We start from the raw sequence: 47,657 nt of genomic DNA on the forward strand, positions 1-47,657 counted from the left end.
GGCGGTATTATAGGCGGTGTTATTTATAATACTTCCATATCTATCTTGACCTTTCTGATATTTATACTTGTCTGGTCACTGGTTGTCATCATTGTAAAGCTGATGATCAATATAAAGTTTATAAAATCTCTGGTTGTAGGAAACCCGGTTGTACTTATAAGAAACGGAGTTGTAAATGTTGCAAACTGTGCCAAAGTAGGACTTTCAGCCGAACAGCTTATGCTTCATATAAGAATGGAAGGGCTTACTTCTACAAAAGAGGTAAAGTCGGCAATTATGGAAACCAACGGCAAATTGACTATCATAGATATGCAATCCGCTACGCCGAAATTTCCTATTATTTCAAACGGTAAGTTAAATCAGGATATTCTGGAGCTTATAGGACATAATGAAACATGGCTTCTCACTTATATAAAGGAACAAGGTATAGAAAGCATACAGGATGTCTTTCTTGGTGAATATGTAAACGGTGAACTGTATATCACAGAATATCCGAAGGTTAAATAACTCCGCTTTGAAGTTTTATAATGTAAATAATTTTATAATATAAATAATATAGAAAGGAACAAATTATTTATGAATTTTTACACACTGGAATATTTAGTCAAAACCCAGTCAGCCGATTTGATTTTGCGTTCCGCCATCATTATCATACTTTTAGCGATTGTTATACTTACAAGCTTTAAGTTTATGAAAGACAGGATGAAAACAAGACTCAGAGATATCTCAATAGGTATTGTGGTTTTGACATTTATACTGCTTGGTATTCAGGTAGAACATTATACCCAAAACAATCGTGATTTTTCACAGTCTCATGTACTTTTGAAATTTATTGAAAGTGTTGCTACAGATAATAATATTTCACCGTATAATATTATGGTAAACTCCACAACTTTAAAGGATGGAATAATAGTAAGATACAATGATGAGGATTATACCGTACACCTGAATAATGACAATAACTCGTATACTTTAGAGCGTACACATGTAATAAATCATAATGTATATATCAATGGAGAAAAATAGATTATGAATATATATTTTTTAGTAGGAATTAAATTTATTTTAGGTATTTTGATAATGATTTTACAGATACATATTCTCGGTAAGCATGAATTTTCTGTAAATACTCCGTTAAATCAAATCCAAAACTATGTACTTGGCGGTATTATAGGCGGTGTTATTTACAATACATCCATATCCATCTTAACTTTTTTGATATTTATACTTGTATGGTCTCTTGTTGTTATTATCGTTAAGCTTATGATAAATATCGGTTTTATAAAATCGTTGGTTGTAGGTAATCCTATTACATTGGTAAAAAACGGCAAGGTCAATGTTGCCAACTGTGCCAAGGTGGGTATATCGGCAGAACAGCTTATGCTGACTATCAGAACCGAGGGTCTTGATTCAACTGAGGATATAAAATCCGCCATCATGGAGACCAACGGCAAACTGACTATCATAGATATGAAATCTTCCGCTCCGAAATTTCCACTTATATCAAACGGCAAAATAAATGAAGATATTTTAGAACTTATAGCGTTGCTCCCTCCGGCAAAAACTAAGCATAAAAAAGAACCCCTTAAGGTTCTTTTTTAGATTAAGAATAATTCTTTCAGGTATCTGATACCTGTCTCTGTTTTAAATATATTCTTCATCACATCTTCTATTGAAGACCTACTTAGATTCATCTCTTCCGCATTCACCAAGAAATCCGCTTCAAGCAGTATCTGCAAATCAATGCCGTCTACATCGGTATAGGTGTGATGATGTGCTATCATATAATCTATTCTGTCTACTACATCTGTATGCAGGTCTGTACCGGCAAAAAACTCTTTTATCATAGGAGATGACACCTCCTCCTGCTTTTTTCCGTCCGCACTGCCATACTTTGCTCTAAGTGACGGACAGGAGATATCATGTACTATAGCGGCCGTCTCCAAAGTCTTTTGAGTGTTTTCATCCAGATTCTCTCCAATTCCTATATTCCTTGCATAAGCCCATACCTTCAAAAAATGGTTTATATCTCTGAAGCTTCCATGACTTATTACAATCATCTTCTCCATTACTTCATTAACTGTCATATATTACCTCCCACATCAAATTTATATCATTATATCGCAAGTCAGTTTATTATAAAAATCTTTTTTTAATAAAAAGACTATCTGCAATCTTTATGATTACAGACAGCCTTTTTTGTTTTATTTATTTTGTCTTTCCGCCCTCTATTACAAGAGTATCGGCATATTCCGCACCGTATGTATCTGTAAGTGTTGCTTCATAGTCTTTGTGGAAAAAGTTTTCTTTACCAAGAGTTTCAATTTCACTGTTTACCCAATCAAGCAATGTTGTATTGCCCTTTGTTACAGCCGGTGCAATAGTATCCTTTACCCCAAGGTCATCAATACCTACCACATATCCGGGATTGCTCTTAGCAAATGCAAGTACCTCCGTATTATCATTTACCCATGCTTTACCGCTGCCGTTAAGAAGTGCATTCTTAGCGTTGGCATATGTATCATACTTTTGAAGCTTGATATTCGGATAATTCTTGATCATAAACGGCTCTGCCGTTGTTCCTGATATTACAATCATCTCATCACTTGCATTCCAATTGTCAAGACTGTCTACCTTATTGCTCTCAGATGAGATAACACCAAGACCGACATTCATATATGGAAGTGCAAAATCTACAGCCTCAGCTCTCTCAGGTGTAACGGTAAAGTTTGCAAGTATAAGGTCAACTTTTCCTGTTTCAAGATATTCCACTCTGTTTGCCGCCTCTGTACTTACATAGTTTATCTTAACACCAAGGTCCTCACCCAGTTTATTTCCAAAATAGATATCATATCCCTGATACTCACCGTTCTCATCCACATATCCAAACGGATGCTTGTCTGAGAACACACCGATATTTATAGTTCCCGACTTTTTTATTTCATCAAGTGTTCTAAAGTTGTTTTTTTTGCTCTTGCCACCGTCGTCAGCAGTCTTTGATGATGAACCGCATGCACTGAGTGCCAAAGCACCGGCAGCTAAAATACCTAATAAACCAATCAATTTAACTTTCTTCATAGTAAAATCCTCCAATAAATCATTCTTATATATATTATTATGGGTAATACCCGAATTTTTATATTTGTCTTATATGTTATACTCTTCCTTTTCATCCTTTACAGACTCAAATTCAAATATATTCAAAAACTGTCTTGCTCTTTCCGTCTTCGGAGCGGTAAAAAAACTCTTCGGCCTTCCTGTCTCAACTATATTGCCTTTATCAAGGAAATACACCCTGTCTGCAACCGCCTCGGCAAATTGCATCTCATGAGTAACAATAATCATAGTGGAACCCTGCTTTGCAAGATCAAGCATTACATCAAGCACCTCTCTGACCATCTCAGGATCAAGTGCCGCCGTAACCTCGTCAAATAACAATATCTCAGGATGCATTGCAAGTGCTCTTACGATTGCCACTCTTTGTTTTTGACCGCCTGAAAGCTCTCTTGGATACGCCTTTGCCTTGTGGGCAAGCCCCACTTTCTCTAAAAGCTCCATCGCTTCCCTCTTTGCATTCTCTCTATCCACTCCGGCTACCTTTGTAGGTGCAAGAATTATATTGTCAAGTATTGTCAGATGTGGAAAAAGCTCATAGCTTTGAAATACCATACCTATCTTTTGTCTAAGTCCTGTCAAATCTTTTTTATTGTAGTCAATAGCCTTCCCTTCAAGACAAATTTCTCCGGCCTGTATAGCCTCAAGACCGTTGATACATCTAAGCAATGTGGACTTACCACAGCCACTTGGTCCTATCAAAACTATTACCTCGCCCTTATTCAGTTCAAGACTCACACCTTCAAGTACCGGTGTCTTCCCGTCATAGTTTTTTACAACATTTTTTATTTCCAATAATGCCGGCATAATCTCTCCTTCCATCACTTTATCTTCGCTTTTCTAAATATCTTGCAAGCATACTTATAGGAGTACATGCAATGAAGTACATCAAAAATACTGCCAGATATACTCCAAAGGCTGCATTCGGACTGGACGTTCTGTTCGCCTCTATTATCTGTTGTGCCACCTTTATCACTTCTACCACTCCAATTATAAGTACAAGTGATGTAGTCTTTATCATTCTGGTAATAAGATTTATAGAAAGCGGAACAAGCCTCTTTATAGTCTGAGGTATTATAATGTATATAAATATCTGCCTCTTACTAAGTCCCAGTGCTTCACCGCTCTCATACTGATGCTTTGGAATACTTATAATTGCACCTCTGACCAGGTCTCCCATCTCTGCGGTTCCCCAAAGACTGAATACTATAACAGCCGCCAGGTCTCCTGATATATCTACTCCAAGTACTCTTGTACTTCCAAAAAACACTATAAACAAAAGTACCAGTTGCGGCATTATTCTTATAAACTCAAGATACACCCTAAGCACTGCCTTTAATATGGGATTCTTAAAGGTCATAAGTACGCCTACCAGTATACCAAGCGGAATACTGATGATCACTGAAATCAGGCTTATCCTAAGAGCTACTCCAAGTCCTCCCAGAAGTCTGACGGCATTTTTACCTTTAAATATGACATCAAGACCCAAATCCGGCATAACGCACCTTCCTTTCTACATAGGATCCAAGTATAGACACCGGCAATAATATAATCAAATAGAAAAATACCAAAAGTGCCAGACTCTCCACTGTCTTATAATAAATTCCAATCAAATCCTTTGCTGTGAACATTAAGTCCATCAAGCTTATAGCTGAGAATACTGATGTTTCCTTCAACAAGAATATTATATTTGCTACAAATGCCGGTGTACTTATTGAAACAGCCTGTGGTAGAAGTATATAAAAAAGTGCCTGATTATGACTAAGTCCAAGACTTAGCGCACTCTCTTCCTGTATCTTATCTATAGACTCTATTCCGCTTCTGAAAGCCTCACACATATAGCTGCCTCCAAGGAAGGCAAGTCCAAGTACTCCACAGACAAAAGCATCTATCTTTATCCCCAGCTTCGGCAAACCGTAATATATAAAAAACAACTGTATAAGCAAGGGAGTATTTCTGCTAAGTTCAACATATATGCTTACCAACTGCCTTAGCAACGGTATTTTCTTATGTAAAATCAATGTGCATACAAGCCCCACTGCTATCGCCAGTATAATTCCTAATATACCAATCTTAAGGGTCAATATAGCTGCATGTATATACAGTGGAAATACTTGTTTTATAAATCCAAAATCCATAATCATTCTCCAAGATACAAGCGTATCTGTCTTAGTTTTATGGATTACATAATAGCACTATAAACTCTTTTTGTCTATAGGTTTATAGTAATTTATTTTTTATGTTTTGGAACTTTGATAAGAAAGGTAAAGTATATTAAGAAGTAAAAACCTATACCCTGATACTTAGAGCATATCAACTTTGATATAAAGACTATACACACATTCACAATTGAAATATACTACATTGATTGGGGTAACTTTCCAAAATATTCCACAATGAATCATTATACATGCCTGTTTTAGTATATAGTATTGCATTTATCTTTTTTAGAGAATCAATCCATTACCTTTGCTGTATCCTGTAGTCTACCTGTTTTAGATGAAAAATAAGACCTTAATCCCTTTTCCTTACCGATTCTCCTTATTCTTTACTTTCAGATTGTTAACATTAATATTTGTAATTTCAGGTCTCCCTCATGGCTTTTCATATATCTTTAACTTATGCATCTGTACAAAAAATCTTTTAAATCATCAAATCTAAGAAACTTTTCATCTTTTGCTGTCGCTTCTATATCCTCTAAGCTTGCAAGTTTGTAGTCAGACACTTCTTTTTCTTGACATTTTATGTTTTGAATATCTTCTTTTGAAATTTCAAAGCAATAGATATCTGCAAAGTATTTATTGCCATCTACAGTCTTTCTTTTATGCGTTTCCAAAATTTTATAATCTCTGCCGAAGAGGTTTATATTGGTCTCTTCAAGAATTTCTCTACATACAGCATCTAAAGAATGTTCTCCCGCCTTTACGCCTCCACCCGGTATCTCCCACATACCTGCTGCCCACAGCTTCTGTACATCACGCTTAGTTATAAGTATCTTTTTATCTTCATTGACCAGAACGGCCGATACTATCAAAAAGTACTCTTCATTAGACAGTGATATAGCCGTTCTGTCCACAGTCTTTCCTGTGGGGATTTTATTAACATCATATATATCACAAATTTCTTTTTCTGCACTCATATTTCAGTTGCTCCATTGCTTTGACATATTTTTATTACAAGATAAATTTATTCCAAATCTTCCATGTCACTTAGAATCTTACCTAGCATTGTTCTAAGCTGTATCATCTCTTCATCACTTAATTTCAGGCAACCTCTCATTCCGACAGGAATACCCACAGCACTTTCTCTAAGTTCTTTTCCGCCCTCAGTCAATGTAACTATCAATGTTCTCTCATCTATCTTTGAACGTTCTCTGGTTACATATCCCTTAGCCTCAAGCTTTTTTAACACCGGTGTAAGAGTACCCGAGTCAAGAAAGAGCTTATCGCCAAGCTCCTTAACATTGAGTTCTTTTTCTTCCCACATAACCATCATTACAATATACTGTGTATATGTCAGATCCAATTTGTCCAAGTAGGTCTTATATCTTCTTACGATTTCCTTTGAGCATGCATATAGCGGAAAACAAAGTTGATTTTCAAGTTTTAGTGAGTCATACTTATCTGCCATTTTTATATTCCCTCTTTCCTTTTAAAAGACTTTAAGGAGCCTTTATTTTCATAAACGCTCCTTATATCTTCTTTATTAAATTAAACTAATTCTTTAACAGCCTCTTCTACTACTGCAACACCTTCAGTCGGCTCAAATCTTCTTACTACATTTCCGTTCTTATCAATAAGGAATTTTGTAAAGTTCCACTTAATATCGGGTTTGCTTGCGTACTCGGGATCCGCTTCACCAAGCATCTTTGTGAGCAGCTTTGACATATCATTGTCAGCCCCCCAACCTGCAAATCCTTTTTCGCTCTTAAGGTATTTAAATACCTCACTTGCATTCTCACCGTTTACATCTATCTTTGAGAACAATGGGAAAGTTACACCGAATCTTGAACTGCAAAACTTGGCAATCTCCTCATCACTTCCCGGTGCCTGATGCCCGAACTGATTACATGGGAAATCAAGTATCACAAAATCCTTGTCCTTATAATCGGCATACAGCTTCTGTAACTGCTCATACTGTGGTGTAAATCCGCACTCTGTTGCCGAATTTATTATCAAAACGACCTTATTCTTGTAGTCGCTAAGGCTTACTTCCTTACCCTCATTGTTCTTTACCTTAAAATCATATATATTCATTTTATTTCCTCTTTACTCTTTATTGATTTGCTCACCTTAATAATTCGTATTATTTCTATAATGCTTCACAGTACTTTGCTGCGGCAATACCTGATACCGCACCGTCTCCTGCCGCCGTTACAAGCTGACGCACTTCCTTGGTTCTGCCGTCTCCTGCAGCAAAAATACCTTCAGTCTTTGTCTTACAATCTTCGCCCGCTACAATGTAACCCGCCTTATCAAGTTCCACCACATCCGCAAAAGCATTGTTGTCAGGTACCTGACCTATAGCCACAAACAGACCGTCTACAGCAATCTCTCTTTTTTCATGTGTATTCTTATCTTCCACTACCACACCGCTTACTGCAAATGACTCTTCCTTAATCTCTACAATATTTGAGTTAAGAACAAACTCTACATTGTCCTTTTTCTTTAATGCCGCTACTACCGCTTCCTCGGCTCTAAACTCATCTCTACGATGTATTACATATACTTTGCTTGCCACATTTGCAAGGAATGTTGCGTTTTCTATAGCGGTATTACCGCCTCCGTTTACGGCGACCGTCTTGCCTCTGTAGAACATTCCGTCACAGATGGCACAATAAGAAACACCTGAACCCACCAGCTTCTTCTCATTAGGAAGTCCAAGCGGTCTGTTCTTTGCTCCTGTCGCAAGTATTACAGACTTGGCATCATAGTCTCCCTTATCTGTTTTTACCTTTTTTATATTTCCTTCAAGGCTGATTCCTGTTACCTTTTCATATTTTACTTCGGCACCCAAATCCTTTGCCTGATTAAAAAGATCTGTAGCAAACTCAAATCCCGAAGTCTTCTTGATAGCAGGGTAATTCTCTATCTCGGGAGTATTGATTATCTGTCCTCCGTAAGAAGCACCTTCAAGTACAAGTACCGACTTGCCCGCTCTCACTCCGTATATTGCAGCGGAGAGTCCTGCCGTACCGGCACCGACCACTACTATATCATACATAATATCACTTCTTTCTATATATCGAATCTCTTCAATCATCAACCCGACAATCTTTAATTATCCTAATAAAGCTTTTACTTCATCCTTTGATATAAGACCTACCGACTTGTTAACCAACTCACCGTTCTTAAATACAAGAAGTGTAGGTATTGACATAATGTGGAATCTGTTTACAAGCTCCTGGTTCTCATCGGCATTTACCTTTCCTACAGAAAAGCCTACCGCTTCTTCTGCCACCTCATCTACTATAGGTGAAAGCATCTTACAAGGTCCGCACCAAGGTGCCCAAACATCCACTAATACAGGCTCTTTTGCATTCAAAACTTCCGCTTCAAAATTCGCACTTGTTATTGTCTTTACTGCCATAACTTTTTCTCCTCCGAATCTTTCTTAAATAGCTTATAATTATATTTTACACAATTTTATTTTATTGTCAAGCACTTTTTATTTTTCTTTTCCTTCACCCTCAAAATACTCATCCTTAAGCTTGATTACAACATTTGTAAGTAAAAATACGGCTATAAGGTTCGGAATCGCCATCAGTCCGTTGAAAGTATCTGATATATCCCAAAGTAACCCGAGATCCATAGTAGCTCCCACTATTGCCATCAGTGAATATACAACCATAAAAGGCTTTATCACCTTCTCACTAAACAAAAATTCTATACATCTGGCACCGTAAAGCCCCCATCCTATGATAGTGGAGAAGGCAAACGAACACATAGCAACAGCTGTAAATAATGACACTCCATGTCCATAAGTCTTTATAAAACCGCTTATTGTAAGCTCCGCACCTGCCGGCAAACCGAACGGGATATTTACACCTGAACAAAGTATTACAAGTGCTGTAAGTGTACATATAACTATGGTATCCGCAAATACTTCAAATACACCGAAAAATCCCTGCTTTACAGGCTTGCCTGTATCTGCCGACGCATGTGCAATAGGTCCGGTACCGAGTCCCGCCTCATTTGAAAATATACCTCTTGATACTCCTTTTTTCATACTGATAAAAAAGCTCCCTATCACTCCGCCTGTAACCGCTCTCGGATTGAATGCCCCATATATTATACTGCCAAATACTTCCGGAACTCTGTTTATATTTAAAAATACTACTCCCAGTGCAAGCACTACATAAAAAAGTGCCATAAACGGAACCAGCTTTTCAGTAACTGTTCCTATTCTTTTTATACCTCCAAGCAGTACCAGTCCCACCAGTATTGTCACAATTATTCCGATAATTAAGTTTATTGTCTGACTTCCGCCTGATTTTACTATTCCATAGCCTTCAAGTGCCACATTAACAGCTGCCGTAATAGTATTTACCTGTGTTGCATTTCCGGTTCCAAACACTGTCAGTACACCGAAAGTGGCAAAAGTATATGCCAAAAATACCCACTTCTTCGGCAGTCCGTTGCTGATATAGTACATCGGTCCACCTACAAGTTCACCATTTTTATTTTTCTTTCTAAAGTATACTGCCAATGTAACCTCGGTAAACTTGGTACACATACCAAGTATTGCAGAAATCCACATCCAAAATACACTTCCCGGTCCGCCTATAGATATTGCACCTGCAACACCTGCTATATTTCCTGTTCCCACAGTAGCGGCAAGTGCAGTGGTTGCCGCCTGAAAAGGTGACAATGCACCGTCTGCAACATTTCTCTTTTTGAAAATTCTGCCGACAGTGGTCTTCATTATATAGGCAAAATTTATTATCTGCATGAATTTTAATCTAATACTTAAATATATGCCCACACCCATTAATGCAATCATTGCAGGTACACCCCAAATAAATCCGTTTATACCGGAATTTATCTTTGAAATTGTTTCAATCATTCTCTACCTCTACTTTATCAAATCCTTTATTACTTCACCTGCTATAATAAGTCCCACTACCGAAGGTACAAATGCAACGGAGCCCGGAATTGCTCTTCTGTCCGTACATTTTCTCTCGGCACCGGGAGGACATACACAATGTGATCTGCAACTTATACTCTCATCCTCTATCGGAACAAGCGGTTTTTCCTTAGAATACACTACCTTCAACTTCTTTATATTTCTTTTTTTAAGTTCTCTTCTCATCACCTTGGCAAGCGGGCAGACATCGGTCTTATATATATCACTCACCACAAAGGCTGTAGGATCCAGCTTATTGCCTGCACCCATACTGCTGATAACAGGTACTCCGCTCTCATTTGCCTGCATCACCAGATTTATTTTTGCAGTTACCGTATCCACCGCATCTATTACATAATCATACTGTGAAAAATCAAAATCTTTTGCATTCTGAGGTAAATAAAAGCACTGATATGTAGTCACCTTACATCTCGGGTTGATACTCAGTATCCTATCCCTTGCTACATCTACTTTATACTTTCCTATAGTCTTCACATCCGCTATTATCTGACGATTTATATTGGTCAAACATACCTTATCATCATCTATCAGGTCGACAGCTCCCACTCCCGATCTTGCCAGAGCTTCTACGCTGTAGCCTCCTACTCCACCTATTCCAAATACTGCCACTCTTGAATTTTTGAGTTTATTCATGGCATCAACTCCTAATAAGAGCTGTGTTCTTGCAAACTGATCCATATATTAATTTAGATAATAAAATCCATCCTCCCATATTTTTACACTATCAAGCAAGTTTATATTTTAAAATGATAATTGTCAATAAATATCCCTTTATTTGAAATATCTAAAAAATAAAAAGCCGGCATCACTGCCGGCTTGGTTTTCTGGGAGGAGAGCCGATAGGTACCGGCTCGAGTATTATGAAAAAAATCTTTTATTATAGACTCGCTATCTCTCGTCTATGTAAAGAATTATATAAAATAAAAGTGGCTAAAATTTGTTTTTTGTGTAAAAGGTTTTTGAATTAGCTATGAACAATATATGAACTTGTTTTCTTCAGGTTTTCCCCTAAAATATTAACCTGATATTGACATTAAATTAATGTTTTAAATATGCATTAAACATAATTTTCAACATATATCTGAGCTTTTCCATGTCTATATCATCAAACAAATAAATACCCATATATAAACAGTTCATTAAAAATATGAATTCTTGATTATTTGTCGCCTTATACTCATAAAGTCCTTCTTTATTGCAAAATTGGGCAAAGTCTTCTACCACTTCTTCATATATTTTCTTATACATCTCTTTGAATCTATCATTTGTCTGCATCTCTATAAGAAATACTGTGTACAGATCTTTATATGGGTTTTTATCCAGTATTTTATCCAATAAAATATCAATAATTTTCTCTTCCCTGTCTTGAATACTTCCGTTCATATGTTCCAAAACGACTTTTTTTCTGTAACTGCTTCCATCCTTTAACAGCTCTAAAAAAATTTCTTCTTTATTTGAAAAATGATGGTATACTCCTCCCTTGGATATCCCTACAGCCTGTATAATATCATCCATAGTGGCCTTTGAATATCCCCTGTCTACAAAAAGCTTCAATGCAATTTCTTTAATCTGTTTTCTTCTTTCTTCCTTGCTTAATCTTTGTCTATCCATGCTCTCCTTTCTACCGACTATATAGTCTGTAATGATATATTAGACCTTTTTGCTTCTTTTGTCAAGTATATACATACAAAAAAGCCCCCTCAAATCCTGGAAACGAATTTGAGGGGGTAATAATTTTATTCCCAAATATCTCTGTCCACATCACTGTTTAAGTTTTTCCTTTGCTTACAAATACCTGTAATAAAAAATATTATTCCAGAAATCATAAATCCAAGCCCGAACACAAGCAATATCCAAAACGGTGCATTCTTTTCATCTATATAGTTAAACATTTGAACGAATAAAAATACTCCGAAAACAAGTTGTGATACGCCCACACTTATAAAAAATGAATAACGCTTTTTCATCTGATTGTTTACCTCCTTAGTTTCAGTATAGAGTTCCAACTCTCCGTCAGCCTTATTTTTCCTAAGATATACCCTGCCGGCATATTCTTTAACAACACTTATCCCTGTCTGCTCCAAAAATTTGAAATACTCCTTTTTACTTGTACCGACGTACTTTGGAATATCTATTTTATATTGAAATTTTGCCGGAGAAACATCTTCAAACTCATATACTCCATTTGAGTATCCGATAAGCATCTTTCCCTGTTCACCCTGTTCATTCAGCCAATTTTCTTCCTCTGTTATGTCTAAAAAAACTTTTTTAACTGTAGACTTCATCTTACGCCTCCTTTAACTTTCTTGCATTTGAGAGTAATTCATCCAATCTTGAAATTTCTTTTTCAAAATATTTTCTACCCTCATCCGTTATAATGTACTCAATCTTTCTATCCATTGACTGTTCATCAGTCTGTTTTATCCAGCCTTTTTTTTGCAATGTATCGAGTGCTCCGTATAATGTTCCGGCTCCCAGATTTACACGCCCATTTGTCATCTCCATTATATCCTTCATAAGTGCATATCCATGTGCTTTCTTATGTAGCCTGAGTAAGATGTAATAAATGGACTCTGTCAAAGCCCCGCTGTTTGATAACCTACCCATATTCCCTCCTTCTAATTTTCAGGACTTTAAATATTACGTTTTTTGGTATTACGTTTTTCTTTGTATCTTTATCTGTAATATATCATAATCCGTAATAGTTGTCAATGTTTTTCTCTAAAATATATTAAAATTAATTGTTGAAGTTACTCCTTATTTAAGCCTCGAAACAAAAAAGATTGCGAAACGAATCTTCTCGCAATCTTTTTTTACTTACATTATAATATCCTGTTTTATAATATCCATCAATGCATCGCCGTCGCAAGCAAATGTAATATCCCTTGCCGATTGTTCTGTATAAATTGCCGTTGTCATAGTCTGCTCCCCATTGCCGACAAATATTTCACAGCTGTAACGATCAAGTATAATACGAAGTTTGATGCTACCATCTTCTATATTTGGCACAAACATTCTTCTTTGATGTAGAATCGCCCTTCTTGTACCTGAAAATTTGCGATCTATCTTTACAATACCTTCATATGGTCTGATGTTCAAGGAAGTATAAGCTCCTCCCCCTTTTGCAAAATAAATGGTAAATTTATAATATGGATTTTCTGCATCTTTTGCTCTGATTTGAAGCTGCAAATCCAAGACTCTGCCATTTATCTCTTCAAGTTGTACCTCTTTACTTTGAGAAATCTCAACCCCTTTATACTCCACTTTGTTTTTTAAACAGCTTTCATACTCTTTCGTAGGTTTTTGATACAGGCGATTATTCTCAATCCAAATCTCTCTTGGCAATGTCATCTGCCCTGCCCAAGCCTCATCATGAGCACGAATGGCACAGGCATCCCAGTTTTGCATCCAGGCAATAATTACTCTTCTATTATCTTGTGTTTCTATGGTTTGATGTGCATAGAAGTCAATACCATAGTCAACCGCCTGATTGTATTGCTCCTTAAATTTTCCTTTTTCCTTATCGAAATCTCCGATAAAGCATATATTCCCATTTCCGTTGTGATATTCAAATCCCACGGGTAACATATCCTGCGGACTGGTTAAAAGCACATGCTTACCGTCAAGTTCAAAGAAGTCCGGACATTCCCACATCTTACCGAAACGGTTTTTATTTTCATCCAAAGTGCTGAAATATTCCCATGAAAAAGCATTCTCACTTCTAAACAGAAGGATTTGTCCGCTTCCGTCAGCAATTCTGCTACCGACTACCGCCCAATATATACCCTCATTATCCCTCCAAAGCTTCGGATCACGAAAATCAATCTTACTTGCCCCATCAGGTAAATCCGCCTCCGTCAAAACCGGATTATTCTCATATTTGACATAATTTAATCCGTCTCCGATTGCAAGACATTGAGTCTGACAGTCAACCATTTCTCCTTCTTCATTTTCCACTCTTGTTACACCTGTATACATCAAAAGATGTCTTCCGTCATCCAGTTCAACAGCACTCCCCGAAAAACATCCGTAGTCATCATATGGCATATCAGGTGCAATCGCCGCCGGCAGATACTCCCAGTGAAGCAAATCCTTACTTACTGCATGTCCCCAGTGCATAGGTCCCCATTTTGAATTATATGGGTGATACTGATAAAACATATGATACATACCTCTGTAAAATGACAGCCCGTTAGGATCATTCATCCACCCTACATAAGGACTTAAGTGAAATGCAGGACGCATATCTCCTATTATTTTTTTAGAATGCTCCTTCTCATATGCTCTTGCTTTTTCTAATTTAAGGCTCATTTTTCCTCCTACTGCCCCAGTGCTTCAAAATATTTATCTAAATACGATTGGTAAATTTCTAAAAACCTTTGTAAACCATAAGCATCCAATTTTTTAATATATTCATTCCAATCCTCATCACTCATACCATTCATTATCCAATCGGATTTCTTTGTATTTATTTCCGTTTTTATATCTGCCAAAAGATTTGATATTTCCTCGGTATCTTTTTGTGACATAAATACATTGGGATAAACATATTTGGTATTCATATCAGGTGTATAAATATCCTTGATCCAATCAAGTCTATACTGTGCATCATCCGGAACGGTGACATAAACATTATAATACTCATTCAATATTGCAAGCGGACCGCCCACACTCTGTGCCTCTCTAACTTCTACCGGTGAAGCATCTCCTAAAGGTGCATGCTTTAGCATCGGCTCACCTTTTGAATTGGTTGACATCACAAAAATATTAAATTTATCCTTTTCCCCATAAGTACCCCAATTGTTTTGTGGAGACTGTATCGGTGCATACATCTGATCAAGCCAACTGCATACCAGTGCCGGATGCTTTGCAAGCGCTGTAACTACACATCTACCTCTGTCAAATCCGCTTGTAAATGATCCGTTCTGAGGTGTTATATTTCTTATATCTGCAGTAAGTGCCGGCAGAGGAACCCAATCTTTAAGATTATCTATATTTGCAATATCCCAGGTAAAGCAAACCCCATATCTTCCCGACTTTCCTTTTGATACATAGGTTGACCACTCCTGTGTAAAGCATTCCGGATCAATCAGCCCCTTTGCATATAGCTTGTGTAACCATTTTATGCCTTCTTTATAGCCTTCCTGTGTTGCAGCGCTTATAACTTTTTTATCCTTGGTCACTGCAATATGTCGGTCTTTATCCGCATCTCCATAGCCCTCACCAAATCCGTTAATTAAGATTGCCGGATCCTGGTCACCATTATTCACTATACAGGACATTGGAATAATACTGCCTTCTATGTTAAACTCCGCCTGTATCTCAGATGCATGGTCTTTGAATTGTTGCAATACATTTTCAAATGATTCAATATCCGTAGGAACTTCAAGTTTTAAAAAATCCAGCCACTTTTTATTTATATAGCTCATTCCTCCTACAGTCTGAATTGCCGTCTTTCCCTCTCCAAGCTGCTCTATCCATGGCAGTGAATATATATGACCGTCTGTAGCCGTTACCATAGTCTTATACTCCGGATATTTTTCAAATACCTTCTTTAGATTCGGCATATCCTTTTCTATATAATCTTCAAGAGGAATTATTACTCCCTGATCTGCATATTTTAATAAATTGCTGTCACTAAAGCCGCCTGAAAACACAAAATCCTGTAAAGTCTTATAATTTACCATTTGAAGTGCAATCTTATCTCCCCACTGATCACTTGGTATGGCAGTCCAGTCTACATGCACATTGGTTTTTTGTTCCAAACGTTCAAATATGACTCTTTTATTGGGATCAGGCTCAGATGCCGTAGGGTATGAAATTAAACCGGTAATAGTCTCTTTTTCCTTTAACGGAAAGGTATAACTCTCATCCAAAGCCTGTTTTGTATCTGCTCTATTGTAGCCGAAAAAAAGCTCTCCGCATCCTGTTGTAGTGAATATGACTGTTGCAACCACTGTAAATATAAATACTTTCTTATATATTTTTTTAATCATAATGACACCCTCTCAATAAATCAGCCCTTTACAGAACCTGCCATAATACCCGCATCAAAATATTTTTGAAAGAACGGATACATTGCAATCAAAGGTAAAGAAGAAATAATAATAGTTGCATATTTTAGCAACTCTCCAAGCTGTGCTCTTGCTGCCGTACTCTGAATATCCGCAATCATTCCCGATTGAGGCTGGTTTTGAATCAATATGGCACGAAGAACAAGCTGTAAAGGTTGTTTAGACTCATCACTTAAATATACCATTGCATCAAAGTAACTGTTCCACATTCCGACAAATTGCCAAAGTACAAGTACTGCAATCACAGGCTTACATACCGGTAATAAGATTTTAAAAAAGTAAGTCAATTCGTTTGCTCCGTCCACCTCTGCAGCCTCACGAAGCTCCGACGGAATATTTTGATAGTAAGTTCTTGCAATAATCATATTCCACACACTGAACGCCCCCGGCAGAATAATTGCCCACATACTGTTTAACAAGCCCAAATCACTTATAACCAAATATGTCGGAATCAATCCTCCGCCAAAGAACATGGTAATAACGAATATAATATTAAGCACCTTTCTTCCACGAAAATCCGTTCTGGACATCGGATACGCTGCAAGAAGTGTAATCATCACGGATATTGCTGTAAATACTACAGAATAAACAATGGCATTATAAAATCCAACCCAAATCTGTTTGTTACTTATGACACGCTGATATGCCGTAGTTGTCCATTTACTGATGTCAAAACTTATTCCGCTGTTTTGTAATGTTACAGGATCAATAAATGAAGCCACAATGATATATATTATCGGAATAATTATTGAGAAAACAAAAAGTCCCAAAAAGATATTTCCGCCAAGAATAAATACTTTGTCCGAAGCACATTGTGCTAAAAATGATTTCTTCCTCCTCATATCTAAATTCCCTTTCCGTCATTCATCTTTGCTATAATCTTGTTAATAGCAATCAACAAAACGACATTGATTACAGTATTGAACAAACCTACTGCTGTAGAAAAGCTGTAGTCTCCATCCAAAAGACCTTTCTTGTATACATAGGTTGCTATAATCTCAGATGATTTCAAGTTCATATCTGTTTGTAATGCATAAGCTTTTTCAAATCCTATGCTCATAATATTTCCTGCCTGCATAATAAACTGAATTACTACAATATCTTTAATAGCCGGCCAATCAACAGCCTTAATCTGTTGCCAAATATTTGCACCGTCAAGTTCTGCCGCCTCACGAAGTTCCTGACTCGCATTGGATAGTGCCGCCGTATACATAATAGATGCCCAACCTGCTCCCTGCCAAATACCTGAAATGATATAAATACTGCGGAATGCTTCCGGCATTGTCATAAAATTTATGCTTGATCCAAAAAGGTGATTAACCGGCCCTGTAACTGAAAGAAGGATTCTTACCATACCGCAAAGTACAATTACCGAAACAAAATTCGGTATATAAAGAATTGTTTGAATTTTCTTTTTTATAGTGTTGCTTCCTATCCTGTTTAATAATAATGCCAAAATTATAGGAACCGGGAAACCCCAAACCAAGCCATAAGCACTCAACTTTAATGTATTAGACAAATATCTTATAAAATCCGGCGAGGAGAGAAAACGCTCAAAAAACTTAAACCCGACCCATTCGCTCCCAACTATTCCTCTTATAGGATTAAACTTTTGAAATGCAATTAAAATACCACCCATTGGCAAATATCTAAATATAATTGTCAATAAAAGTGCCGGTCCTATAAAGATAATGTACAACTCCCAATGCTTACGCATATAGCTAAACACTGACTCCTGCTTTTTTGCCGCCCCTGAATGCAACGCATTCACATCTTGATTACTTGTTGCCATAAAACCCTCCTTTACAGTATGTTTTTTATTAAGAACATAATAGTTTTATTTTTACATAATGTCAATACTTTATTTTACATTTGTAAAACTATTTTCAGAGTAAATTTTTACATTTGTTTATTTGAATCTTCACAATGCAAGTAAGCTATGTTATAATATAGCTTGAATTATATATTAATTGTTTAGAATTGTTTAGTTTACATTTGTAAACAAGCAATTTTATATTTATATAATTTATTATATAAATGGAAAGGAAGAAAAATGTCACAGAGAGTAACTTTACAGGATATAGCCGATGAATTGGGGGTTTCCAGAAATACGGTATCAAAGGCGATAAATAATACAGGTCTTCTTTCCGAGTCTACAAAAAAGAAGGTCCTGGCTAAGACTGTCGAGATGGGCTATAAGCAATTCTCATATGTGGACTTTGATAATGTCAACAAGCAGCTACAAGCCAAGAACGATAAAACAGAAATAGCTTTGCTTACAACATGGTTTTTAAACGGATCACATTTTTCTGCACCTATGCTTGATAAGTTTCAATTGGAAATTTCAAAGTTCGGTTACTCTATGAGTATGCATATTATTCGTGATGAAGATATAAAAAATCTCACATTGCCCGCTTCATTACATAATGACAGATTGGCAGGTATTATGTGCATAGAGGTCTTTGACTATGACTATGCGTCTATGCTTTCAAAGCTTGATATACCTATTCTTTTCGTAGACACTCCGGTAGATATTGGCAAGGAACCTCTACGTGGGGATAAACTTTTGATGGAAAACTCTTCACCCATTATTTCGTTTATTTCAGACCTGAAGCAAAACGGTATATCCCGCATCGGTTTTATCGGTGAATATATGCATTGTCAATCTTTTTTTGAAAGATATATGGCATATCGTACAGGAATGAACATCCATCAATTGGAAATCAATGAATCATGGTGCCTCACCAAAAACAAGCCGGGAATTTTACATCCTGATAAAAAGGACTATAAATCTTATATACAGGAAGAATTGGAAAAGCTTTCCGTTCTCCCACAGGTATTCATCTGTGCCAATGATTTTGTAGCTTTAGATTTGCTTAATGTCCTAAATAAAATGCAGATCAAAATTCCTGAAGATATTAAGATTCTGGGCTTTGATGATGCTCCTGAAGCACGCATTATCAGTCCTAAGTTATCAACCGTGCATATTCACAGTCAAATTTTAGGATTTTCAGCAACACAACTTTTACTTTCAAGAATCAATGAGCCTGATATGAACTTTAGAACCATGCACTGTGAAACAAATTTAGTTCTTCGTGCATCCACAGGAGATTAAGCCTATGAAAAACCTCTTTAACTTTGAAAATCCTGTAATGAACTTTATAGGAAAGCTGCTTGACTGTTTTTTACTTAATATTCTTTGGCTCTTATGTTGTATTCCGGTTATAACTATCGGTGCATCTACAACCGCACTTTACCATTGTGCTATAAAGCTGTCAAAAGATGAGCCGTTATACTTATTCCGGGATTTTTTTCACTCGTTTAAACTAAACTTTATCCCCGCAGCCAAGCTGACCATGATTTTCCTTGTTATAGGAATTATACTTGGTATAGATGCCTATATCTTTTTGCATATTAAAATACCGATGCTTCCATGGTGCATCGGTATGGGGCTGTTAGTACTTTTTGCTATTTGCTATACCATTACTTTACTCTATGTATTTGTTCTTCTGTCCCGTTTTGATAACAGTATTAAAAATATGATTTTCAATGCTTTTGCTGTAGGAATACGCTTTATATTCTGTACTGTTATCATTGCCGCCATTCACTTTATTGTATTTTATATCTCTATAAGATGGTTTGCACCTCTTATGTTCCTTGGTATGGGATTGATTGCATTTTTAAGTTCTTATTTTTTAAAAAATGTGCTTTTTTATATTGAAGAGAGCCAAAATAAAAGGGGAACACCTCAATGAAAGATTATGATTTGCATGGAATAAAAAAAATAGAATATATACTGGATTATTATAAACTCCCTATTGTCCTTAGTATTATTATAATTTATATATTTTGTTCCCTATCTTATAAATTGATTACAAAAAAGAATACATTGCTGAGTGTAGCCGCCATAAATATAGAGATTTCAAATGAGAATATTCTAAAATTTTCCGATAACTATCTTATAAGCAGAAATTTCAGCAGTAAAAAATATAATATAAACTTTTATAATAATCTTATATCGGAGGGGAATCCAAATGACGGGGCTTCATATGAGTATGCCTATGCATCATCCATGAAACTGCTTGCCCTTATGACTGATAAAACACTTGATATTGTTTTGATGGACGAAAAGGCCTATCAGACCTTTTCAAACAATGAATATCTGTATAATCTTTATGATTTGAACCTTTCCGAAAATACTACAAACAAGCAGGATGCAATACTTATTTCAAGTCCATATTTTTCAGATGAAATATATATCGGTATTATTAAAAACAGCCGACATTTGGAGGAAGCCGTTCAATATATCAATTACTTAATAAATGTCTTATAAAATATATAAAAGCCGGCATCTCTGTCGGCTCGAATTTTTGGGAGGAGAGCCGAAATATATCGGCTCGAGTATTATGAAAAAAATCTTTTATTTATAGACTCGCTATCTCTTGTCTATGTAATGTATTATAGAAAATAAAAGTGGCTAAAGTTTGTTTTTTATGTAAAAGGTTTTTGAATCCGCTATGAACATTATATGAACTGTAAGCGAATACTTATCCACAGTCATCTATTTCTTAAGCACAAAAAAGGCTGTCACATACTCCAATTTTTTTTAATATGTAACAGCCCATAATATTTAATTATTTAAAATTTATTTCCAAGCCGGTATATAAGCACCCTTATATGTGTCCTCTATAACCTTCTTTACATCATCACTCTGAAAAGCTTTTACAATCTTTTTGTAAGTCTCATTGTCCTTGTCTTCACTTCTGGCAACAATAACATTTACATATGGATTGTCGGCTCCATCCTCCACCTTTTCAAGATAGATGGAATCTGTCTTAGGATTTAGACCGTTGTCCACTGCATGACCGCCGTTGATTACTGCGGCGGCTACATCAGGTAAAAGACTTGGTGTATTGGCAGCCTCAACCTCTGTGAATTTGATGTTCTTTGCATTCTCTGTAATATCGCTAAGTGTAGGTGTATATCCTGCATCAGGATTTACTTTGATCACTCCTGCACTCTCAAGCACCTTCAATGCTCTACCGCCGTTTGTAGCATCATTCGGAATTGCTATTGTATCGCCGTCCTTAAGCTCTGAAAGATCTTTAATCTTTTTTGAGTATACTCCAAGAGGTGCAATGATTGTATCACCTATAGCCTTTATCCTATATCCGTTGTCTTTAATATCATTTGCAAGATACGCCTTGTGCTGGAATGAATTCAAATCAATCTCTTTGTCATTCAATGCTCTGTTCGGCAATGAATAGTCTGCAAACTTTACAAGTTCTACCGTGATGCCCTCTTTTGCCATAGCCTCTATTACAGGATTCCACTGTTCATTATTCTCACCTACAACACCTATCTTGATTGTTGTATTACCCTCAGTCTTTGCACCGCCTACCTTAGACTCTGCACTTGTGCTTTCATTTTTGCCGCTCTCACTTGCCTTCTGAGTTGTATCCGCCTTCTGACTTGAACCGCATGCGGTAAGTCCCAAAGCTAAAATTGCACCGATTGCTAAAAATTTACTTAATTTTCTCATGATATCCTCCATGTATTTTTCTATATAACTCGGGTGATCTTTAAATCAATACCCGGTGATAACTTAATGTGTTGTTTTCTTTATCGCCTTGTTTCCAAGCCCCTGTATCAAGCTTACCATTATAAGTATTATAATTACTGTAGCGTATGTTACATCTGTTTGATTTCTCTGATGTCCGTATCTTATTGCAAAGTCTCCAAGACCTCCTCCGCCTATAGCACCTGCCATAGCGGTAAGACCTAAAAGTGAAATAAATGTAATCTGTACCCCTCTTATAATCCCGGGCAGACTCTCTCTTAAATATACTCTGAATATAATCTCTATAGGAGATGAACCCATGCTCTGTGCCGCTTCGATAAGCCCCTTATCCACTTCATACAATGCACTTTCTATCTGTCTTGTAAAGAAAGGTACTGTACCGAATACAAGCGGGAGTATGGCACCCTTTGTTCCTATTGCAGTTCCCACCACCATTCTTGTAAAAGGTATAAGTGCGGCAAGTAAAATAACAAACGGTATTGACCTGAATACATTTATCAGTTTATCCATAATGTTGTAGATAACAGCATTTTTTAATATACCCCTTGGAGATGTGACCACCACTATAACACCGAAGATAAGACCGAAGATAAGTGAAATCGCACCTGAAAGTACCATCATATTGACAGTTTGTAAAGTTGCATCAATTATCTCATTCGGCTTAGCAGATACATTCGGTAACAGAATATGCAATATTTCATTCATGCTTTATTACCTCCACTCCTACTTCCTTACATTTCAGATGTTTGATTGCAGCATCTATATCAGATTTTTCACCGCTTACTATTGCTACCGTTCCTCCTATAGGAGCATCCTTTACTATTTCCACATCTGCATAGATAATATTCAGATTTATATTAAACTTTCTGGATACTTCTGAAATCAGTGCTTCTGAAGTATTTGCTTTCTTATAGCTGAGTCTAAGTATAATCTCACCCGGTTTTAATTTGGCTACATCGGAGCCTGAAGCTATAAGGCCTTCTATCTTTTGAAGATTTGAGGTGGTTTTTATAAAATCCTTTGTAATCTTATGCTTCGGATTTGCAAAGATTGAAAATACATCTCCTTCTTCAACTACATTTCCGTCTTCCATTACCGCCACTCTGTCACAGATTTGCTTTACAACCGCCATCTCATGTGTGATAACTACTACAGTCAGTCCAAGTTTCTTATTAAGACTTTGTAACAGTTCCAATATAGATGAGGTTGTCTGCGGATCAAGTGCAGATGTCGCCTCATCACATAAAAGTACCTTCGGGTCATTTGCCAAGGCTCTTGCTATAGCCACTCTTTGTTTTTGACCGCCTGATAACTGACTCGGGTATGCATTCTCCTTGTCGGCTATATCTACCAAAGACAAAAGCTCCCTTACCCTTTTTCTTTTTTCTTCCTTTGAAAGTCCGCTTCCAAAAAGTGAATATTCCACATTTCCCGCCACCGTTCTTGACGGCATCAGATTAAAGTGCTGGAAAATCATTCCTATCTTTTTTCTTGCACTTCTTAGTTCTTTAGCTTTTAGGGCTGTCAAATCCTTTCCGTCAACAAATACTTTGCCTGTATCAGGTCTTTCCAAAAGATTTATACACCTGACAAGTGTGGATTTCCCTGCTCCGGAAAATCCTATAATGCCGAATATCTCCCCTTTATCAATCACTAAAGATACATCTCTGACTGCATGTACTGAAATATTGCCTTCACTGAAAGTCTTTGTAATATTTTTCAGTTCAATCATATATCTTTATTTCCTTTTTCCTATTATGTTAGTAGGTATTATAAAGCACCTACAAAAAAATTGCAAGTGCTTTATAATTACATTATTTACCTTTTCCTATTTTCCATATATTCGGGCAAAACAAAAGCAGCATCGGATATAACTCAAGTCTTCCTGCAAGCATATCAAAGGTCAAAACCAGCTTTGAAAAATATGAATATACATTGAAGTTTGCCATAGGACCTACCTTGGCAAGTCCGGGACCGATATTGTTAAAAGTTGCGGCTATAGCTGTAAAATTGGTCTCAAAATCAAAGTTATTAAGTGATAATAAGAACATTGAAATAACATAAATCATTATATATGTGAGTATAAACACTCTGATACTGTTAAGTACAGGTTTTTCAAGCACCTTGCCGTCCATCTTGATAGTCTTTACACCTCTTGGATGAATGTAATATCCTATCTCTTGAAATACCGATTTTACCATAACTACAATTCTTGAAACTTTGATACCGCCGCCTGTACTTCCTGCACAGGCACCGCACATCATCAGGAATATAATTATATTTCTTGAAAGCTGCGGCCACCTGTCAAAGTCTGTGGTTGAATATCCTGTAGTGGTAATAATGGAGCCAACCTGGAATGCCGCATGATTAAGTGCTATGAAGATATTATCAAAATATCCTCTGATATTCACTGTGATAACCACAATAGCCGCAAATATGATCCCGAAGTACCATCTGACCTCTTCTATCTTAAAAGCATCTTTTTTGTGCTTGCCTAAAAGTACAAAGTAAGCATTAAAGTTTACACCGAAAAGTATCATAAATATGGTAACCACTACCTGTATAGCATAGGAATAACTGCCCATACTGTCGCCCTTTACTCCGAAGCCTCCTGTACCTGCCGTACCGAAGGTGATACAAAGTGCATCAAATATCGGCATTCTTATAATCACCAATATAACAAACTCTATAACAGTCATTACAAGATATATGCTGTACAGTATCTTAGCAGTATCTCGTAGTCTGGGTACAAGCTTTCCCACTACAGGACCCGGGCTCTCAGCCTTCATAAGATGCATATTGTAGCCGCCCGCCATAGGAAGTATTGCAAGCAGCAACACAATAACACCCATACCTCCTACCCAGTGTGTAAAGCTTCTCCAGATAAGTGAGGTATGGCTTAAGCTTTCTACATCCTCCAAGATACTTGCTCCTGTTGTGGTAAAACCTGATACCGTCTCAAACAGTGCATCTATCATGTTCGGAATTTCTCCGGTAATTACAAAAGGGATTGCTCCCACTACACTTAGCACTATCCATGACAGTGCAACCATCACAAAGCCCTCTCTGGCAAAGAACACATTCTCAAATTTCTTCTTGCCTGAAATTAAAAATCCTATAATGGCGGCAACCACCCCTACTGTCAAGTAGGCAAAACCTTCATGCTCACCGTATACAATTGATGTTACTGCCGGTATCAAAAAACAGGTGGCCTCCAACATCATTACCTTTCCTACTATATATAATATAATTGAATAATTCATTACTTTAATATATCCTCTAAATTCTGCATACCTGTAATCTTTGTTATTATAATAACTGAATCGTTCTTTTTAAATATAGACTTACCGTTCGGTATCATAACCTTGCCGTCTCTTATAATACCTGCAACAAGTACTCCGTCTCTTATAGGCATTGCCTCAAGAGTTTTATCCGTCATATTTGAATCTTCCTTGATATAAAACTCAAGTGCCTCAGCTTCGCCATGTATTATTTTATAAAGTGCCTCCACATTATTATTCCCGACACTGTTTTGTAAACCTCTCACATATCTTACAATATATTCCGCCGTGATATGTTTCGGATAAATCATACTTCCAAGATCAAATTTCTCTATAATATCATCAAATGAAATACGATTTATCTTGGTCACTATCTTTGCACCTGAAACACTCTTTGCATACAGTGAGAGAAATGCATTCTCCTCGTCTATACCTGTAAGTGAAACAAAGGAAGAACAATTCTCAATGCCTTCCTCAAGCAATATATCCTTGTCCGCCGCATCACCATGTATTATCACTGCATTCGGCAACATTGCAGACAGCTCTTCACATCTTTCATAGGATTTTTCTATTATCTTTACCTTTATGCCCAGAGGTATAAGCTGATTTGCCAGATAGTAGGCAATAGTTCCGCCGCCCACTATCAATGTATCCTTTACCTCATTACTGCTGCAACCTACTTTTTTGAAGAAGTCTCTGGCATTCTCTGTAGATGCAACAACACTTATAATATCACCGCTTTGAAGTACAAAGCTTCCGTTCGGTATAATAACATCTTCTCTTCTTTCTACTGCACATATCAGTATATCCGACTTTATATTCCTACCTACATCAATAAGGCTTTTGCCGGCCAATATATTGTCCGCCTCGATTTTATACTCTAAAAGTTCTACTCTGCCTCTTCCAAAGGTATCTATCTCAATTGCCGACGGAAATCTTAGAAGTCTTGCCATCTCGGTAGATGCGGCATACTCGGGATTTATAGTCATTGCAAGCCCAAGCTCTTTTTTCATAAATCCGATATCCTGACTGTATTCAGGATTTCTGACCCTTGCTATCGTATGATCCGCACCTGCCTTCTTTCCTACCATACAGCAGAGAAGATTCAGCTCATCCGACTCTGTAACCGCAATCAAAAGATCCGCCTCTTCCACACCTGCTTCCATCAAAATAGAATGTGTTGCACCGTTTCCTGTTACACCCATTATGTCAAGTCTGGTTGCCAGAGCTTGTACTACAGATTCATCTGTATCAACTATTGTTATATCATGTCCTTCTACACTGAGTTGTTCGGCAATAGTCGAACCGACCTTACCGCAACCTACAATTATTATCTGCATTTCTATCTCCATTACTGAAATACTTAATTATACCTATAAACGGCATTTGCTTATTGTAGCACACCGAAATTATATTTTCCACATTTGCATTGTCTTCTTTACTCCGGATATCTATTTTGCTATACTGTAAAAAAATATTATTTGTATGGAGGTACATATGAAGATACAAAATATCAAAGATGTAGATGCTTTTTTTAAGGTCGTTGACGAGTGCAAGGGTACTGTTGAGCTTGTTTCACCTGAAGGTGACAGAATCAACTTAAAGAGTAAGCTTACACAGTATCTTTCAATGGCAAATATCTTTTCAAACGGCTATATAAAGGAGCTTGATTTAGTAGCACATGATAAAGAGGATGTGGAAAGACTTATAAAATTTATGTATCAGGGAGAATAAAAAGGGGGGCAAAACCCCTTTTTATAGTGCATTTTCACTTTTATAGTTCTCTACTATCCTGTATTTTCTGCTTGGATTTGTTGTATCGTACCGCTTTTGATATACACCGTCACCGTCCACCCAGTAGTAGACTCCGCCGACTGCCGACTTGATATAGCATTTTACAAACAGATATGAGTCCTTGCCGAAACAATAGTCTTTACCTGATATATTCTTCCACTGTGACTTCGCATACTTATAGTCCTTTTCCACATACCACCATCTGTTATTGTCATTATAGTCCTTTACCCAGCCTTTTACAAAGTTTCCGCTTATATACCCTCCGTCTATATGAAACCATGGATTGTACCTGCTTGCAATCCTGCCGCTTGCCCTTACCACATCTCCCTCACTCAAGTTTTTTGTTACAGGTGCCGATGTGTCCGGAGCTTTTCTCACCCTTACACCGCTCCCTACAATAGTAAGCCTTGCACTGACAGGTATCTCATTTGATGTCGCTTTTTGAGTACCGATTTGGTAGTTCGGTCTGGCAAAGCCTACTATCCTATAACCTCTGCCTGACAAACTTCTTACTCTGTTCATCACCATTCCGCCGTTGGCAATATTTCCGCTGCCTGTATTTCCCTCTATAGTCTCATATGTGCCGTCACTGTTTACATTTACTACAAGTCCGGCATGATTTACCTGCCTTTCACTTCCGGCACCGTCAGTCAAAATCAGTACAATATCTCCTCTCTTACCGCTGTCAAATAACATACCTTTATTTTTGTAATGAGCAAATACAGCTTCAGTGGATGCTGTTTTTATGCCGTCACAAAATACAATCTCAGCACCGCTCATTCTGAATATATCCCACAAAAAAGTCACGCACCATGGATATGTAAAAGCACCGTTTACCTCTCTTCCATAGTAATCCGTATTGAATAACACATTATTGCTCTCAGGAGGGTTCTCGCTTACACCGATATACTCCCTTGCCTTGCTTATCACATTATCAACTAAAGCCATATATCTCCTTTCAAAAAAGGCCGCAGAAAATCTGCAGCCTATACACTCGTCATTTTATTCTGATATCCCCATCCGCCTGTTCTATCTTACCTTCTTTCAAAAGATGTCCGACGGCCCTCTTAAACGCATTCTTACTAAGTTTAAGTTCCGCCTTTATTCTGTCAGGAGAAACGCTCTCATCAAAGCCGAGGCTTCCTCCTCTTCTTTCCATTATACTGTATAGAATATCCGCATCTTTTACCAACTGCAAATACGCCTTCTTTCTGGGGCTGAGATCAAGCTTGCCGTCATCTCTTACTCTGATGACTCTAAGGTCAAGTCTGTCTCCGACCTTCACATTTTCAAAGTTCTCATTTGGTGGGATCATACCGTTATACTTGTCATCTACAGCCACAAAGATACCCATCTTTTTAACTTCAATTACAGTACCTGCCACTTCATCATCTTTTTTATATGGACTTTTTGCAGATAAATGAGAATATACTTTTGCACTGGCTGCAAGTCTGTGGCTTTTATCCTCATACAGATATACAAGTATCTCATCACCTTCTTTTACCTTGCCCACCGTCTCCTTGAAAGGTAAAAGCACATCTCTTTCAAGTCCTATATCTAAAAATGCACCGATTCCGGTAGTAGACTTCACTAAAAGTCTTCCCGTCTCACCTACCAAAAGTTTCGGTCGCCTTGTAGTTGCAATAAGTCTGTCCTTGCTGTCGCGGTATATAAATACCTCAATTTCACTTCCGACTTCACAATTCTTAGGCACTTCCTTCATCGGAAGCAATACATCTTCACCGCTTCCGTCTGTGAGATATACACCGAAATCTTTTTTTCTATCTACCTTAAGGTTCTGTATCTTTCCTAATTCCATAATTCTTCCTTAATATTCAAACTTAATGACAGCGTATGTATCACCGCCCCGATCCGCCAGATTTATAATATAAGAATTTTCATCCCTTGTAATCCTCGGCAATATTATATCATGTAATACTGCCGCTTTCTTATATTGTACACCTATTTTTTTTACTTTAAAGTCTTCATCAATAAGATTTCTTGCCTTGCTGACATATATGGCATTATTCATATGATGATTTGTGTCAAGGTCATTCTTGGTGACAATGATTTCATCACCGGATTCATACTCACTTGGTATATCAAATTTTCTGACAATTTTTGTCATTTCCAAATGCCTGTCATGCCCTGTCAGATATTTATTCAATGCCTCATCTGTAGGCTTTGTAGGTCTTTTATTCTCCAGATCATAGTGAAACCATATGGAGTCGGCCTTAACCAAAAACTCGCCGTTTTCATCCTTTAAAAAGAAATTTCTAAATCCGTAAAAGCTCTTAAAATCATATGCAAATGTACCCACTTCCACACTCTCTGCCAAAACAGGCAACCTGTTTATATCTATCTGCCATGAATTTACCCACCAGGCTTCTTTCTTGTTTTGCAAATAATCTATTCCAAGCCCCAAATCTTCAGATTGAAATGTTGAACAGTCCTGGAACAAATTCAAAAGTCCAAGTAATGACAGCTCCCCATCTTCCCCCAACTCGCTATATCTGATTCTTTCATTAAATGAATACATTAATCTACCTAACCTAACTGTTTTAAGAGAGCTTTGAAATATTCAAAGATACCCTCACCTGCAACCGTATCATCTCTTCTTTGCTTATATGACATTCTCTCAGGGTGAAACTGTGTTGCCGCTATCGGCAAATCCTTATGCAAGAGCGCTTCACAAACTCCGTCCTCCGCTTCCAAAACGGATACCAGACCTTCACCGAGTTTTTTTACTCCCTGATGATGTGCCGAATTTACATAAAATCCCCTGCCATATAAGTTTTCAAACAGATTTCCTTTAACAATACTTTTTACACTGTGTACACTGTCAACACCGTTCTTTCTTGAATGTGTTTCTTTTGTTTTTAAGTCCTGATAAAGACTTCCTCCAAAGTACACATTAATCAACTGCATCCCTCTGCAAATTCCAAGTACAGGCTTTTTTGCCTTTACAAATGCATCCAAAACATCCCACTGTGCCTTATCAAGTTCTCTATCCGGCTTATCCGAACCGGCCATATCTTCACCATAGTATTTCGGATCAATATCTCCGCCGCCCGGCAAAAGCAATCCGTCACATTTTAGCGCCTTATCTATATCAAGTGTATTTATAACTTCAATGTCATTTGCTTTTAATGCGGCAATATAATTTGTTAAGCTTTCTGTCCCTGCCAGTGCCACCTTCATAAAAAAACCTCGTCTATATATACTAAAAAACTCCCACAAACCTTTGTTTGAATGGGAGTTTTTAAAGCTGGGCTACTAGGATTCGAACCTAGAAATGCTGGAGTCAGAGTCCAGTGCCTTACCATTTGGCGATAACCCAAAACTGACTTTAATAGGATACCCTATATAGCCAGATTTGTCAATAAAATTTTTTATTTTTCAAAAAAATTCTAAATCAATTTTTCAAATAAAATAACACAGCTTCTTCCCTCTACCGCTATCTTCCTATGATTGTCTACTTTCACAGCTCCGTCGCCTTTAAAAGGTGTATTTATATCATCCGTATTTACCAGTATATGCCAAAAACTGCCTTTCTTTATAGTAGGCAGGCAAAACTCATGTCTGTCCCAATGCATATTTAAAATAATATATATATCAGTCTTTCCTTCTATAAGCATGCCCATCTGTCTGTTATAATACTCAAAATCAGGTTTCCAAACCTGCATTCCATGTATGGAAATTTTGTGTTTATCGATACCTGTCAGAATATACTTTCTTCTAAATTCAAGCATTGCCATAAAAAAGTCCAGAAAATCCTTATTCTTATTTACAAGCTTCCAATTAAAGTAGCTCTTATCATTGTCATGGCAGTAGGTATTGTTGTTGCCGTCCTTTGACTGTAACACCTCATCACCGCTGCATACTCCTACGGCACCTCTTGAAATCATCAGGAGTAATACGGCATTCAAATACATTTTCTTTCTTAAGTTTAACACCTGCAGTTTCTTGGTATCTCCCTCAAAGCCGCAGTTCCATGAAAAGTTCATATTTGAACCGTCCACATTGTCCTCACCGTTGGCATCATTGTGCTTATAGTCATATTTATATATATCCGCCAAAGAAAAACCGTTAATATCCGCAATAAAATTCAGATAACCGTTCTTATCACTGACTGCATTTGAAACAAACGGAATCATACCCTCATCACCTTTTAGATACTTTCTCATATTGTTCATATAGTCATAGTCCATAGATATAATATTCTCAGACCTGATGTCATATATCTTGTTTGAAAAAATAAACTTGCTGTTAAGAAGATACGGATCCCTTACAATCTCTTCACAGTAATTAACACCTGCAAGATGAAAACCGTCTATATGGTATTCAAGCTTCCAAAATCTAAGCACATCTATGATATAGCCAATACTTTTCTTATCAAAGAAAAATTCCTGTATAACTCCTATACCTGCTTCATGCATAGCCTTTACCATAGCCTTATACTCATTTACAGGATTTCTGTATCTTTTTGTAGCATAACTTGCCTTTGGAGCAAAATTAAGACTGTTTGCATATCCCCAATAATTAAGTATTATTTTTTCTTTCTTTTCCTTATCAAACAGTGAGAAAAAACTTCCCGCCACTCTTATAAACTCGTCAAACTCTGTAGCCGGCATTATATCTATAAAATCCGCTCCGATTTTTTTCAGATAATCCGTCTTTTCCGAAATTCCCTTAAATGTACCCTTATCTACTATTTTGGAACTGTTTGATTTTGTAAAGCCTCTTACATGAAGTCTATAGATAAATGCGGTATCTAAATTCTTATCCTCAACAGCCTTCACATTATCAAAGTCATTTCCCCAATCAAAATCCGCTATATATACAGGACTTCTTCTCTCATTGTCTATCAAACTGACTTTACCGAAGCTGTCTCTGCCTGAAAAGCTCTTGCCGTACTCATCCGCAAAATGGCCGTTCTCATCTTCAAATGCATATTCAAAAGTCTTTTTCAGACGCATATCCACCTTAATAAACCAAACATCACCTACACGTGACTCAGGCGGAAATTCTATTTTCTCAACTTCTTTTTCTACATTTCTCTCATAGAGATTCAGATAGAGTTTCTTACACTTTCTGATCACCTTTATGCAAAAAAAGGAAGGCGTCACAGTAATGCCCGCCGGATAATAAAAACTCTTATCTCTGTCAACTCTCACTACCATAACAACCTCCTTTTAGTACAATATATCCTATATTTCTATATCCAGTTCTACCGGACAATGGTCTGAACCTAAGACTTCACTGTGAATCTTAGCTTCCTTTATTCTATCTTTTAATTTAGCAGATACTATAAAATAGTCAATACGCCAACCTACATTCTTGGCTCTGGCACCTCCCATATAGGACCACCATGAATAGGCATCCGTCTTATCCGGATACAGCAATCTGAAGCTGTCTACAAAACCTGAGGACAAAATAATATCCATCTTTGCCCTTTCCTCATCTGTAAATCCGGCATTTTTTCTGTTGGTCTTCGGATTTTTCAAATCTATTTCTTTATGCGCCACATTCAAATCACCACAGAATATTACAGGCTTTTTTTCTTCAAGCTTTAATGCATAATCAAGAAAAGCATCCTCCCAGGTCATTCTGTAATCAAGTCTTGTAAGTCCTCTCTGTGAGTTTGGAGTATAGCAGGTAATCAGATAAAATTCATCATACTCTGCCGTAATAACTCTGCCCTCATTATCATGTTCATCTATGCCGATACCGTAAGTCACATTAATCGGTTTATCTTTAGTAAATACCGCTACGCCTGAATAGCCTTTTTTAGTCGCATAGTTCCAGTAATCATAATATCCCGGCAAATCAAGCTCTATTTGACCTTCAGAAAGCTTTGACTCCTGTATACAGAATATATCCGCATCAATATCTCTGAAGAAATCTAAAAAACCCTTTGTAACAGCCGCTCTAAGCCCGTTGACATTCCATGAAATCATCTTTTTCATATCAGTCGTCACTCTCTTCATCCGCTGAAACGGTATATGTAAATCTCTTTCTTGCCATCTCATCAGAATCAAGATACTCATCATATGTGGTAATCTTATCTATAAGGCTTCCATTTATGATTTCCATAATTCTGTTGGCTGTAGTCTGCACTACCTGATGATCTCTTGATGAGAAAATTAACACACCTTTGAACTTTTCAAGTCCGGTATTAAGTGCAGTGATAGATTCCATATCCAAGTGGTCTGTAGGCTCGTCAAGTATAAGTACATTTGCACCGCTTATCATAAGCTTTGAGAGCATACAACGTACCTTCTCACCTCCTGAGAGTACATTTACCTTTTTTACACCGTCTTCACCGGCAAACAGCATTCTGCCGAGGAATCCTCTTACATATGTGGCATCCTTATTCTCCGAATATCCTGTAAGCCATTCAACTATTGTTTCATCACCGGCAAAATCCTTTGTATTGTCTTTTGGAAAATAACTCTGAGTGGTGGTAAGTCCCCACTTGAAACTTCCGCCGTCAGGCTCCATCTCTCCTGCAAGTATCTTAAACAGAACTGTCTTCGCCTTCTCATTCGGACCTACCAGTGCCACCTTGTCTTCTCTGTTAAGTACAAAACTGATATTGTCAAGTACCTTTTCACCGTCAACAGTCTTTGAAAGATTCTCAACAGTAAGAACTTCATTTCCAATCTCTCTGTTCGGTCTGAAGTCTATATAAGGATACTTCCTTGATGAGGGCTTAATGTCATCAAGCTCAATCTTTTCCAAGGCTCTCTTTCTGGATGTAGCCTGCTTTGACTTTGAAGCATTTGCAGAGAATCTTTGAATAAACTCCTGCAACTCCTTAATCTTTTCTTCTTTCTTTCTGTTGGCTTCCTTCATCTGGCGCACCATAAGCTGGCTTGACTCATACCAGAAGTCATAGTTTCCGGCATAGAGCTGTATCTTGCCGTAGTCGATATCCGCAATCATTGTACAGACTTTATTGAGGAAATATCTGTCATGTGATACCACTATGATGGTATTCTCAAAGTTGATAAGGAACTCCTCAAGCCAGTAAATAGCGTCCAAGTCAAGGTGGTTTGTAGGCTCATCAAGTAAAAGTATATCGGGATTACCGAAGAGTGCCTTTGCAAGAAGTACCTTTACCTTAAGGTTTGACGGCATATCACTCATCAATGTGTAGTGATGTTCTGTATCTACACCAAGTCCGTTTAGAAGTGCAGCCGCATCCGACTCCGCCTCCCAGCCGTTCATATTGGCAAACTCACCTTCAAGTTCCGCCGCCTTTATACCGTCTTCCTCATTAAAGTCGGGCTTTGCATATATCGCATCTTTTTCCTTCATTATCTCATACAGTCTTGCATTTCCCATAATTACGGTATCTAAAACTGTATATGCATCATATTTGAAATGATCCTGCTCCAAGAATGAAAGTCTCTCTCCCGGTGTTATAACCACATCACCGTTTGTAGGCTCTATCTGCCCTGAAAGTATCTTTAAAAATGTAGACTTTCCGGCACCGTTTGCACCTATAAGCCCGTAACAGTTGCCCGGTGTAAACTTTATATTAACGTCTTCAAAAAGGGCTTTTTTCCCTAATCTAAGTGTTATTCCATTTGCACTTATCATTATTATTCTCCTAAGAGTTTATCCACTGCCGCCATCTTTGTACACAGGCACAGAAGCTTTGCAGCTATCTCCAAATCCGCTACAGGCGGAAATGACGGAGCAATACGAATATTCTTATCATGCGGATCTTTTCCGCTTGGGAATGTAGCTCCTGCATCTGTAAGTACAACACCTGCTTTCTTACATTTTGATACAACTTCTTTTGCACATCCGTCCATAGTATCAAATGAGATAAAATATCCGCCCTTCGGCTTTGTCCAACTTGCTATTCCAAGTCCGCCAAGCTCACTTTCAAGAGTATCAAGTACCATCTCAAACTTCGGTCTGAGTGAGTCTGCATGTTTTTTCATATGCTCCACCATACCATGAATATCCTTAAAGTATCTTACATGTCTAAGCTGGTTTACCTTATCATGTCCTATTGTCTGCATCTTTAACTGCTTCTTTATATCCTCAAGATTATTCTGTGATGTTGCAAGTGCTGCAATACCTGAACCCGGGAATGTGACCTTTGATGTTGAAGCAAACTTATATACAAGATCAGGATTTCCGGCCCTCTTGCACTCCGCCAAAATCTCGATAAGATGATCCTGGTCAAGGTCATAGAGATGGTGAATTGTATAGGCATTGTCCCAATAAATTCTAAAGTCCTTAGCTGCCGGCTTTAATCTTGCAAATCTTCTTACAACCTCATCAGAGTATGAGTTTCCTGTAGGGTTTGAATACTTAGGTACACACCAGATTCCTTTAACAGATTCATCACTTTGTACAAGTTTTTCAACCATATCCATATCCGGTCCGTCCTCAAGCATAGGAATGCACACATTCTCAAAACCGAAATACTCCGTTATAGCAAAATGCCTGTCATATCCCGGCACTATACAAAGGAATTTTACTTTGTCAAGCTTGCACCAAGGTGTAGAACCCATTACTCCATGTGTATATGATCTTGAGATGCAGTCATACATTACATTTAGACTTGAGTTTCCATAGATGATAAGATTGTCAGCCGGAACTTCCATCATATCGCCCAGTAATTCCTTTGCCTCAGGGATACCGTCAAGTACACCGTAGTTTCTGCAATCCGAGCCGTTCTCACTCATAAGATCCGCATCTGATGACAGTACATCCATAAGTCCCATAGAAATATCAAGCTGTTCTTGTGACGGCTTTCCTCTACTCATATCAAGCTTTAAGTCTCTGTTTTGCATTGCCTTATACTCCGCTTTCAGACTTTTCTTCAACTCCAACAGCTCTTCCTTTGTCAAATCTGCATATGGCATCTTTATATTCTCCTTATAACTACTTATTATTGCTCATCTTTTCAAGCTTTGCTTTCAATTCCTCAAGCTTTGCCTGACTCTTCAGGATTTTTGACCTTTGATCAAATACAAGTTCATCTTCTCTCAAAAGGTCGTTTGCAGTTACATACTCCCCGATAACCATTTTGTATGACTTTATAATATCCTCTTCTATCTTTATGTCTCTTTTCAGCTTTGTTATATCCGCTATTTCTTTGCCCTTATTCAAAGCTGACTGTGCTATCTTTTGTCCCTCTTCTTTTGCAATACTTCCATATATGCTTAACTTCTTAAAAAAATCTTCCATATAGCCTCCTTTATTTAAATATACATAGTATAAATACTTAAATGAGTTTTAGCAAGTAAAAGCCGGCAATTTAGCAATTTTTTAGTTTATATTATTTATAAGAACTATCCTATAATTATTTTAACGCCATAAATGCCGCCATATTTCCCCGCTTTTCACCCATTACCCTGTGTGAGTACAAAATCTCTTTATTGCAGGCGGTACATATATTTGAAGTAAATATATTCTCCCTGTGTACTCCCGCCTCTTCCAATACTATCTCATTCGCCCTCCAAAGTGAAAGTCTGAAGTGGTCTTTTTCATCCTCTCTAAAGATATCAGGCATATATTTTTTATCAAAGCTTTTTGAAAACTCCTCATATACATCCATACTCACCTGATAGCAGTCCGCACATATACCGGGACCTATGCAAGCTACCATATCCTTTGCCTTGCTGCCAAAATGCCTGTTCATCAAATCTGTCATATTTGCACCTATTCTTTTAACGGTACCTCTCCAACCTGAATGTGCCAGTCCAATCACATTATTTACTCTGTCATAAAAATAAAGGGGAATACAGTCTGCAAAAAAAGCTCCTAATGTGATGCCCTTCTCATTTGTTATAAGACCGTCAATATTTCTGTAGTCTCTCTCAAACAGCACTCCCTCGCCTCTGTCTTCAGCACTTACCACTTTTACATTATTTGAATGTTCCTGATAAGATAATACAAAGCTTTCTAATTCCACACCTAAAGCCTGTGCCATTCTTTTGTAGTTTTCAAGGACACCCTCCCTGTTATCAGGCTCTCTGCTGAAGCTGAGATTCATGGTCGCATAAGGACCTGTGCTTACTCCGCCTATCTTTGTAGAAAATCCCTGTACTATATTGTCATATTTTTCCAATGCATCAAATGACAGATATTCCACACCGTTTTTTGCTCTCTTTAATGTCAAAATATGCCTGTCATTCTTTTTTACTATCTTCAATAAAATGCTCCTTTTATCCATTCTATCTGTGAACCTATTATTCCGATACAGTCAAATCTTATATTATAACGATAATAATGATTTTCATTCAGGAAAAACCTTGCCATCTTTCTTATCTTTTCTCGCTTTGCAAAGCCTACAGCTTCAAGCGGATAACCGAAACTTTCATTCTTTCTGTATTTTACTTCTATAAACAGCAGTGTATTATCTTCCCTGCCTATGATATCTATTTCACCAAATCTGTTTTGATAATTTCTTTCCAAGATTTTTACACCACAGCTTTTTAGAAACTCTACAGCCATATCCTCTCCGATACTGCCAATCTGACGCTTATTCACCGACAAAATTCCCTATAAAAGTTCTTCTATGTATATCACAGGCTCCGTATTCTTTTAATGCTTCTATATGCTTTGCAGTGCCGTAGCCTTTATTGTAAGCAAAGCCATACTCAGGATAAATTTTGTCATATTCAAGCATAAGTCTGTCCCTTGTGACCTTTGCAAGTATACTTGCAGCTGCAATATTGATACTCCTTGCATCTCCCTTGACTATACCCAACTGTCTTATAGTGATATCAGGTATATGCACCGCATCCACCAACAAAATATCCGGAGTCTTCTTAAGTTTTTTAATCGCCTCTCTCATAGCTTCATATGTGGCCTGCAATATATTTATCTCATCTATAAGTACATTTGAAGCAATACCTATGCCGTAGGCAAGTGCCTCCTGTTTTATCCGGTCAAACAACACATCTCTTCTTTTTTCAGTTACCTTTTTTGAGTCATTCAAAAAAGGCAAAAATATATCCTTCGGCAATATAACCGCCGCCGCAACTACCGGTCCTGCAAGCGGACCTCTGCCTGCTTCGTCTATACCTGCAATAAACTCAAAATCACTGTATTTATTTTCAAATTCCTTCATGCCCTCAAGTCTTTGCCTCTCAAGAGCCAGTTTTTCTTCACTTATTTTTCTCATATTATTCCTGTGGCATCTGTAATGTGATTCTGCCAAGCTTACCTGACCTGAATTCATTTACCAGTATAGTTGCAGCCTTATCATAGTCAGGTTCACCACCCTTTTTTGTACAGCCTCTGACTTTTGCTATTTTTATCAAAACGGCATTTTCATCATCATCGTCTTTGATATCAAATCTCTCCTGCAAAACTTCAGGCTTATTTTTCAACAACCATTTGATAAGCTCAAGTCCAAGTTCTCTGATATCTATAATCATATCATTGATAGAGCCGATAAATGCAATCATCTCACCGACTCTCTCATCTTCAAACTTTGGCCAAAGTATTCCCGGAGTGTCTAAAAGCTCTATCTGACCTTTCAACTTTATCCACTGATTGCCCTTGGTAACACCGGGCTTATTACCTGTCTTTGCCATTGCTCTGCCTGAAACCGAGTTTATAAGAGTTGACTTACCGACATTTGGAATACCTGCAACCATTGCTCTGACCGGTCTGTTTTTTATACCTCTTTTGGCATCCCTCTCACGCTTTTTCTTTGATACATTGTCTATTGCCTTTATAAGTACACCGACTCCGTTATTTTTTCTGGAGTCCATAAACATACACTCATACCCCTGTTCCTTATAAAAGCTTGCCCATCTGTTGTTGGCAAGCTCATTTGCCAAATCCGCCTTATTAAGTATAATTATTCTTGACTTATCCGCTCCAAGTTCCATTATCTCGGGATTTCTGCCGGCTTCAGGAGCCCTTGCATCAGTCATCTCTATAATAATATCCACAAGTTTTATGACATCAGACATAGCACGCTTTGCCTTAATCATATGCCCGGGGTACCACTGTATCTTCATAAAAAAGTCCTTTCGTCAAGTCACCTTATAAAACCTATTCTTTTTATAGGCAATAATCTAATCCATGTATTTCCTATTATCATATCCTTTGTTATATTGCCTATAGTGGAAGTTCTGGAATCTTCGCTTCCCACTCTGTTATCTCCAAGCACAAAATACTCATTTGCCATAAGCTGTATATCTTCTGAAGCCAATCCGCCGGCGCTTGCTTCAAAAAACTTTTCAGGTACCTTGCCGTTTATATAGACATAACCGTCCTTTATATTCACCGTTTCACCCGGAAGACCTATGACTCTTCTGATACACACTCTGCCGTCTTTATTTTTAAAAGCTACAACATCAAATCTTTTCGGTTTGAAGAATGTATATGCCGCCTTATTTATAAGTGCCACATCACCTTGTTCTATCTGCGGTGACATAGACTGCCCCACCATATATGTTCTATCTCCAAATATCGATACTACAAACCAAGCCAATGCAAGTATTACTGCCAGCTGCATCAAAGTATCCAGTATCAGTAAAAATTTTGATTCCTGTGTTTTTAATTTCATCTGTTTCCCTGTTTTTTTATTCTTTTTTTTGTTAAAATATTGTATACTACTAAGAATGTTCCGGTAATGTAAAGGCATAGAACAATAAAGAGTACACTCTCGTAAAGTTCCGTTTCGGAACTTCATTTTATTATAGCATATAGGAGAAAACTATGGAATATCGTATTGAGCATGACTCTATGGGAAATATAGAGGTGGAGGCGGACAAATATTTCGGTGCGCAAACGGCAAGAAGTCTGTCAAACTTTAAAATAGGTACTGAGAAGATCCCTATGGAAGTCATAAGAGCATTTGCCTATCTGAAAGCGGCCTGTGCCGCTACAAATAATGAGCTTGGCAAACTTACAAAAGAAAAAGCGGATATAATAAATGATGTTTGCAAAGAAATACTTGCCGGGAAACTTGATGCACATTTTCCTCTGGCTGTGTGGCAGACCGGCAGCGGTACTCAGAGCAATATGAATGTCAACGAAGTCATTACAAATAGAGGCAATGAACTCGCAGGTAAAAGATTGCTTCACCCGAATGATGATGTAAATATGTCACAAAGCTCAAATGATACCTTCCCGACTGCAATGCATATAGCCGCCGTGCTTGAAATCAGTGATAAGCTCCTTCCCTCACTCAATGAACTTATACTTGCTTTCAAAAAGCTTGAAAAAGAAAATATCGGTATAGTAAAATCAGGCAGAACACATTTGCAGGATGCAACTCCGATAGCCTTCTCACAAGAAATAAGCGGTTGGAGGGCTTCACTTGAAAATAACTATAATCAAATAAAAGCTTCACTTGAGTTTGTCAAAAAAATTGCACTTGGAGCCACTGCGGTAGGTACGGGTCTTAACTGTCCAAAGGGCTTTGACAAAGCTGTTGCAAAAAATATCTCAAAACTTACCGGTAAAAACTTTATCACAGATACCAACAAGTTTCATGCACTTACCTCAAAGTCCGAGCTTTCATTTTTACATGGCGGCTTAACTTCACTGGCAAATGATCTTATGAAAATAGCCAATGATATCAGATGGTTATCAAGCGGTCCCAGATGTGGACTCGGTGAGATCTTTATACCTGAGAATGAACCCGGCAGTTCTATAATGCCGGGAAAGGTAAATCCTACACAGTGTGAATCCATGACTATGGTATGTGTACAGGTAAATGCAAATAATGTCGCTGTAAATATGGCGGCAAGTCAGGGCAATTTTGAGCTTAATGTATTTATGCCTGTACTTATCTATAACTTCCTGCAATCTGTAAGACTGCTATCGGACGGAATGAACTCCTTTAGACTTCACTGCATATGTGGTATCAAGGCAAATAAGGAAAAGATGCATGAAAATCTTTACAATTCACTGATGCTTGTAACTGCAATCAGCCCGTATATCGGCTATGAACAGGCTGCCAATGTCGCAAAACTGGCATATAAAGAAAATATCTCACTAAAGGAAGCTACACTGAAACTGAATCTTATGACAGAAGAACAATTTGACAAAGTTTTCAAACCTGAAGAAATGATATAAAAGATTTATATAGAAAGATTGATTATAGAAAGGACTTATAAAAAAGATTTATATGGAACAAACTAAAAAGCTTGATATGACAAAGGGTAATATAGATACTCAACTTTTATCATTCTTTTTCCCAATACTTCTTGGAACCTTCTTCCAACAGCTGTATAATACGGCCGATGCTGTTATAGTAGGTCAGAATGTGGGAAAACTCGGGCTTGCGGCAGTAGGCGGTACTACCGGCACACTGATAAATCTCTTTATCGGCATATTCGTAGGACTGTCATCAGGATTCAGTGTAATCATCTCACAACATTTCGGTGCCAAGAATAACAGGCTTGTAAGTGAATGTGTGCATACATCAATTATGTTTTCACTTATAGTAGGCATCATAGTAAGTATATTCGGTGCTGTATTTTCAAAGATTATGCTCTTATATATGAATGTACCTGAAAATATAATGCCTATGGCAATACCTTATCTACAGATTTATTTTCTGGGGCTTGCACCGAACCTTATCTACAACATGGGTGCAGGGCTTTTAAGAGCTGTAGGAGATTCCAAGACTCCTCTTATCTTTCTTATTATAAGCTGCTTTATCAATATAATTCTGGATATTATATTGATACGTTTTCTGGGTATGGGCGTGGTCGGTGCCGCCATTGCTACCGTTACCTCACAAACAGTCAGTGCAATACTTGTTATCACAGTGCTTTCAAAAAGAGAGGATGCACTGAAGCTTTATATTAAAAGATTACATATCAATTTCCCGGAGTTGGGAAAGATGATAAGTATAGGAACTGCCGCCGGAATGCAGTCTGCTATGTACACTATTGCAAATATACTTATACAGGCCTCTATCAATACTCTTGGAACCGACACAATAGCCGCATTTACCGCCTATGGTAAAATAGATACTTTATTTTGGATGACTATACAGTCACTTGGTATATCCGTCACCACATTTACAGGACAAAACTTCGGATATGGCAACAAAGACAGGGTAAAAAAAGGTATCATACATGGAATGGTTCTTGCAATTATCATTACCGCAATAGTTATCATTTTATTAAAGCTTTTCGGCAGAACCATTTATACATTATTTACAAATGATACAAGTGTACTTGATATAGGTACCGCCATGTTAAACTTTATGGTATTTGCTTTCCCCGCCTATATCACAATTGAGGTCTTCTCAGGCTCACTTCGCGGTATCGGAGACAGTTGGATACCTATGATAATTACAGCCAGCGGTGTATGCGTACTTAGAATAGCATGGGTAATTATTATGGTACCGAGATATCCCAATATATTTACTATACTTTGGGCTTATCCGCTCTCCTGGATAACTACAAGTATACTGTTTATTATATATATGTTTGGACTCAGTAAAATGAAATTCTGGTTAAAAGCTAATATATACTAAAAAATACAACTTGGTTCATCGCCAAGTTGTATCTTCTTTATCCGGGTTTTCTTACTTCTATACCCTTAGATTCTATATTCTTTCTTATCGCAAGCATTTGAATATCTGTACCTGCTATTACATCTGCACATTCTTTCAGCTGTCTTTCCACATCCTCCGAGTCAATAAACTCTTTCTTATACTTCAACTGATGATCAAGGCTTGCCCAAAAATCCATAGCAATTGTTCTTATCTGTACTTCCACTCTCATAGGTTGCTTTTTATCTGAAAAAAATACAGGTATTTCAACAATAAGATGATATGAGCGATATCCGTTTTCTTTAGGTTTCTTTATATAGTCTTTGACTGCAACCAGCTTTACATCATCCTGTCTTGTTAACATATCCGCCACTTCATAGATATCATCAAGGAATGAACAAATAACTCTGATGCCTGCCACATCATCAAGATTTTTCACTATTGATTCAAGTGTCAGAGGAAGCCCGCGTCTTTTTAACTTTTCCACTATGCTCTTGGGCTTTTTTACTCTGGACTTTATCATCTCAATAGGATTTCTCCTGTTCTTTACTGAAAGCTCATCATTCAAAACTTCAAGCTTTGTCTTTACTTCTCTGATTGCACATGTGTACATCATCATTGCTTCTTGAAATTTTTGTGCCATTTCATGTATTTCATCCGGTATCTGTACCAAATCAGGAACCTGTACAATGGACTGTTCCAACTCATTATTCGGATTATTTGATATATACATAAGATCTCCCGCCCGGATGTGGACAAAACCTGCCCACATCAAATTTTATTTTAAAATAGAATCCGCCGCTTCATCAAGCCATGGTGCCTGTACATATTCTACAAGGCCGGCATCAACTTGCTTTGCCACCTCAGGGTCAATCGGAATCTTTGCTAAAACCTTAATTCCCTCTTCTTTTGCAATCTCATCAATATGGCTCTTTCCAAATATCTCATGTCTGTGTCCACAGTCAGGACATTCAAAATAGCTCATATTCTCAACTATACCCAATATAGGTACATTCATCTTCTTTGCCATATTTACAGCCTTTGTAACAATCATTGAAACAAGTTCCTGCGGACTTGTAACTATGATAATTCCGCTTACAGGTATGGACTGAAATACTGTAAGCGGAACATCTCCCGTTCCGGGAGGCATATCTACAAACATATAGTCAATATTGTTCCAGAGAGTATCTTTCCAAAACTGCTTTACAACACCTGCAATCACAGGACCTCTCCATATAACAGGGTCTGTCTCATTCTCAAGGATAAGATTTGTACTTACTACACTGATTCCTGTACTTGTAACGGCAGGAACCATCAGCTCATCATATGTAACACCAAGCTTTCCGCTTAAACCGAATGCCTTAGGTATTGAAGGACCTGTAATATCCGCATCTATGATACCTACTCTAAAACCCTTTGACATAGCCTTTATAGCCATAAGAGATGTCACAAGGCTCTTACCTACTCCTCCCTTTCCTGAAACAATACCTATTACTTTATTTACACTGCTTTGTGGGTCGAGCTCTTCCCTGAATTCATTATTTGCCATATTAAAACCGCATAGTTCTAAGCCTATGATTTCCTTTCTTACTAAATTATATAATACCGGATTGCCCATCAATCACAGTACAATATTATTATACTAAAAGACTCTAAATTTTTCCATGTATTAATCTGTTATCACTTAGATTTTCTCTACTATCTTTACATTCTCACTTCCAAGTCTTTGTGATAAAATCTCACAAGCCTCGCTTGCAGGCACACACCACTCACCTCCGAGATCCTTTTTTGCCCTCTCCTTTTTTAGATAAATGATGACGCTGTCATTTCCGTTTAATGTTCCGATATCTGTCAGCAGGTTACCAAGGTCCTCTTCATAGCTTGCCTTGTCGGCATACTGTATCCAAAGTTCTTTCTTCACTCTTCCAAACTCTCTCACAGTCTCAACAATCAGCTTTCCTTCTTCCTCACCTGAAGTATCCACTCTGCCCTTTACAAAGACCTTTCCGCCTTCTGTCAGCTCACTTCCATAGCTTTCAAAAGCTTTCGGAAATACTACAAGTTCGATTCTGCCATACATATCTTCCAATGTACATATAGCCATCATATCGCCTTTTTTTGTAAATCTTTTATTTACCTCACTAAGCAGACCGCCGACTACCACCTTTCTGCCTGACTCAATCAAAATATTGCCGTCCTCATCAGGATAAAAGTCTATACTTCTGACATCGGTATATTTCTCAAGCATTGTGATATATTCTTCAAGAGGATGACCGCTGACATACATTCCGAGTACTTCCATCTCATACTTTAACAGTTCTTCTTTTTTGTATTCATCTATATGTATCATCTCAGACACAAAACTGTCTCTATCATCTTTATCCACCACATCAAAAAATGATATCTGACCCGGAATAACCGCCTTACTCTCCTTAGACTTCTTATCTATAAGAAGCTCCGCATTCAAAATCTTTTCATGTCTGTTTCCTGCTAAACCGTCAAGTGCACCTGCCTTTATAAAGCTTTCAATACTTCTCTTATTTAAATCTTTTTGCGGTAATCTGTTTATAAAATTTTCAAGTGTCAGATACCTTCCGTTCAGTGTGCGCTCTCTTACAAGCACATCAGCTACAGCCTTTCCCACACCCTTTATAGTTGCAAGTCCGAATCTGATACCGTCCTTATCCACACTGAAAGCCCCCTCACCAAGGTTTACATCAGGCGGCAAAATCTTAATGCCCATGTCTGTAAGACTGCCCATATACTCAGACAGTTTGGCAGGATTGTCACTGACTGAAGTAAGTGATGCCGCCATAAATTCTTTCGGATAATAATACTTTAAATATGCAGTCTGATATGAAATAACAGCATAACAGGCGGCATGTGATTTGTTGAAGGCATAGCTTGCAAAATCAATCATCTCATCAAAGATCCTGTTTGCCACTTTTTCATCTATACCGTTTTTTATACATCCTTTGATTTTTTTTTCTTCATTGCCATAGATAAAATTTTTCCTCTCCATCTCCATAACATGAGCTTTTTTCTTACTCATTGCACGGCGAACCTCATCACTTCCACCCATAGTATAACCTGCAAGATCTCTTACGATTTGCATTACCTGCTCCTGATATACAATACAGCCGTAAGTCGGCTCAAGTATGGAAATAAGTTTTGGAGTATCATAGCTTACCTTGCCCTTTGAATTCTTTCCGTCAATATATTTCGGGATAAAATCCATAGGTCCCGGACGGTACAAAGAGATACCTGCTATAATATCTTCCAAATTTTCAGGCTTTAACCTTTTCATAAAGTTTTGCATTCCACCGCTCTCAAGCTGAAATACCGCATCGGTCTTTCCTGTAGAAATGAACTCATATACCTTCTTATCCGAATAGTCTATTTTTTTGAGATCAATATCCACGCCGTGATTTTTCTTTATCATCTCCAAGGCGTTTTGAAGTACCGTAAGTGTACGAAGCCCCAAAAAATCCATCTTCAAAAGTCCAAGCTCTTCCAAAGTGGTCATAGTAAACTGTGTAGTCACCGCATCATCAATTCCAAGTGCAAGCGGCACATACTCATCCACCGCTTTTTTTGATATTACAACACCTGCCGCATGTATACTGGCATGTCTTGGCAAGCCCTCAAGCTTTAAACTGTAGTCAATAAGCTCATGAACCACCTCATCACTGTCATAGAGTTCTTTCAGTTCCTTGTTTCTTTCAAGTGCCAGACTTAAAGTAATGTCCTTATCCCTCGGTATCATCTTTGCAATACTGTCACATCTGGCATAAGGAATCTCCATAGCTCTGCCCACATCTCTGATAACACCTCTTGCCTGTAATGTACCGAATGTGATTATCTGACATACCCGCTCACTGCCATATTTACCTACCACATAGTCAATGACCTCACCTCTTCTCTCATCTGCAAAGTCAACATCTATATCGGGCATTGATACTCTCTCAGGATTTAGAAATCTCTCAAAGATAAGATTGTACTTTATCGGATCTATATCTGTAATACCGAGACAATACGAAACAACACTGCCTGCTGCGGAGCCTCTTCCCGGTCCTACAGATATCCCTACACTTCGGGCATAATTTATATAATCCCACACTATCAAAAAGTAGTCTATATAGCCCATTGTCTCTATAACTCCAAGCTCATAGTACATTCTCTTTTCTATTTCTTCTCTGTTTTCATAATCTTTAGGGTAATTTCTTTCAAAACCGCTCTTACATAAGCTCTCCAAATATTCTCGGGCAGACAGATTATTCGGTACCGGATACTCGGGGAGCTTGGTCTCACCGAACTTTATTTCCACATTGCACATATCTGCAATCTTACCGGTATTTTCAACAGCCTCAGGCGCATATGGGAACAGGGCTTTCATCTCATCTTCCGACTTTAAAAAGAATTGTCCGCCCTCATATCTCATTCTGTCCGGATCAGATACAGTCTTACCTGTCTGTATGCATAAGAGTATATCATGTGCTTTGGCATCCTCCGCATTGATATAGTGTATATCATTGGTTGCCACAAGCGGAATATCAAGCTCTTTACCTATCTTTACAAGTGACTGATTCACAAACTTTTGCTCCGGTATACCATGATTTTGCAACTCAAGATAGAAATTATCTTCACCGAAGAGATCCTTATACTTTTTGGCTACTTTTTTTGCTTCCTCTTCTCTCCCTCTTGATATAAGCTTCGGAATCTCTCCTGCAAGACAGGCCGAAAGTGCTATTATCCCCTCATGATATTCTTTCAGCAGTTCAAAATCTATTCTGGGTTTATAATAAAATCCTTCTGTAAAGCCTTTTGAAACTATCTTTGTCAGATTTTCATAGCCTTTATTATTTTTTGCCAATAAAATAAGATGATAGTATCTATCACCCTGCTTTGCCTGTTTTTCAAATCTTGATGAAGGGCTTACATATACCTCACATCCAAGTATAGGCTTGATACCGTTTGCCTTGGCTTCTTTATAAAAATCAATGACCCCATACATTACACCATGGTCTGTGATAGCCAGTGAAGCCATGTTCAGTTTTTTTGCACGACTTATTATCTCTTTTATCTTACAGGATCCGTCAAGCAGTGAATATCCTGTATGTACATGTAAATGTGTAAAAGACATAATCCTCCTTCTTAAACTT

50 protein-coding genes and 1 tRNA gene (1 of these 51 running past the window's edge) are annotated in these 47,657 nt (G+C 37.6%); 9 read left to right on the plus strand and 42 right to left on the minus strand.

Going from position 1 to position 47,657, the window contains the following annotated elements:
• From HMPREF0381_RS13265 to HMPREF0381_RS13275, 3 genes are all read left to right on the plus strand, one after another.
• Window positions 1–507, plus strand: the 3' portion of a protein-coding gene (locus tag HMPREF0381_RS13265) for a DUF421 domain-containing protein (RefSeq protein ID WP_008752524.1). Its footprint begins 132 nt before the window's first position; only the last 507 of its 639 coding nucleotides appear in the window; the start codon falls outside the window, past its left edge; it ends in the stop codon at window positions 505–507.
• A 69-nt stretch (window positions 508–576) separates the two neighbouring features.
• Entirely contained in the window at window positions 577–1,026 is a 450-nt protein-coding gene (locus tag HMPREF0381_RS13270; protein WP_008752525.1) for a DUF3290 family protein, read from the plus strand.
• A 3-nt stretch (window positions 1,027–1,029) separates the two neighbouring features.
• Window positions 1,030–1,602: a DUF421 domain-containing protein gene (locus HMPREF0381_RS13275; protein ID WP_008752526.1), complete on the plus strand. Its 573-nt coding sequence runs from the start codon at window positions 1,030–1,032 to the stop codon at window positions 1,600–1,602.
• On the opposite strand, the gene HMPREF0381_RS13280 is transcribed toward HMPREF0381_RS13275, so the two are convergent.
• The 19 genes from HMPREF0381_RS13280 to HMPREF0381_RS13370 form a co-directional block, all read right to left on the minus strand.
• Window positions 1,599–2,087, minus strand: a complete 489-nt coding sequence (locus HMPREF0381_RS13280) for an HD domain-containing protein (RefSeq protein WP_008752527.1) — start codon at window positions 2,085–2,087, stop codon at window positions 1,599–1,601. The genes HMPREF0381_RS13275 and HMPREF0381_RS13280 overlap by 4 nt on opposite strands.
• Before the next feature lie 121 nt (window positions 2,088–2,208).
• Window positions 2,209–3,078, minus strand: a complete 870-nt coding sequence (locus HMPREF0381_RS13285; RefSeq protein WP_008752528.1) for a transporter substrate-binding domain-containing protein — start codon at window positions 3,076–3,078, stop codon at window positions 2,209–2,211.
• Between the two features lie 69 nt (window positions 3,079–3,147).
• Entirely contained in the window at window positions 3,148–3,921 is a 774-nt protein-coding gene (locus HMPREF0381_RS13290) for an amino acid ABC transporter ATP-binding protein (RefSeq protein ID WP_040461519.1), read from the minus strand.
• 19 nt (window positions 3,922–3,940) lie between these two features.
• Entirely contained in the window at window positions 3,941–4,612 is a 672-nt protein-coding gene (locus tag HMPREF0381_RS13295; RefSeq protein ID WP_008752530.1) for an amino acid ABC transporter permease, read from the minus strand.
• Complete coding sequence (locus HMPREF0381_RS13300; RefSeq protein ID WP_040461522.1) at window positions 4,593–5,252, minus strand: amino acid ABC transporter permease; 660 nt, start codon at window positions 5,250–5,252, stop codon at window positions 4,593–4,595. Before HMPREF0381_RS13300 ends, HMPREF0381_RS13295 begins: the two co-directional genes overlap by 20 nt.
• Window positions 5,253–5,728: 476 nt before the next feature.
• A complete protein-coding gene (locus HMPREF0381_RS13305; RefSeq protein WP_008752532.1) occupies window positions 5,729–6,253 on the minus strand; it encodes an NUDIX hydrolase in 525 nt (174 codons plus the stop codon).
• Between the two features lie 47 nt (window positions 6,254–6,300).
• Complete coding sequence (locus tag HMPREF0381_RS13310; protein WP_008752533.1) at window positions 6,301–6,744, minus strand: MarR family winged helix-turn-helix transcriptional regulator; 444 nt, start codon at window positions 6,742–6,744, stop codon at window positions 6,301–6,303.
• 80 nt (window positions 6,745–6,824) lie between these two features.
• On the minus strand, window positions 6,825–7,370 hold the full coding sequence (locus HMPREF0381_RS13315; protein ID WP_008752534.1) for a glutathione peroxidase: 546 nt from the start codon (window positions 7,368–7,370) through the stop codon (window positions 6,825–6,827).
• 55 nt (window positions 7,371–7,425) lie between these two features.
• Window positions 7,426–8,337 (minus strand): NAD(P)/FAD-dependent oxidoreductase, encoded by a 912-nt coding sequence (locus HMPREF0381_RS13320; protein WP_040461902.1) that lies wholly within the window; start codon window positions 8,335–8,337, stop codon window positions 7,426–7,428.
• 57 nt (window positions 8,338–8,394) lie between these two features.
• On the minus strand, window positions 8,395–8,703 hold the full coding sequence (gene trxA / locus HMPREF0381_RS13325) for a thioredoxin (RefSeq protein ID WP_008752536.1): 309 nt from the start codon (window positions 8,701–8,703) through the stop codon (window positions 8,395–8,397).
• Between the two features lie 78 nt (window positions 8,704–8,781).
• Window positions 8,782–10,179 (minus strand): alanine/glycine:cation symporter family protein, encoded by a 1,398-nt coding sequence (locus tag HMPREF0381_RS13330; RefSeq protein ID WP_008752537.1) that lies wholly within the window; start codon window positions 10,177–10,179, stop codon window positions 8,782–8,784.
• Between the two features lie 9 nt (window positions 10,180–10,188).
• On the minus strand, window positions 10,189–10,938 hold the full coding sequence (locus HMPREF0381_RS13335; protein ID WP_008752538.1) for a tRNA threonylcarbamoyladenosine dehydratase: 750 nt from the start codon (window positions 10,936–10,938) through the stop codon (window positions 10,189–10,191).
• A 360-nt stretch (window positions 10,939–11,298) separates the two neighbouring features.
• Window positions 11,299–11,871: a TetR/AcrR family transcriptional regulator gene (locus HMPREF0381_RS13340; RefSeq protein WP_008752539.1), complete on the minus strand. Its 573-nt coding sequence runs from the start codon at window positions 11,869–11,871 to the stop codon at window positions 11,299–11,301.
• Between the two features lie 125 nt (window positions 11,872–11,996).
• Entirely contained in the window at window positions 11,997–12,545 is a 549-nt protein-coding gene (locus HMPREF0381_RS13345; RefSeq protein WP_008752540.1) for a DUF2812 domain-containing protein, read from the minus strand.
• Window position 12,546: 1 nt separating this feature from the next.
• Complete coding sequence (locus HMPREF0381_RS13350) at window positions 12,547–12,867, minus strand: PadR family transcriptional regulator (RefSeq protein ID WP_008752541.1); 321 nt, start codon at window positions 12,865–12,867, stop codon at window positions 12,547–12,549.
• 210 nt (window positions 12,868–13,077) lie between these two features.
• Window positions 13,078–14,571: a glycoside hydrolase family 32 protein gene (locus tag HMPREF0381_RS13355; RefSeq protein WP_008752542.1), complete on the minus strand. Its 1,494-nt coding sequence runs from the start codon at window positions 14,569–14,571 to the stop codon at window positions 13,078–13,080.
• Window positions 14,572–14,579: 8 nt separating this feature from the next.
• Window positions 14,580–16,256, minus strand: coding sequence for an extracellular solute-binding protein (locus HMPREF0381_RS13360; RefSeq protein WP_008752543.1), 1,677 nt, complete (start codon window positions 16,254–16,256; stop codon window positions 14,580–14,582).
• A gap of 20 nt (window positions 16,257–16,276) precedes the next feature.
• Entirely contained in the window at window positions 16,277–17,176 is a 900-nt protein-coding gene (locus HMPREF0381_RS13365; protein WP_008752544.1) for a carbohydrate ABC transporter permease, read from the minus strand.
• A gap of 2 nt (window positions 17,177–17,178) precedes the next feature.
• A complete protein-coding gene (locus HMPREF0381_RS13370) occupies window positions 17,179–18,126 on the minus strand; it encodes an ABC transporter permease (protein WP_008752545.1) in 948 nt (315 codons plus the stop codon).
• Between the two features lie 261 nt (window positions 18,127–18,387).
• Here HMPREF0381_RS13370 and HMPREF0381_RS13375 point away from each other — a divergent pair, with 261 nt between their 5' ends.
• The 3 genes from HMPREF0381_RS13375 to HMPREF0381_RS13385 are packed head-to-tail and all read left to right on the plus strand — an operon-like array spanning window position 18,388 to window position 20,667.
• The gene (locus tag HMPREF0381_RS13375; protein WP_008752546.1) at window positions 18,388–19,449 is read left to right on the plus strand and encodes a LacI family DNA-binding transcriptional regulator; all 1,062 of its coding nucleotides are present in this window, start codon (window positions 18,388–18,390) and stop codon (window positions 19,447–19,449) included.
• 4 nt (window positions 19,450–19,453) lie between these two features.
• Entirely contained in the window at window positions 19,454–20,089 is a 636-nt protein-coding gene (locus HMPREF0381_RS13380) for a YesL family protein (RefSeq protein ID WP_040461527.1), read from the plus strand.
• The gene (locus HMPREF0381_RS13385; RefSeq protein ID WP_008752548.1) at window positions 20,086–20,667 is read left to right on the plus strand and encodes a hypothetical protein; all 582 of its coding nucleotides are present in this window, start codon (window positions 20,086–20,088) and stop codon (window positions 20,665–20,667) included. The genes HMPREF0381_RS13380 and HMPREF0381_RS13385 overlap by 4 nt, the downstream gene beginning before the upstream one ends.
• Before the next feature lie 312 nt (window positions 20,668–20,979).
• Here HMPREF0381_RS13385 and HMPREF0381_RS13390 read toward each other — a convergent pair whose 3' ends face one another.
• The 5 genes from HMPREF0381_RS13390 to trkA form a co-directional block, all read right to left on the minus strand.
• The gene (locus HMPREF0381_RS13390) at window positions 20,980–21,876 is read right to left on the minus strand and encodes a MetQ/NlpA family ABC transporter substrate-binding protein (protein ID WP_040461531.1); all 897 of its coding nucleotides are present in this window, start codon (window positions 21,874–21,876) and stop codon (window positions 20,980–20,982) included.
• Between the two features lie 63 nt (window positions 21,877–21,939).
• Window positions 21,940–22,620, minus strand: coding sequence for a methionine ABC transporter permease (locus HMPREF0381_RS13395; protein WP_008752550.1), 681 nt, complete (start codon window positions 22,618–22,620; stop codon window positions 21,940–21,942).
• Window positions 22,613–23,647, minus strand: coding sequence for a methionine ABC transporter ATP-binding protein (locus HMPREF0381_RS13400; protein WP_008752551.1), 1,035 nt, complete (start codon window positions 23,645–23,647; stop codon window positions 22,613–22,615). The genes HMPREF0381_RS13395 and HMPREF0381_RS13400 overlap by 8 nt, the downstream gene beginning before the upstream one ends.
• An 82-nt stretch (window positions 23,648–23,729) precedes the next feature.
• Window positions 23,730–25,178, minus strand: a complete 1,449-nt coding sequence (locus tag HMPREF0381_RS13405; RefSeq protein WP_008752552.1) for a TrkH family potassium uptake protein — start codon at window positions 25,176–25,178, stop codon at window positions 23,730–23,732.
• On the minus strand, window positions 25,178–26,536 hold the full coding sequence (gene trkA / locus HMPREF0381_RS13410) for a Trk system potassium transporter TrkA (RefSeq protein ID WP_040461535.1): 1,359 nt from the start codon (window positions 26,534–26,536) through the stop codon (window positions 25,178–25,180). The genes HMPREF0381_RS13405 and trkA overlap by 1 nt, the downstream gene beginning before the upstream one ends.
• A gap of 157 nt (window positions 26,537–26,693) precedes the next feature.
• Between trkA and HMPREF0381_RS13415 the strand changes: the two genes are divergently transcribed.
• Window positions 26,694–26,930: a hypothetical protein gene (locus tag HMPREF0381_RS13415; RefSeq protein ID WP_008753652.1), complete on the plus strand. Its 237-nt coding sequence runs from the start codon at window positions 26,694–26,696 to the stop codon at window positions 26,928–26,930.
• A gap of 21 nt (window positions 26,931–26,951) precedes the next feature.
• Here HMPREF0381_RS13415 and HMPREF0381_RS13420 read toward each other — a convergent pair whose 3' ends face one another.
• The 15 genes from HMPREF0381_RS13420 to lepB form a co-directional block, all read right to left on the minus strand.
• On the minus strand, window positions 26,952–27,938 hold the full coding sequence (locus HMPREF0381_RS13420; RefSeq protein ID WP_008752555.1) for an SH3 domain-containing protein: 987 nt from the start codon (window positions 27,936–27,938) through the stop codon (window positions 26,952–26,954).
• A 49-nt stretch (window positions 27,939–27,987) separates the two neighbouring features.
• Window positions 27,988–28,809: a CvfB family protein gene (locus HMPREF0381_RS13425; protein ID WP_008752556.1), complete on the minus strand. Its 822-nt coding sequence runs from the start codon at window positions 28,807–28,809 to the stop codon at window positions 27,988–27,990.
• Window positions 28,810–28,818: 9 nt separating this feature from the next.
• The gene (locus HMPREF0381_RS13430) at window positions 28,819–29,529 is read right to left on the minus strand and encodes an acyl-[acyl-carrier-protein] thioesterase (protein WP_008752557.1); all 711 of its coding nucleotides are present in this window, start codon (window positions 29,527–29,529) and stop codon (window positions 28,819–28,821) included.
• Between the two features lie 8 nt (window positions 29,530–29,537).
• Complete coding sequence (locus tag HMPREF0381_RS13435; protein WP_008752558.1) at window positions 29,538–30,191, minus strand: gamma-glutamyl-gamma-aminobutyrate hydrolase family protein; 654 nt, start codon at window positions 30,189–30,191, stop codon at window positions 29,538–29,540.
• Between the two features lie 67 nt (window positions 30,192–30,258).
• A tRNA-Gln gene (locus HMPREF0381_RS13440) sits at window positions 30,259–30,330 on the minus strand.
• 70 nt (window positions 30,331–30,400) lie between these two features.
• Complete coding sequence (locus tag HMPREF0381_RS13445; protein ID WP_008752559.1) at window positions 30,401–32,173, minus strand: type II secretory pathway glycosidase; 1,773 nt, start codon at window positions 32,171–32,173, stop codon at window positions 30,401–30,403.
• Between the two features lie 27 nt (window positions 32,174–32,200).
• Window positions 32,201–32,959, minus strand: a complete 759-nt coding sequence (locus tag HMPREF0381_RS13450; RefSeq protein ID WP_334290622.1) for an exodeoxyribonuclease III — start codon at window positions 32,957–32,959, stop codon at window positions 32,201–32,203.
• A 1-nt stretch (window position 32,960) separates the two neighbouring features.
• Complete coding sequence (locus HMPREF0381_RS13455) at window positions 32,961–34,598, minus strand: ABC-F family ATP-binding cassette domain-containing protein (RefSeq protein ID WP_008752561.1); 1,638 nt, start codon at window positions 34,596–34,598, stop codon at window positions 32,961–32,963.
• Between the two features lie 2 nt (window positions 34,599–34,600).
• Window positions 34,601–35,881, minus strand: coding sequence for a PLP-dependent aminotransferase family protein (locus HMPREF0381_RS13460; protein WP_008752562.1), 1,281 nt, complete (start codon window positions 35,879–35,881; stop codon window positions 34,601–34,603).
• 19 nt (window positions 35,882–35,900) lie between these two features.
• Complete coding sequence (locus HMPREF0381_RS13465; RefSeq protein WP_008752563.1) at window positions 35,901–36,206, minus strand: hypothetical protein; 306 nt, start codon at window positions 36,204–36,206, stop codon at window positions 35,901–35,903.
• Window positions 36,207–36,321: 115 nt separating this feature from the next.
• Window positions 36,322–37,179, minus strand: a complete 858-nt coding sequence (gene pgeF / locus HMPREF0381_RS13470; RefSeq protein ID WP_081457419.1) for a peptidoglycan editing factor PgeF — start codon at window positions 37,177–37,179, stop codon at window positions 36,322–36,324.
• Complete coding sequence (locus HMPREF0381_RS13475; RefSeq protein ID WP_008752565.1) at window positions 37,170–37,511, minus strand: YraN family protein; 342 nt, start codon at window positions 37,509–37,511, stop codon at window positions 37,170–37,172. Before HMPREF0381_RS13475 ends, pgeF begins: the two co-directional genes overlap by 10 nt.
• Complete coding sequence (locus tag HMPREF0381_RS13480; RefSeq protein WP_008752566.1) at window positions 37,504–38,148, minus strand: ribonuclease HII; 645 nt, start codon at window positions 38,146–38,148, stop codon at window positions 37,504–37,506. Before HMPREF0381_RS13480 ends, HMPREF0381_RS13475 begins: the two co-directional genes overlap by 8 nt.
• Window position 38,149: 1 nt before the next feature.
• A complete protein-coding gene (gene ylqF / locus HMPREF0381_RS13485) occupies window positions 38,150–38,995 on the minus strand; it encodes a ribosome biogenesis GTPase YlqF (RefSeq protein ID WP_008752567.1) in 846 nt (281 codons plus the stop codon).
• A 20-nt stretch (window positions 38,996–39,015) separates the two neighbouring features.
• The gene (gene lepB, locus HMPREF0381_RS13490; protein WP_008753640.1) at window positions 39,016–39,546 is read right to left on the minus strand and encodes a signal peptidase I; all 531 of its coding nucleotides are present in this window, start codon (window positions 39,544–39,546) and stop codon (window positions 39,016–39,018) included.
• 152 nt (window positions 39,547–39,698) lie between these two features.
• Between lepB and fumC the strand changes: the two genes are divergently transcribed.
• Both fumC and HMPREF0381_RS13500 read left to right on the plus strand, forming a co-directional pair.
• Complete coding sequence (fumC, locus tag HMPREF0381_RS13495) at window positions 39,699–41,063, plus strand: class II fumarate hydratase (RefSeq protein WP_008752569.1); 1,365 nt, start codon at window positions 39,699–39,701, stop codon at window positions 41,061–41,063.
• Window positions 41,064–41,115: 52 nt separating this feature from the next.
• Window positions 41,116–42,477 (plus strand): MATE family efflux transporter, encoded by a 1,362-nt coding sequence (locus HMPREF0381_RS13500; RefSeq protein WP_008752570.1) that lies wholly within the window; start codon window positions 41,116–41,118, stop codon window positions 42,475–42,477.
• Window positions 42,478–42,514: 37 nt separating this feature from the next.
• Here HMPREF0381_RS13500 and HMPREF0381_RS13505 read toward each other — a convergent pair whose 3' ends face one another.
• The 3 genes from HMPREF0381_RS13505 to HMPREF0381_RS13515 form a co-directional block, all read right to left on the minus strand.
• A complete protein-coding gene (locus HMPREF0381_RS13505) occupies window positions 42,515–43,228 on the minus strand; it encodes a GTP pyrophosphokinase (protein WP_040461539.1) in 714 nt (237 codons plus the stop codon).
• A gap of 45 nt (window positions 43,229–43,273) precedes the next feature.
• A complete protein-coding gene (locus HMPREF0381_RS13510; RefSeq protein ID WP_050784259.1) occupies window positions 43,274–44,044 on the minus strand; it encodes an Mrp/NBP35 family ATP-binding protein in 771 nt (256 codons plus the stop codon).
• 135 nt (window positions 44,045–44,179) lie between these two features.
• Window positions 44,180–47,638: a DNA polymerase III subunit alpha gene (locus HMPREF0381_RS13515; RefSeq protein WP_008752573.1), complete on the minus strand. Its 3,459-nt coding sequence runs from the start codon at window positions 47,636–47,638 to the stop codon at window positions 44,180–44,182.
• Between the last annotated feature and the right edge of the window lie 19 nt (window positions 47,639–47,657).

This window comes from Lachnoanaerobaculum saburreum DSM 3986 (assembly GCF_000185385.1).
Taxonomy (GTDB): domain Bacteria; phylum Bacillota; class Clostridia; order Lachnospirales; family Lachnospiraceae; genus Lachnoanaerobaculum; species Lachnoanaerobaculum saburreum.

Coding starts and splice junctions, on each gene's coding strand:
- HMPREF0381_RS13360 (WP_008752543.1), bottom strand. CDS start 16,256: ATGATTAAAAAAATATATAAGAAAGTATTTATATTTACAGTGGTTGCA.
- HMPREF0381_RS13375 (WP_008752546.1), top strand. CDS start 18,388: ATGTCACAGAGAGTAACTTTACAGGATATAGCCGATGAATTGGGGGTT.
- HMPREF0381_RS13480 (WP_008752566.1), bottom strand. CDS start 38,148: ATGAGAAAAATAAGTGAAGAAAAACTGGCTCTTGAGAGGCAAAGACTT.
- HMPREF0381_RS13420 (WP_008752555.1), bottom strand. CDS start 27,938: ATGGCTTTAGTTGATAATGTGATAAGCAAGGCAAGGGAGTATATCGGT.
- HMPREF0381_RS13380 (WP_040461527.1), top strand. CDS start 19,454: ATGAAAAACCTCTTTAACTTTGAAAATCCTGTAATGAACTTTATAGGA.
- HMPREF0381_RS13395 (WP_008752550.1), bottom strand. CDS start 22,620: ATGAATGAAATATTGCATATTCTGTTACCGAATGTATCTGCTAAGCCG.
- HMPREF0381_RS13505 (WP_040461539.1), bottom strand. CDS start 43,228: ATGTATATATCAAATAATCCGAATAATGAGTTGGAACAGTCCATTGTA.
- HMPREF0381_RS13370 (WP_008752545.1), bottom strand. CDS start 18,126: ATGGCAACAAGTAATCAAGATGTGAATGCGTTGCATTCAGGGGCGGCA.
- HMPREF0381_RS13435 (WP_008752558.1), bottom strand. CDS start 30,191: ATGAAGGTGGCACTGGCAGGGACAGAAAGCTTAACAAATTATATTGCC.
- HMPREF0381_RS13460 (WP_008752562.1), bottom strand. CDS start 35,881: ATGCCATATGCAGATTTGACAAAGGAAGAGCTGTTGGAGTTGAAGAAA.
- HMPREF0381_RS13510 (WP_050784259.1), bottom strand. CDS start 44,044: ATGGCAAATAATGAATTCAGGGAAGAGCTCGACCCACAAAGCAGTGTA.
- HMPREF0381_RS13315 (WP_008752534.1), bottom strand. CDS start 7,370: ATGAATATATATGATTTTAAGGTAAAGAACAATGAGGGTAAGGAAGTA.
- lepB (WP_008753640.1), bottom strand. CDS start 39,546: ATGAAATTAAAAACACAGGAATCAAAATTTTTACTGATACTGGATACT.
- HMPREF0381_RS13330 (WP_008752537.1), bottom strand. CDS start 10,179: ATGATTGAAACAATTTCAAAGATAAATTCCGGTATAAACGGATTTATT.
- HMPREF0381_RS13445 (WP_008752559.1), bottom strand. CDS start 32,173: ATGGTAGTGAGAGTTGACAGAGATAAGAGTTTTTATTATCCGGCGGGC.
- HMPREF0381_RS13425 (WP_008752556.1), bottom strand. CDS start 28,809: ATGGAATTAGGAAAGATACAGAACCTTAAGGTAGATAGAAAAAAAGAT.
- fumC (WP_008752569.1), top strand. CDS start 39,699: ATGGAATATCGTATTGAGCATGACTCTATGGGAAATATAGAGGTGGAG.
- HMPREF0381_RS13415 (WP_008753652.1), top strand. CDS start 26,694: ATGAAGATACAAAATATCAAAGATGTAGATGCTTTTTTTAAGGTCGTT.
- HMPREF0381_RS13405 (WP_008752552.1), bottom strand. CDS start 25,178: ATGAATTATTCAATTATATTATATATAGTAGGAAAGGTAATGATGTTG.
- HMPREF0381_RS13285 (WP_008752528.1), bottom strand. CDS start 3,078: ATGAAGAAAGTTAAATTGATTGGTTTATTAGGTATTTTAGCTGCCGGT.
- HMPREF0381_RS13345 (WP_008752540.1), bottom strand. CDS start 12,545: ATGAAGTCTACAGTTAAAAAAGTTTTTTTAGACATAACAGAGGAAGAA.
- HMPREF0381_RS13365 (WP_008752544.1), bottom strand. CDS start 17,176: ATGAGGAGGAAGAAATCATTTTTAGCACAATGTGCTTCGGACAAAGTA.
- HMPREF0381_RS13455 (WP_008752561.1), bottom strand. CDS start 34,598: ATGATAAGTGCAAATGGAATAACACTTAGATTAGGGAAAAAAGCCCTT.
- HMPREF0381_RS13390 (WP_040461531.1), bottom strand. CDS start 21,876: ATGAGAAAATTAAGTAAATTTTTAGCAATCGGTGCAATTTTAGCTTTG.
- HMPREF0381_RS13400 (WP_008752551.1), bottom strand. CDS start 23,647: ATGATTGAACTGAAAAATATTACAAAGACTTTCAGTGAAGGCAATATT.
- ylqF (WP_008752567.1), bottom strand. CDS start 38,995: ATGAAGATACAGTGGTACCCCGGGCATATGATTAAGGCAAAGCGTGCT.
- HMPREF0381_RS13430 (WP_008752557.1), bottom strand. CDS start 29,529: ATGTATTCATTTAATGAAAGAATCAGATATAGCGAGTTGGGGGAAGAT.
- HMPREF0381_RS13320 (WP_040461902.1), bottom strand. CDS start 8,337: ATGTATGATATAGTAGTGGTCGGTGCCGGTACGGCAGGACTCTCCGCT.
- HMPREF0381_RS13350 (WP_008752541.1), bottom strand. CDS start 12,867: ATGGGTAGGTTATCAAACAGCGGGGCTTTGACAGAGTCCATTTATTAC.
- HMPREF0381_RS13270 (WP_008752525.1), top strand. CDS start 577: ATGAATTTTTACACACTGGAATATTTAGTCAAAACCCAGTCAGCCGAT.
- HMPREF0381_RS13515 (WP_008752573.1), bottom strand. CDS start 47,638: ATGTCTTTTACACATTTACATGTACATACAGGATATTCACTGCTTGAC.
- HMPREF0381_RS13465 (WP_008752563.1), bottom strand. CDS start 36,206: ATGGAAGATTTTTTTAAGAAGTTAAGCATATATGGAAGTATTGCAAAA.
- HMPREF0381_RS13500 (WP_008752570.1), top strand. CDS start 41,116: ATGGAACAAACTAAAAAGCTTGATATGACAAAGGGTAATATAGATACT.
- HMPREF0381_RS13385 (WP_008752548.1), top strand. CDS start 20,086: ATGAAAGATTATGATTTGCATGGAATAAAAAAAATAGAATATATACTG.
- trkA (WP_040461535.1), bottom strand. CDS start 26,536: ATGCAGATAATAATTGTAGGTTGCGGTAAGGTCGGTTCGACTATTGCC.
- HMPREF0381_RS13335 (WP_008752538.1), bottom strand. CDS start 10,938: ATGGATCAGTTTGCAAGAACACAGCTCTTATTAGGAGTTGATGCCATG.
- HMPREF0381_RS13280 (WP_008752527.1), bottom strand. CDS start 2,087: ATGACAGTTAATGAAGTAATGGAGAAGATGATTGTAATAAGTCATGGA.
- HMPREF0381_RS13340 (WP_008752539.1), bottom strand. CDS start 11,871: ATGGATAGACAAAGATTAAGCAAGGAAGAAAGAAGAAAACAGATTAAA.
- HMPREF0381_RS13290 (WP_040461519.1), bottom strand. CDS start 3,921: ATGCCGGCATTATTGGAAATAAAAAATGTTGTAAAAAACTATGACGGG.
- HMPREF0381_RS13305 (WP_008752532.1), bottom strand. CDS start 6,253: ATGAGTGCAGAAAAAGAAATTTGTGATATATATGATGTTAATAAAATC.
- HMPREF0381_RS13355 (WP_008752542.1), bottom strand. CDS start 14,571: ATGAGCCTTAAATTAGAAAAAGCAAGAGCATATGAGAAGGAGCATTCT.
- HMPREF0381_RS13310 (WP_008752533.1), bottom strand. CDS start 6,744: ATGGCAGATAAGTATGACTCACTAAAACTTGAAAATCAACTTTGTTTT.
- HMPREF0381_RS13450 (WP_334290622.1), bottom strand. CDS start 32,959: ATGAAAAAGATGATTTCATGGAATGTCAACGGGCTTAGAGCGGCTGTT.
- trxA (WP_008752536.1), bottom strand. CDS start 8,703: ATGGCAGTAAAGACAATAACAAGTGCGAATTTTGAAGCGGAAGTTTTG.
- HMPREF0381_RS13275 (WP_008752526.1), top strand. CDS start 1,030: ATGAATATATATTTTTTAGTAGGAATTAAATTTATTTTAGGTATTTTG.
- HMPREF0381_RS13300 (WP_040461522.1), bottom strand. CDS start 5,252: ATGGATTTTGGATTTATAAAACAAGTATTTCCACTGTATATACATGCA.
- HMPREF0381_RS13295 (WP_008752530.1), bottom strand. CDS start 4,612: ATGCCGGATTTGGGTCTTGATGTCATATTTAAAGGTAAAAATGCCGTC.